Origin of the sequence: Sphingobium sp. EM0848 (genome assembly GCF_013375555.1) — a bacterium.
Lineage (GTDB): Bacteria > Pseudomonadota > Alphaproteobacteria > Sphingomonadales > Sphingomonadaceae > Sphingobium.
The window spans coordinates 1-57,151 of sequence record NZ_JABXWB010000004.1; the positions used below are offsets into that span (position 1 = coordinate 1).

Annotated in this window: 55 protein-coding genes and 3 pseudogenes (1 of these 58 cut by a window edge); 44 read left to right on the plus strand and 14 right to left on the minus strand. The window is 63.1% G+C overall.

The features are described from left to right. Genes HUK73_RS17390 through HUK73_RS17400 form a run of 3 tightly spaced genes read left to right on the plus strand, consistent with a single transcriptional unit; the run spans position 1 to position 2,660 of the window. On the plus strand, positions 1-957 hold the full coding sequence (locus HUK73_RS17390; protein WP_070936405.1) for an acetaldehyde dehydrogenase (acetylating): 957 nt from the start codon (positions 1-3) through the stop codon (positions 955-957). After that, positions 954-1,997 carry a 4-hydroxy-2-oxovalerate aldolase gene (gene dmpG, locus HUK73_RS17395; RefSeq protein ID WP_070936407.1) on the plus strand — a complete coding sequence of 348 codons (1,044 nt, stop codon included), beginning with the start codon at positions 954-956 and terminating at the stop codon, positions 1,995-1,997. The genes HUK73_RS17390 and dmpG overlap by 4 nt, the downstream gene beginning before the upstream one ends. 36 nt (positions 1,998-2,033) lie before the next feature. Continuing rightward, positions 2,034-2,660, plus strand: a complete 627-nt coding sequence (locus HUK73_RS17400; protein WP_084653593.1) for a biotin carboxylase N-terminal domain-containing protein — start codon at positions 2,034-2,036, stop codon at positions 2,658-2,660. A 230-nt stretch (positions 2,661-2,890) separates the two neighbouring features. On the opposite strand, the gene HUK73_RS17405 is transcribed toward HUK73_RS17400, so the two are convergent. Further along, complete coding sequence (locus HUK73_RS17405; protein ID WP_242003433.1) at positions 2,891-3,199, minus strand: transposase; 309 nt, start codon at positions 3,197-3,199, stop codon at positions 2,891-2,893. Between the two features lie 116 nt (positions 3,200-3,315). Here HUK73_RS17405 and HUK73_RS17410 point away from each other — a divergent pair. Then, positions 3,316-4,489: pseudogene (locus HUK73_RS17410) on the plus strand (IS3 family transposase). 221 nt (positions 4,490-4,710) lie between these two features. Here the strand turns inward: HUK73_RS17410 and HUK73_RS17415 are convergent. From HUK73_RS17415 to HUK73_RS17425, 3 genes are all read right to left on the minus strand, one after another. After that, positions 4,711-5,475: an IS6-like element IS6100 family transposase gene (locus HUK73_RS17415; RefSeq protein WP_013054031.1), complete on the minus strand. Its 765-nt coding sequence runs from the start codon at positions 5,473-5,475 to the stop codon at positions 4,711-4,713. A 39-nt stretch (positions 5,476-5,514) separates the two neighbouring features. Continuing rightward, positions 5,515-6,000: a hypothetical protein gene (locus tag HUK73_RS17420; protein ID WP_218036643.1), complete on the minus strand. Its 486-nt coding sequence runs from the start codon at positions 5,998-6,000 to the stop codon at positions 5,515-5,517. A 70-nt stretch (positions 6,001-6,070) separates the two neighbouring features. Next, a complete protein-coding gene (locus HUK73_RS17425; RefSeq protein WP_013039114.1) occupies positions 6,071-6,664 on the minus strand; it encodes a recombinase family protein in 594 nt (197 codons plus the stop codon). 139 nt (positions 6,665-6,803) lie between these two features. Between HUK73_RS17425 and HUK73_RS17430 the strand changes: the two genes are divergently transcribed. Then, entirely contained in the window at positions 6,804-9,761 is a 2,958-nt protein-coding gene (locus HUK73_RS17430; RefSeq protein WP_011627729.1) for a Tn3 family transposase, read from the plus strand. A gap of 370 nt (positions 9,762-10,131) precedes the next feature. Here HUK73_RS17430 and HUK73_RS17435 read toward each other — a convergent pair whose 3' ends face one another. Beyond that, the gene (locus HUK73_RS17435) at positions 10,132-11,370 is read right to left on the minus strand and encodes a site-specific integrase (protein ID WP_013039113.1); all 1,239 of its coding nucleotides are present in this window, start codon (positions 11,368-11,370) and stop codon (positions 10,132-10,134) included. A gap of 161 nt (positions 11,371-11,531) precedes the next feature. Here HUK73_RS17435 and HUK73_RS17440 point away from each other — a divergent pair, with 161 nt between their 5' ends. Further along, entirely contained in the window at positions 11,532-12,482 is a 951-nt protein-coding gene (locus tag HUK73_RS17440; RefSeq protein WP_051743944.1) for a hypothetical protein, read from the plus strand. Between the two features lie 46 nt (positions 12,483-12,528). Here HUK73_RS17440 and HUK73_RS17445 read toward each other — a convergent pair whose 3' ends face one another. Beyond that, positions 12,529-13,512, minus strand: a complete 984-nt coding sequence (locus tag HUK73_RS17445; protein ID WP_030092784.1) for a ParB/RepB/Spo0J family partition protein — start codon at positions 13,510-13,512, stop codon at positions 12,529-12,531. A 259-nt stretch (positions 13,513-13,771) separates the two neighbouring features. Next, complete coding sequence (locus tag HUK73_RS17450) at positions 13,772-14,974, minus strand: AAA family ATPase (RefSeq protein WP_062787893.1); 1,203 nt, start codon at positions 14,972-14,974, stop codon at positions 13,772-13,774. A 462-nt stretch (positions 14,975-15,436) separates the two neighbouring features. Here HUK73_RS17450 and HUK73_RS17455 point away from each other — a divergent pair, with 462 nt between their 5' ends. The 10 genes and pseudogenes from HUK73_RS17455 to HUK73_RS17500 all read left to right on the plus strand — a co-directional run bounded on the left by HUK73_RS17455 (position 15,437) and on the right by HUK73_RS17500 (position 29,254). Further along, positions 15,437-16,741: a replication protein RepA gene (locus tag HUK73_RS17455; protein ID WP_062787891.1), complete on the plus strand. Its 1,305-nt coding sequence runs from the start codon at positions 15,437-15,439 to the stop codon at positions 16,739-16,741. Between the two features lie 164 nt (positions 16,742-16,905). Further along, positions 16,906-17,751 carry a toprim domain-containing protein gene (locus HUK73_RS17460; RefSeq protein ID WP_176593283.1) on the plus strand — a complete coding sequence of 282 codons (846 nt, stop codon included), beginning with the start codon at positions 16,906-16,908 and terminating at the stop codon, positions 17,749-17,751. Positions 17,752-17,826: 75 nt separating this feature from the next. Then, positions 17,827-22,050: a strawberry notch family protein gene (locus HUK73_RS17465; protein WP_070936342.1), complete on the plus strand. Its 4,224-nt coding sequence runs from the start codon at positions 17,827-17,829 to the stop codon at positions 22,048-22,050. Between the two features lie 105 nt (positions 22,051-22,155). Continuing rightward, positions 22,156-24,261: a ParB/RepB/Spo0J family partition protein gene (locus HUK73_RS17470; protein WP_037505400.1), complete on the plus strand. Its 2,106-nt coding sequence runs from the start codon at positions 22,156-22,158 to the stop codon at positions 24,259-24,261. Positions 24,262-24,362: 101 nt separating this feature from the next. Then, positions 24,363-25,304, plus strand: coding sequence for an ArdC family protein (locus tag HUK73_RS17475; RefSeq protein ID WP_030090556.1), 942 nt, complete (start codon positions 24,363-24,365; stop codon positions 25,302-25,304). A 43-nt stretch (positions 25,305-25,347) separates the two neighbouring features. Continuing rightward, positions 25,348-25,614, plus strand: a pseudogene (locus HUK73_RS17480) (hypothetical protein); the annotation flags it as partial. 612 nt (positions 25,615-26,226) lie between these two features. After that, positions 26,227-28,149, plus strand: a complete 1,923-nt coding sequence (locus HUK73_RS17485) for a reverse transcriptase domain-containing protein (RefSeq protein ID WP_076709853.1) — start codon at positions 26,227-26,229, stop codon at positions 28,147-28,149. A 20-nt stretch (positions 28,150-28,169) separates the two neighbouring features. Continuing rightward, a pseudogene (locus tag HUK73_RS17490) lies at positions 28,170-28,511 on the plus strand (hypothetical protein); the annotation flags it as partial. Between the two features lie 42 nt (positions 28,512-28,553). Beyond that, a complete protein-coding gene (locus HUK73_RS17495) occupies positions 28,554-28,754 on the plus strand; it encodes a hypothetical protein (RefSeq protein ID WP_030090560.1) in 201 nt (66 codons plus the stop codon). Continuing rightward, positions 28,754-29,254 (plus strand): thermonuclease family protein, encoded by a 501-nt coding sequence (locus tag HUK73_RS17500; protein ID WP_369805560.1) that lies wholly within the window; start codon positions 28,754-28,756, stop codon positions 29,252-29,254. Before HUK73_RS17495 ends, HUK73_RS17500 begins: the two co-directional genes overlap by 1 nt. Positions 29,255-29,257: 3 nt before the next feature. Here HUK73_RS17500 and HUK73_RS17505 read toward each other — a convergent pair whose 3' ends face one another. Beyond that, positions 29,258-29,746: a hypothetical protein gene (locus HUK73_RS17505; RefSeq protein ID WP_030090562.1), complete on the minus strand. Its 489-nt coding sequence runs from the start codon at positions 29,744-29,746 to the stop codon at positions 29,258-29,260. 87 nt (positions 29,747-29,833) lie between these two features. On the opposite strand from HUK73_RS17505, the gene HUK73_RS17510 reads away from it, so the two are divergent. The 10 genes from HUK73_RS17510 to HUK73_RS17555 all read left to right on the plus strand — a co-directional run bounded on the left by HUK73_RS17510 (position 29,834) and on the right by HUK73_RS17555 (position 37,913). Further along, on the plus strand, positions 29,834-30,847 hold the full coding sequence (locus HUK73_RS17510; RefSeq protein WP_062787883.1) for a hypothetical protein: 1,014 nt from the start codon (positions 29,834-29,836) through the stop codon (positions 30,845-30,847). A 97-nt stretch (positions 30,848-30,944) separates the two neighbouring features. Beyond that, entirely contained in the window at positions 30,945-32,552 is a 1,608-nt protein-coding gene (locus HUK73_RS17515; RefSeq protein ID WP_369805556.1) for a PRTRC system ParB family protein, read from the plus strand. A 33-nt stretch (positions 32,553-32,585) separates the two neighbouring features. Next, a complete protein-coding gene (locus HUK73_RS17520; RefSeq protein ID WP_062787879.1) occupies positions 32,586-33,017 on the plus strand; it encodes a PRTRC system protein E in 432 nt (143 codons plus the stop codon). A gap of 45 nt (positions 33,018-33,062) precedes the next feature. After that, on the plus strand, positions 33,063-33,269 hold the full coding sequence (locus HUK73_RS17525; RefSeq protein ID WP_030090566.1) for a PRTRC system protein C: 207 nt from the start codon (positions 33,063-33,065) through the stop codon (positions 33,267-33,269). A 167-nt stretch (positions 33,270-33,436) separates the two neighbouring features. Then, on the plus strand, positions 33,437-34,432 hold the full coding sequence (locus HUK73_RS17530; protein WP_228227686.1) for a hypothetical protein: 996 nt from the start codon (positions 33,437-33,439) through the stop codon (positions 34,430-34,432). 10 nt (positions 34,433-34,442) lie between these two features. Beyond that, positions 34,443-35,273, plus strand: coding sequence for a PRTRC system protein B (locus HUK73_RS17535; RefSeq protein ID WP_030090568.1), 831 nt, complete (start codon positions 34,443-34,445; stop codon positions 35,271-35,273). After that, a complete protein-coding gene (locus HUK73_RS17540; protein WP_150289889.1) occupies positions 35,270-35,923 on the plus strand; it encodes a PRTRC system protein A in 654 nt (217 codons plus the stop codon). The genes HUK73_RS17535 and HUK73_RS17540 overlap by 4 nt, the downstream gene beginning before the upstream one ends. Next, positions 35,920-36,678, plus strand: a complete 759-nt coding sequence (locus tag HUK73_RS17545; RefSeq protein WP_030090570.1) for a PRTRC system ThiF family protein — start codon at positions 35,920-35,922, stop codon at positions 36,676-36,678. Before HUK73_RS17540 ends, HUK73_RS17545 begins: the two co-directional genes overlap by 4 nt. A 93-nt stretch (positions 36,679-36,771) precedes the next feature. Further along, on the plus strand, positions 36,772-37,416 hold the full coding sequence (locus HUK73_RS17550; RefSeq protein WP_030090571.1) for a hypothetical protein: 645 nt from the start codon (positions 36,772-36,774) through the stop codon (positions 37,414-37,416). Positions 37,417-37,436: 20 nt separating this feature from the next. Further along, the gene (locus HUK73_RS17555; protein WP_176593285.1) at positions 37,437-37,913 is read left to right on the plus strand and encodes a hypothetical protein; all 477 of its coding nucleotides are present in this window, start codon (positions 37,437-37,439) and stop codon (positions 37,911-37,913) included. 1 nt (position 37,914) lies between these two features. Here HUK73_RS17555 and HUK73_RS17560 read toward each other — a convergent pair whose 3' ends face one another. The 3 genes from HUK73_RS17560 to HUK73_RS17570 are packed head-to-tail and all read right to left on the minus strand — an operon-like array spanning position 37,915 to position 41,503. Then, a complete protein-coding gene (locus tag HUK73_RS17560; RefSeq protein ID WP_048578765.1) occupies positions 37,915-38,919 on the minus strand; it encodes a tyrosine-type recombinase/integrase in 1,005 nt (334 codons plus the stop codon). Next, positions 38,916-40,274: a tyrosine-type recombinase/integrase gene (locus HUK73_RS17565; protein WP_048578766.1), complete on the minus strand. Its 1,359-nt coding sequence runs from the start codon at positions 40,272-40,274 to the stop codon at positions 38,916-38,918. The genes HUK73_RS17560 and HUK73_RS17565 overlap by 4 nt, the downstream gene beginning before the upstream one ends. Beyond that, entirely contained in the window at positions 40,271-41,503 is a 1,233-nt protein-coding gene (locus HUK73_RS17570; RefSeq protein WP_048578767.1) for a site-specific integrase, read from the minus strand. The genes HUK73_RS17565 and HUK73_RS17570 overlap by 4 nt, the downstream gene beginning before the upstream one ends. 424 nt (positions 41,504-41,927) lie before the next feature. On the opposite strand from HUK73_RS17570, the gene HUK73_RS17575 reads away from it, so the two are divergent. The 12 genes from HUK73_RS17575 to HUK73_RS17630 all read left to right on the plus strand — a co-directional run bounded on the left by HUK73_RS17575 (position 41,928) and on the right by HUK73_RS17630 (position 48,268). Next, on the plus strand, positions 41,928-42,554 hold the full coding sequence (locus tag HUK73_RS17575) for a hypothetical protein (RefSeq protein WP_176593286.1): 627 nt from the start codon (positions 41,928-41,930) through the stop codon (positions 42,552-42,554). An 18-nt stretch (positions 42,555-42,572) separates the two neighbouring features. Continuing rightward, complete coding sequence (locus HUK73_RS17580) at positions 42,573-43,409, plus strand: hypothetical protein (RefSeq protein ID WP_255326416.1); 837 nt, start codon at positions 42,573-42,575, stop codon at positions 43,407-43,409. Positions 43,410-43,465: 56 nt separating this feature from the next. After that, positions 43,466-44,416: a hypothetical protein gene (locus tag HUK73_RS17585; RefSeq protein WP_062787876.1), complete on the plus strand. Its 951-nt coding sequence runs from the start codon at positions 43,466-43,468 to the stop codon at positions 44,414-44,416. Continuing rightward, complete coding sequence (locus tag HUK73_RS17590) at positions 44,413-44,763, plus strand: DUF3768 domain-containing protein (protein WP_030090586.1); 351 nt, start codon at positions 44,413-44,415, stop codon at positions 44,761-44,763. The genes HUK73_RS17585 and HUK73_RS17590 overlap by 4 nt, the downstream gene beginning before the upstream one ends. Before the next feature lie 45 nt (positions 44,764-44,808). Further along, a complete protein-coding gene (locus HUK73_RS17595) occupies positions 44,809-45,003 on the plus strand; it encodes a hypothetical protein (protein ID WP_083216155.1) in 195 nt (64 codons plus the stop codon). Then, on the plus strand, positions 45,000-45,329 hold the full coding sequence (locus tag HUK73_RS17600) for a hypothetical protein (protein WP_062787874.1): 330 nt from the start codon (positions 45,000-45,002) through the stop codon (positions 45,327-45,329). Before HUK73_RS17595 ends, HUK73_RS17600 begins: the two co-directional genes overlap by 4 nt. 73 nt (positions 45,330-45,402) lie before the next feature. Further along, positions 45,403-45,723: a hypothetical protein gene (locus HUK73_RS17605; protein ID WP_030090587.1), complete on the plus strand. Its 321-nt coding sequence runs from the start codon at positions 45,403-45,405 to the stop codon at positions 45,721-45,723. Between the two features lie 163 nt (positions 45,724-45,886). Continuing rightward, positions 45,887-46,399: a DUF736 domain-containing protein gene (locus HUK73_RS17610; RefSeq protein WP_062787872.1), complete on the plus strand. Its 513-nt coding sequence runs from the start codon at positions 45,887-45,889 to the stop codon at positions 46,397-46,399. 190 nt (positions 46,400-46,589) lie between these two features. Then, positions 46,590-46,850: a type II toxin-antitoxin system Phd/YefM family antitoxin gene (locus HUK73_RS17615; protein ID WP_037505398.1), complete on the plus strand. Its 261-nt coding sequence runs from the start codon at positions 46,590-46,592 to the stop codon at positions 46,848-46,850. A 3-nt stretch (positions 46,851-46,853) separates the two neighbouring features. Next, the gene (locus tag HUK73_RS17620) at positions 46,854-47,291 is read left to right on the plus strand and encodes a hypothetical protein (RefSeq protein WP_030090590.1); all 438 of its coding nucleotides are present in this window, start codon (positions 46,854-46,856) and stop codon (positions 47,289-47,291) included. Positions 47,292-47,356: 65 nt separating this feature from the next. Continuing rightward, positions 47,357-47,548, plus strand: a complete 192-nt coding sequence (locus HUK73_RS17625) for a hypothetical protein (protein WP_062787870.1) — start codon at positions 47,357-47,359, stop codon at positions 47,546-47,548. A 399-nt stretch (positions 47,549-47,947) separates the two neighbouring features. After that, positions 47,948-48,268 carry a single-stranded DNA-binding protein gene (locus HUK73_RS17630; RefSeq protein WP_062787869.1) on the plus strand — a complete coding sequence of 107 codons (321 nt, stop codon included), beginning with the start codon at positions 47,948-47,950 and terminating at the stop codon, positions 48,266-48,268. Between the two features lie 32 nt (positions 48,269-48,300). Here HUK73_RS17630 and HUK73_RS17635 read toward each other — a convergent pair whose 3' ends face one another. Then, positions 48,301-48,657, minus strand: a complete 357-nt coding sequence (locus tag HUK73_RS17635; RefSeq protein WP_066703409.1) for a hypothetical protein — start codon at positions 48,655-48,657, stop codon at positions 48,301-48,303. Between the two features lie 512 nt (positions 48,658-49,169). Between HUK73_RS17635 and HUK73_RS17640 the strand changes: the two genes are divergently transcribed. Next, positions 49,170-50,144 (plus strand): DUF2493 domain-containing protein, encoded by a 975-nt coding sequence (locus HUK73_RS17640; protein ID WP_030090592.1) that lies wholly within the window; start codon positions 49,170-49,172, stop codon positions 50,142-50,144. A 211-nt stretch (positions 50,145-50,355) separates the two neighbouring features. After that, positions 50,356-50,934, plus strand: a complete 579-nt coding sequence (locus tag HUK73_RS17645; protein WP_176593287.1) for a hypothetical protein — start codon at positions 50,356-50,358, stop codon at positions 50,932-50,934. A 72-nt stretch (positions 50,935-51,006) separates the two neighbouring features. Here HUK73_RS17645 and HUK73_RS17650 read toward each other — a convergent pair whose 3' ends face one another. Continuing rightward, positions 51,007-51,195: a hypothetical protein gene (locus HUK73_RS17650; protein WP_126066507.1), complete on the minus strand. Its 189-nt coding sequence runs from the start codon at positions 51,193-51,195 to the stop codon at positions 51,007-51,009. A gap of 707 nt (positions 51,196-51,902) precedes the next feature. Between HUK73_RS17650 and HUK73_RS17655 the strand changes: the two genes are divergently transcribed. Beyond that, the gene (locus HUK73_RS17655; RefSeq protein WP_062787863.1) at positions 51,903-52,130 is read left to right on the plus strand and encodes a hypothetical protein; all 228 of its coding nucleotides are present in this window, start codon (positions 51,903-51,905) and stop codon (positions 52,128-52,130) included. 113 nt (positions 52,131-52,243) lie between these two features. Here HUK73_RS17655 and HUK73_RS17660 read toward each other — a convergent pair whose 3' ends face one another. After that, positions 52,244-52,462 (minus strand): hypothetical protein, encoded by a 219-nt coding sequence (locus HUK73_RS17660; RefSeq protein ID WP_030090596.1) that lies wholly within the window; start codon positions 52,460-52,462, stop codon positions 52,244-52,246. A 658-nt stretch (positions 52,463-53,120) separates the two neighbouring features. Here HUK73_RS17660 and HUK73_RS17665 point away from each other — a divergent pair. The 3 genes in view from HUK73_RS17665 to mobF are tightly spaced (at most 3 nt apart) and all read left to right on the plus strand, a layout consistent with a single transcriptional unit that may run on beyond the window. Continuing rightward, entirely contained in the window at positions 53,121-53,411 is a 291-nt protein-coding gene (locus HUK73_RS17665; protein ID WP_030090597.1) for a hypothetical protein, read from the plus strand. After that, the gene (locus tag HUK73_RS17670; RefSeq protein WP_176593288.1) at positions 53,401-55,695 is read left to right on the plus strand and encodes a type IV secretion system DNA-binding domain-containing protein; all 2,295 of its coding nucleotides are present in this window, start codon (positions 53,401-53,403) and stop codon (positions 55,693-55,695) included. Before HUK73_RS17665 ends, HUK73_RS17670 begins: the two co-directional genes overlap by 11 nt. 3 nt (positions 55,696-55,698) lie before the next feature. Then, positions 55,699-57,151, plus strand: the 5' portion of a protein-coding gene (gene mobF, locus HUK73_RS17675; protein ID WP_030090599.1) for a MobF family relaxase. Its footprint extends 1,607 nt past the window's final position; the window shows 1,453 of its 3,060 coding nt (coding positions 1-1,453); its start codon is at positions 55,699-55,701; its stop codon lies beyond the right edge, outside the window.

Below are 57,151 nucleotides of genomic sequence, written 5' to 3' on the forward strand. Positions count from 1 at the left end.
ATGGCCAAGACCAAGGTAGCCATCATCGGTTCGGGCAATATCGGCACCGACCTGATGATCAAGATAATGCGCCTTTCCGGCGTACTGGAAATGGGCGTGATGGTCGGGATCGATCCGGCCTCCGATGGCCTCGCCCGCGCGCAGCGACTGGGTGTTGCAACGACGGCGGAAGGGATCGATGGCCTCATCAGGATGCCCGAGTTTGCGGACGTCGGGATCGTGTTCGACGCTACTTCGGCCGGAGCGCACAAGCGCAACAGCGAACTGGTGCTCGCCGCTGGCAAGCGCATGGTCGACCTTACGCCTGCCGCGATCGGGCCTTACGTGGTGCCGCCGGTCAATGGCGAAGTGTGCCTCGATGCCAAGAACGTGAACATGGTCACTTGCGGCGGCCAGGCGACCATCCCGATCGTGGCGGCGGTGAACCGCGTGGCCAAGGTCCACTATGGCGAGATTGTTGCCTCGATTGCCTCGAAGAGTGCTGGCCCGGGCACCCGCGCCAACATCGACGAGTTCACCGAGACCACCAGCCAGGCGATCATGGACGTCGGCGGCGCGACGCGCGGCAAGGCGATCATTATCCTCAACCCCGCCGAACCGCCTTTGATCATGCGCGATACAGTCTATTGTCTGTGCGAAGATGCCGATCAGGATGCGATCCGCAAGTCGGTGGAAGACATGGTCGCCGAAGTGCAGAGCTATGTCCCCGGCTACCGCATGAAGCAGGCCGTACAGTTTGAGCATATCGGCTCCAACCGTCCGCTGCGCATCCCGGAAATGGACGGCGAATTCACCGGGCTCAAGGTCTCCGTCTTCCTCGAAGTGGAAGGCGCGGCCCATTACCTGCCGGCCTATGCCGGCAACCTCGACATCATGACCTCTGCCGCGCTCAAGACGGCCGAGAAGATCGCGAACCGCATGCACGACAACGAAATACAAGGGGGAGCGGCAGCATGACTTTCGACCCGACCCAGCAAAAGCTCTACATTCAGGACGTCACTCTGCGTGACGGAATGCACGCTATCCGTCACCAGTATGGTCTGGACCACGTCCAGGCGATTGCCCGCGCACTTGACCGGGCCAAGGTCGACGCGATCGAAGTCGCCCACGGCGACGGCCTGCAAGGCTCCAGCTTCAACTACGGCTTTGGCGCCTACACCGATTGGGACTGGATCGGCGCCGTGGCCGAAGTGCTGGAACACTCGGTGCTGACCACCCTCCTTCTGCCCGGCATCGGCACAGTCCACGATCTGAAGCACGCTTATGAGTTGGGTGTGCGTTCGGTGCGCATCGCGACCCACTGCACCGAAGCGGACGTCAGCAAGCAGCACATCGAGGCGGCGCGCAACTTGGGCATGGACGTCTCGGGCTTCCTGATGATGAGCCACATGACCAGCCCGGAAGCGCTGGCCCAACAGGCCCAGTTGATGGAAAGTTACGGCGCGCATTGCGTCTACGTCACCGACAGTGGTGGCGCGATGAGCATGGATGACTACGCGGCGCGCGTTGCCGCCTACGACAAGGTACTGAAGCCCGAAACGCAGCGCGGCGTGCACGCGCACCACAACCTCAGCCTTGGTGTCGCCAACTCCATCGTCGCGGTGCAGAATGGTGCGGTCCGGGTCGATGCGAGCCTTGCCGGCATGGGCGCGGGGGCAGGCAACGCTCCGCTCGAAGTGTTCATCGCCGCTGCCGACCGCATGGGCTGGAACCATGGCTGCGACCTTTATGCCCTGATGGATGCCGCCGAGGATCTGGTGCGTCCGCTGCAGGACCGCCCGGTACGCGTTGACCGCGAAACGCTGACGCTGGGCTATGCCGGTGTCTATTCCTCCTTCCTGCGCCACGCTGAAAAGGCTGCCGGGGAACATGGCATAGATACCCGCGCCATCCTTGTGGAACTGGGTCGCCGCAAGATGGTCGGAGGCCAGGAGGACATGATCGTCGATGTCGCGCTCGATATGATCAAGCAAAGGTCGGCAGCCGATGGGCAATGACTTTGAGAACCTTGCGCAGCAGCGGAGCTCCGCGCGATGAGAAAGATTCTTGTCGCCAACCGCTCCGAGATCGCGATCCGTGTCTTTCGTGCTGCTACGGAACTAGGGATACGAACGGTTGCAATATATGCAGAGGAGGACAAGCTTTCTCTCCATCGGTTCAAGGCGGATGAGGCCTATCATCTGGGTGAGGGTCTTGGACCGATTGCAGCCTATCTGGATGGCCCGCGGATCATCGAAATCGCGAAGGCCGCTGGCGTAGATGCAATCCATCCTGGTTATGGATTTCTGTCCGAGAACCCTGATTTCGCAAAAGCCTGTGCCGACGCAGGTATTACCTTCATTGGTCCGAGCCCTGCGACAATGCACAGCCTGGGCGATAAGGTATCAGCGCGTAACATAGCGGTTAGCGTCAGTGTGCCGGTTATCCCGGCGAGTGAACCGCTGCCCGACGATGAAACTGCGATCAAAATGATCGCGGCAGATATCGGTTATCCTTTGATGCTCAAGGCGAGTTGGGGCGGCGGTGGACGCGGCATGCGCCCGATCGAGGATGAGAGTGGTCTCATTGAGGCCGTGCGCTCGGGCAAGCGCGAAGCGAAGGCTGCCTTCGGCCGGGATGTGAAGCAGCGTTGGAGTGGGACCCGCTCTGACGGGAGGTAATGCATTGATTTCTATCCTTATACTGGCGCATGCCGGGGTCCCGATCGGCGCCGATCGGGACCCCGGTCAAAACCAACTTTTTACGGCAATTCAAAATGATAGATCGTGAAGTAGGAGGGGCCCGTTCCAGCGCCGATCCACACCCTTGTCCGCGAGCAGCGCCGTGGGTGTGGCGACGGGGATCGCCATCAGCGGTTCGGCAGCGGTGTAGTCGGAAGCCTCGCCGCCGGTCAGGATGAAGCCGACAGGCAGTCCCTGATTGTCGCAACGGGCGTGGATCTTGCTCGTAAAGCCGCCGCGTGATCGACCAAGAGCGTTCGCACAAGCCCCCCTTTTCCGCCCGCTGCCGAGACGTGGCCGCGAACGCTGGTGCTGTCGATCATGTGTTGCCAGTCGTCGGTCAGACCCAGGTCGACCAGTGTTTGCAGCAGGGCATCCCAGACACCTTGTTCGGCCCAGCGACGGAAGCGCACATAGACGGAGTTCCACTTGCCGTATCGCTCATGCATGTCGCGCCAGGGACAGCCGACCCGCAGCACGTGAAGCATTCCATTGAGGAAAAGCCGGTTATCGCCCGCCGGCCGCGCCCAACTGATCTGCCCCCTTCTGAGTGGTCCAAAATTGATGATATTTTGGATTACGAAGGAGACAAGGTATGCCGAGCAAAAAGCATCGCCCGGAAGAGATTATCGGCAAGCTGCGTGAAGCGGAGGTTGTGCTGGCGCAGGGCGCGACGACCGCGGAGGCGTGTCGGCGGATCGCGGTCAGCGAGCAAACCTATTATCGGTGGCGTAAGGAATATGGCGGCCTGAAGACCGATCAGGCACGTCGGATGAAGGATCTGGAGAAGGAGAATGTGCGGCTTCGCCGTGCGATCTCGGACCTGACGCTAGACAAGCTGATATTGCAGGAGGCCGCCCGGGGAAACTTCTGAGCCCCGCGCGCCGAAGGCGCTGTATCGATCACATCAGAATGATGATGCCGGTGTCCGAGCGACGGGTCTGCCGCGTGCTCGGGCAACATCGATCGACACAGCGCAAGGTGCCTCGCGGGGCCGATGACGAAGCAGCTCTCACCGCGGATATCATTGCGCTGGCGCGGCAATATGGTCGTTATGGCTATCGCCGAGTGACGGCGTTGCTGCGCAATGCAGGGTGGCATGTGAACCGCAAACGGGTCGAGCGCATCTGGCGACGCGAGGGGCTCAAGGTGCCGCAAAGGCAGCCGAAGCGCGGGCGGCTCTGGTTGAACGACGGATCGTGCATCCGGCTTCGGCCGGAATATCCCGGGCACGTCTGGTCCTATGACTTCGTCGAGGGTCGCACCCACGATGGTCGCAAATACCGCATCCTGTCGATCATCGACGAGGCGAGCCGGGAGTGCATGGCGTTGCCCGTGGCGCGTAAGCTGAAGAGCGACGATGTGCTGGCGGCGCTGGCCGAACTGTTCGTCACGCGCGGTCCGCCCGCGCATATCCGGTCCGACAATGGCCCGGAATTTATCGCGACGGCGGTGCAGGAATGGCTGGCGAAGGTCGGCGTGAAGACGCTCTACATCGCCCCCGGATCGCCATGGGAGAATGGATACTGCGAGAGCTTCAACGGGTCGCTGCGCGATGAATTGCTCAATGGCGAGATCTTCTACTCGCTCGCCGAGGCCCGGATCCTGATCGAGGCTTGGCGGCGACATTACAACACAGTCCGGCCGCACAGAGCTCGCTCGGGTATCGGCCACCGGCGCCAGAGGCCGTTCCATCGCCAGTGTCGCCCTCCGGTTCCGCTTCGCTCCACCTACGGCCAACACTGGCGATGGAGGCGTCAATGCACTAACAGTCCACGCGGACCACTCGGTGGGGGCCGGTCAGCGCGATCCTGAGCCATCTGCGAGGCAACGCTGTGCACAATGCCCAACGCCTCGTCTGTCTTTTCGCGATAGGCGATACCGACATCGATCACCGACCTGGAATATTCCATGGTTATGTTCACGACATTGGTAAGGCTCTGTTGCAAAGATTGGCGGCAGTCACAGGTAGGCTGTCGCTCTGCGCCGATCAGGCGGCTGCTGCGAAATGGTGGTTGAGCATGTCCATGGCCTCCGTCAGTGCCGAGGGCCCAATGCCGAAAGCTCTCTCCACAAGGCGCACCTCTCCCCTGATGCCGGGCTGCAGGCACCAGGGACGAGCCTGTCCTTTGCGCAGGGCTCGCATGACTTCGAATCCCTTGATCGTGGCATAGGCCGTGGGGATCGATTTGAAACCGCGCACCGGCTTGATCAGCATCTTGAGCTTTCCGTGATCGGCCTCGATCACGTTATTGAGATACTTCACCTGCCGGTGGGCCGTCTCCTGGTCCAGCTTTCCTTCGCGCTTCAATTCGGTGATCGCTGCACCATAGCTCGGCGCTTTGTCAGTATTGAGCGTGGCCGGCTTTTCCCAGTGCTTCAGGCCTCGCAGGGCCTTGCCCAGGAACCGCTTCGCTGCCTTGGCGCTGCGGGTCGGCGACAGGTAGAAATCGATCGTGTCGCCCCGCTTGTCGACTGCCCGGTACAGGTAGGTCCACTTGCCCCGCACCTTGACGTAGGTTTCATCCAGGCGCCAGCTCGGATCAAAGCCACGCCGCCAGAACCAGCGCAGCCGCTTCTCCATCTCCGGGGCGTAGCGCTGGACCCAGCGATAGATCGTCGTATGGTCGACCGAAATGCCGCGTTCCGCCAGCATTTCCTCAAGGTCGCGATAGCTGATCGGATAGCGACAATACCAGCGCACCGCCCACAGGATCACATCACCCTGGAAATGGCGCCACTTGAAATCCGTCATCGCTCCATCCGTTCAATCTCCGCCAAGCATGCTCAAGCTTCACGATTTTTGCAACAGAGCCATCTGCACGCCGGTGCGCTCCCTCGCCTGCTCGGCCGCCGCACGCCAAGGTGCCCCACCCCCGGGGCCAGTGAGCAGAACGAAGCGGCCATGGCCCACGACGTCGAGGGTGGATACGGTGCGCCGTCCAAGCTCGATCCACGCGTGCGGCAGGCGCGCGCCCGGCCATGTGGTCGCCTGGTAGCAGATATCGCTTGGCCCCGGAGGTATCGGCTCGGGCGTACCGTCATCAACCCTGGCGCCCACACGATATCGATAGCCAAGTTCGACCCCAATTGCATTGAAGCCGAAGTCCTGAAGCTTTACCGCCTCATCCAACGCCGCCCGACGCGCCCTCGCCTCTTCAGTATCGTCGCTGAGGGTTAAAACCCGCTCCCAACGATCCTCTGTGCTTTGGCCCGGAACGATCCCGATCGCCGCAGGAATGGCGCCCATCTCAAACAGGGTGCGATTGGCACGCTCCACGATCTGGCGGCCGATCGGTGCTCGCTCGGCACTATAAGGGGTGACTGCACGAAAGTGACTTATCTGCACGCTAAGAGCGAACGGACCGGGAACGCTGGGACTTTGTGTTCTTCTCCGTGGCTTCGAGGGCTTTGTAGAGGGCGGTTTTGCCGATCTTGAGGCGCGCGGCGGCCTCGCGAACTGTGAGGCCGGAAGCGATATGTTCGCGCGCCTTGCGGAGCTTGTCAGGTGTGACCACTGGCCGCCGCCCACCGGGGCGACCTCGCTCGCGAGCGGCCTTGAGGCCTGCATGGGTGCGCTCCCGGATCAGATCGCGCTCAAACTGGGCAAGCGAGCCGAAGATGTTGAACACCAGCATCCCGCCCGAAGTGGTGGTGTCGATGTTCTCGGTGAGCGAGCGGAACCCGATACCTCGCGTCGCTAGCTCGCCGACCTTCTCAATCAGATGGCTCATCGAGCGCCCAAGACGGTCGAGTTTCCAAACCACCAGCGTGTCGCCGCTGCGCAGATAGGCGAGCGCCTCGGCCAGGCCGGGCCGATCGGCTTTTGCACCAGATGCGTGATCGTCGAATATCCGGTCGCACCCGGCCGCGTTCAGCGCGTCGAGCTGGAGTGAGAGCTTCTGGTCTGCCGTCGAGACGCGCGCATAGCCGATCAACGCCACATGCAGCCCAATCCTGTCCGTTTTCCCATCATTATCTGATCTTGTCCGAATCGCCGTTATAGGTCCAGAGTTAACGGACATATTCCTGCTGGCCGCCAGAGGACCGTCTGACGGACAAGGACGCGGAAGGAGATAGTGCTTGGCGAGACGGCGACTGGTGAGCGCGGAAATCTGGGCAGGGCATTATGGCGCGCCGCTCGATGAGCGCGAGATTGCGCGGCACTATACGCTGACCGGTGACGACCTGGAAATTGTCGGCCGCCGTCGCGGCGATGCCACCCGGCTCGGCTACGCGATGCTCCTACTCTATATGAGATGGCCTGGCCGTGCGCTGGAAGCGGGTGAAGTCCCGCCCGCTCCTGTGCTCGCCTATGTGGCGCAGCAACTCGGCGTCGCGCCCGAAGCCTTCGCGGACTATGCCCATCGGGACCAGACCCGTCGCGAACATCTCGTTGAAATCCGACGATCGCACGGGTTCAGGATTTTCGACCGCAAGGCTTTCCACGAAGTTGTCGCATTCTCGATCCCGATCGCACAGACCATCGTCCACCCCGGCCAGATGGCGGGGGTCATCGTTGACGAACTTCGGCGCCGGCAGATCCTCCTGCCTTCTTCATCGGTTCTCGAAGCGGTACTCCGGCGTGCTCGCCAGCAGGCCGAACAGCTTACCTATGAAGTGCTCACGAACGGCCTGCGGCCCGATACGCTGCAGGGGCTGGACGATCTGCTGGCCCGACGAACAGGGCAAGCCGCGACATGGCTATCCTGGCTGCGCAATGCACCACAGTCGCCGGCAGCGCGCAACATCCTACGCCTGATCGAACGGCTCACTCATATCCGCGCGCTGGATCTCGATCGCGCCCGTGCCGACATGATCCCGGCTTTGACTTTTGACAGGCTGGCGGACGAAGGCAGCCGGATCACACCCCAGCACCTTGGCGAACTCAATGCCCTGCGCCGCCATGCGACGCTGGCGGCGCAGGGCATCCGTCTTGAGGAAAGCCTGACCGATGCCACCCTGACGATGTTCGACAAGCTGTTGGGCAGCATGTCGCGTCGCGCCGAGAACCGGACCCGTGACAAAGCCCTCAAGACGGTGCGCGAGTTGCAAGGCCATCTCCGGACGCTCACAGGGTCTTGCCGCATTCTCATCGAAGCGCGCACCAACGGTGTGGACTCTCTGGCGCAGATCGAGGCGCTGGATTGGCAGCGCTTCGCCGTGGCGGTCGCGCGGGCCGAAGTACTCGGGCGACCGGAAACCGTCGATCGCACCGCTGAATTGATCGAGCGGCATCGCACGGTGAAGCTCTTTGCCGGTGCCTTTCTCAACACCTTCGAATTTCGCGGCGCCGGTGCGGTGCAGGGACTCCTGTCGGCGCTTACCATCATCGCGGAGCTATACCGGACCGGCAAACGGCGCTTGCCTGATCGCGTGCCGCTGCGCTTTGTGCCCTCCGCATGGCGGCCGTTCGTCCTGCGGGACGGCATCGTCGATCGCGCCGCCTATGAACTATGCGCCTTGTCCCAGCTACGGGAGCGGTTGCGAGCGGGAGACATATGGGTCTCGGGAAGCCGCCAGTTCCGCGATTTCGATAGCTACCTCATCCCGCCGGCCACCTTCGACGCGCTTCGCGAGAAGGGGCCGTTGCCGCTCGCCATCGAAACGGACTTCGATCGTCATATCGAGGAAAGGCGCGCCAGGCTCGACACGGCGATCGAACAGGTGACGGTCCTCGCCCGACAGGGCGAGCTGCCCCAGGTCAGGCTTGACGAAAGCGGCCTTATCATCTCGCCGCTGAAAGCGGCAACGCCACCCGCCACCGAGATTGCCCGTCGCGCTGCCTATGACCGACTGCCGCGCGTGAAGATCACCGATCTCCTGCTTGAGGTCGATGCCTGGACCGGGTTCAGCGAATGCTTCATCCATCGGCGTTCGGGCCGGGAGGCCGACGACCGCAATGCGCTGCTCACCGTCATCCTTGCCGATGGCATCAATCTCGGCCTCACACGCATGGCGGAAACCTGCCGAGGCGCAAGCCTGCGCCAGCTCGCCCATCTCCACGACTGGCACATCAGCGAGGCCGCCTATGGTGAAGCGCTGGGAAGGCTGATCGACGCCCATCGCGCCATGCCGCTCGCCGCGCTGTGGGGAGACGGCACCACCTCGTCGAGCGACGGACAGCAATTCCATGCCGGGGGCCGTGGCGCCGCAATCGGCGACATCAACGCGCGCAGCGGCAACGAACCGGGCGTTGCCTTCTACACCCATGTCTCGGATCGATATGACCCCTTCGCGACCCGGGTAATCGCGGCGACCGCCGGCGAAGCTCCCTATGTGCTGGATGGCTTGCTGTATCAGCAGACCGGCCTGACAATCGAGGAGCACTACACCGATACAGGCGGTGCATCGGACCATGTGTTCGGCCTTATGCCCTTCTTCGGCTACCGCTTCGCGCCGCGCCTGCGCGACATCAAGCAGCGTCGTTTGCACCTCCTTCCCGGCCAGGAAGCCGGCCCCTTGCTTGCCGGCATGACGGCCGAACCGATCGCATTGGGTCATGTCGCGGCGCATTGGGATGAACTGCTGCGGTTCGCCACATCGATACGCACCGGCACCGCCACCGCTTCGGCGATGCTTCGCCGCCTGTCCGCCTATCCGCGACAGAACGGACTGGCCCTCGCGATGCGCGAGCTGGGCCGCCTCGAACGCTCGATCTTCATGCTCGACTGGCTGCGCGACATTGATCTGCGCCGGCGTACCCAGGCGGGCCTCAACAAGGGCGAGGCCCGCAACGCGCTCGCACGCGCGCTCTTCTTCAACCAGCTCGGCGAATTGCGTGATCGGCGGTTCGAGAACCAGACCTATCGCGCCTCCGGCCTCAACCTGCTCGTCGCCGCCATCATCCTGTGGAACACCCGCTATCTCGAAGTGGCGCTGGCTGATATCGGCACGCCCGACGAAATCGCACGTCACGTCGCGCCATTGGGCTGGGAACATATCTCGCTCACCGGCGACTATAGCTGGAATGTTGAAGATCGGCCCGATCCGGATGTCCTGCGGCCACTGCGCGCCATCAGTTCGTTGCTCGCCGCGTAACGTTCACCATACGTTCGCGCTTAGCGTGCGGATGCGTCACTTTCGTGTAGTCACCCCAAATAGCGCGATCAGAACGCCGCCATTTAGCGCGAGCGTTTACACAGGATAAGATCCATACCGTTTCCGGAACCACTTTCTTGTTTCCTCTTCGAAATTGGACTGTGCTGATGAGTTTGAGCGATGGTGGCTTCGCTCATACACTACGCGCTACCAGGCCCCTGCCCGTTTCTTAGGCTTAACGTTGTAGCTCAAGACCCCGGGGGCTCAGCCTCCCTTCTCCGGTTCTTGCCGCTGCGCAAATCCCTCGATCTACCTGCCGCCGTCGTGTGGTCGCACGGCATCATCCAAAGACCTATTTAGGCCGTCATGACTAGCCAATCTTCGCCATAAGGCGCCCCGCCGCCCCCTGCTCTGCCGCGAGATTGCGATTATAAGCGAGCGGCATCCGCGGCGACTTCCACCGCAGCGCGTCCATGATGCCGGCCAAATCCTCCCCGCTGGCGAACAGGTCCTGATTGAGCCCGATCCGCGTCGAGTGCGCACTGATCCCCTTCAGCAACCGCGCCAGATCGTCCGCCGTCAAATCGGGCAGCGCGCCACGGTCGAACGCGCGGCCGATGATCGACCGAAAGATTGGTCCGATCGAGCCCGGGTGCAGCGCCACGGTGCCGATGTCATATTCGACGCGCGCCTTCACCGCCGGCTTGGACAGCGTCTTGCGCAGATCCCACGTCTCCCGGCCCGAGATGCTGTCGATCGGCCGACCGCGCACGGCTGCCCGCGCCTTGTAGCGCCGCACCTGCACCCGCCGGAACAGCGGCCCTGTCGTGATCCCCGCCGCTTCGGTCCACGCCGCGATCGCCGCGACGGTGCGCGGGCTGAGGTAGGCGGTCGCCCCCTCCCCGTCTTGATCGCCCTTATGACGCAGAATCTGCAGCAGCCGCGCTTCGGGATCGATCGCCTCCTCAATATGCTCAATGGCGACCGCCACCAGTTCGGAGGCGCGCAGCCCGGTGTCATAAGCGGCCGATAGCAGCGCCCGATCACGCAGCCCCGGCAGATCCTCGCCACAACTCTCGAGCAGCGCGCGGATGTTGAGCCCCCGCGCCTTGTCGCGCTCGACGTCGCGCACCGGGCCCTTGAACCGCAGCGGCCGCGCCTGCTTCTGCGCAGCCCCCTTCTCGCGGCGCACCGTCTGGAGCCGCAGCTTCACCAGCGGCGCCGGCGTCGGATCCTTGAGCTCGAGCAGCTGGTGGATCTTGGCGATCGACGCCTTGTAGCGGGATAGCGAGGCCGGCCGGCTCCCCTTCCCGGCCCGCGCGTCGAGATAATCGGCCACGGTCTCGGGCGTGGCCGGCAGCGCGATCCGGTTGTTGCGCCTACACCACGCATCGAACGCCTCGACGTCGGACTTGAGCGCACGGATGCTATGGGGCGATGAAGCGGCCTGATAGGCGGCGATCAGGCCCTCGTTGACGGTGATGCGCTCGCCGGCGCGCATCTGCACGATCGTCCACGCAAGGTCGGCCGGCGCCCTGACGGCCGGCAGGACAGCCTCAGGCGGCGCTACGGGGATTTCTGGCCCTTCCCGGGCGGTTTCGGTGCTCACGACGCGCCTCGCTCCTCAGCCGCGCTTGTAGCCCACCTTATAAAGAACGGTCAAATCTGCTTATGTGATAACTGCAATTATCGCATATGAACTTTTCGACGATAGCATGAGGCGAAACCAACTGCTGACTTTGGTTTCCTCACGCGCTAAGCGTAAGAGCGATGCAGGAGATCGTCGACCGCCGCGCAAATGACCCAATGTTGCTGCTCGGCCGGCTCGACGGCCGGCTTCATCATAGTACAAGCGCCGACATTTTCCTTGCGCGATCGCGCCTTCACGGCGCCGCGGCGTTAGCAGGTCTCGCCGGCGTGCCGATCGCTGTCGGCGACCTGCAGGATTGGATCGCGGGGCGAAGCGCCCCTCCCCGCGCCTCCGAAGGTCTCAACGATCCGATATCGGTGGCGTCCATTTTCCACCTCGCACTAAGTCGGGACGAGGATGTCAGAGACCCGGTTGGCCGCGCATCCCTCAATGCTCTCCGAACCATCCTCGACGACCGTGCAGAGGCTGAGCGCTATGGTGGAGACGATCTCGCACACTTCGGCCCGCTCTGGCGTCAGGTGAAGTCTGCGGCGGATGCACCCTTCCCCGTCGCCGATCTCCGGTCCATCGCCGAGCGCGTGTTCGCTCTTGCCGAAATGACCGAGCGTCTTCCGGTCGGCGCCTCGGAGGTTGTTGCGATCGACGGACGCTCGTTGGAGCTTCCTCCCCGCTGCCGCGATCGCAACTGGCTCGTCGCGACCGCTCTTCCTCGCATGCTCTACCGCGCTGGCTTCACGAGCCGCATCATCCCCTCACTGGTGCCGCTCCCCAAGTTCATGCCCCCTTCCCCTGCCGCGCTGACCGGGTTCCTCGCTAAGGAGATCGGGCAGATCAGCGCGGCGGGGCTCCGCGAGCTTTCCGCAATTGAGCATGACGTCGCCAAGCTCACCAATTTAGGTGCAACTCAGCGAAGTCGCCTGCCGCTTCTCGGGCGCCTATTGATCGCCTATCCAGGGCTCCAGGCATCCTCCGTTTCGAAGCTGCTGTCTGTGACACCTCAGGGTGCCCGAAAGCTCCTCGCGGCGCTGCCCACCACGCCTGCCGCGCAGCGCCGGCTGCGGGCCGAATAGCGACCGGGACGCCCTCCGTACTGAAACGCCGTCTCGCTTGTTTTGCTCAGCTCGCCGGCAACAGTTCTTCGATCGCTTTCATGAGCTCGGCCTTCGTGGCGCCGGTCCGGGGCACGATCTTGATCGTGATCCCCCCACCTCTGGCACTGGCATAGCGCAGAATCGTCTTTCCGCCTTTGCCCGTGATCTCTCGCTCGCCAGTCTCCTTCTTCTTTGCCTCAACGGTCGCACGAACAAGTCGCTTCGCCACCTCGGGTCCGGTCAGACTGGAACCACCATTCCTACGCTCGGCCTCGATGCGCTCGGCCTCGTCTCGCATTCGCTTCAGAGTTTTCGGTTCGCTGGTCAGCGGTTTGATATCGCGCGCCACTCGAACGGTAATGTCGTGGGTGTCCGAAAATGCCGCCACGATCTCCTCAGGAAGCCTCGCAACATCCAGCAGGCGGCTCAGCCATGACCGCGAGAGGTTGAGATGCTCCGCCATCTGGGACTGGGAGTTCTCGTAAAACTCCGACAGCGCTCGCGCATATTCCTTTGCACGCTCCCAGTCTGAAATGTCCTTTCGCGACCGATTTTCAACGTCCGAAACCCGGAATGCCTCTTCATCCGTGACGGTCTGGATCGTGACGAGATAATCAAATTCTGGATGATGATGTTCGCGGAGCCACTGGACGGTCCACCACCGGCGAACGCCAGCGATGATCTCATAATCGTAGTCAGGATCGTCCTTCAGACGACGCACGATCGCCGGGATGCGCTGCCGCTTCGCCGCGAGAAAGGAGTCGATCAGATCGCGACAGCTCTCTTCGGACAAATGGTCCAGGTCGCGATTGTGCATCCGCCAGGGACGGCAACGAGCCGGGTCCACCCACTCCGTTCGATCGGTAACCGTCTTGCCGCTCGCTATCCGCGCCAGGGTCTGGCTTCGGCTCGCCATGATCCCTTCCGAGGGGCTCGCATTGTCAAGCTCGGCCTCATTATCCAGGCCTTCGGTGAACATCGAGCCGAAGCCCTTATTTCCTTTTGTCATCGGCTCGCTCCTACTCGAATTTCCGGCATCTTGGAGACCCGATTTGTTGGTCTGTTGCCACGTGGCAACAAACCGAAATTCGCCTCGCCTTCGGCTCCCCTTTTCTGAGGGAAAACTGATCCTGGAATTTGGCTCATGATACTGTTTATAAACGCTTTCCTTGCTCGGTTGCCACGTGGCAACAACGCATCATTCTTAGCAGATTTCAGCCCCATAGACGGCGAACAATTGCCCGCAGTTGCCACGTGGCAACTGCTGCTCAAAGCTGCCCCCCTGCCCGGCTCGGCCAGGTCCGCAAAACGTCTTCTTCGATGTCTCGGCAAACCTCATTCAGATGCCTCATGCACCGGTTGTAAACCTCGTGCGAAGTGACGGGCTTTTCCAGTTCAAAGACCGTCTTCATCCGCGAGCTGGCATTGTCGATCTCCGCACTGGTGACCATCACCGAAGAAGACATTGAGCCTCCGAAAACGCTCCGCATCATCGAAAGTATCTCACGATGCATCGACTTGCTGTCGTCGACCCGGCTGCCGACGAGACGGATGAAATTGTAAGCCGGGCGCCCCCTCCCCGCGAGCTGCTCGAGCTGCTTCATCGTGGTCTTCGCCATGTCGATAAACGACACCGTCGATGCGAAGTCGACCAGGCTTGGCGGCACGGGGATCACCATCGCATTGGCTGCTTGAAGGACCGCCATGGAGACCATGCCGAGTGCTGGAGGCGGATCCATGATCACCACATCGTAATCTTCTACCACCGAGTCGATGGCCTCGGCGATCAGGTCGATGATGTTCAGGTTCTGATTGCGCGCGAGGTAGCCGGCGATCTCGTATTCGAGATTGTAGAGCCGCAAATTCGCAGGGATCAGATCGAGCCCATGGAAGTGGGTCTTCCGAATGATCTTTCGCACACCCAGCAATTCCGGGTTATGGAAATGCCCATAGAGCGTGTCGTCCTCCTCCAGATCGACGTCTGGTCGGTAGCCGAACATCATTGTCGATGAAGCTTGGCTGTCGCAGTCGATAAACAGCACACGATAGCCGTTGATCGCGAAGTGCTGAGCCAGGTGCAGCGCGATCGTGGACTTGCCGACACCGCCCTTGAAATTGCAGACCGAGAGAATGGCGGGTGGATCTTCCGGGCTGCGCCACGGACGCGTTCCGAACACCTCACGCATATGATCGAGTTCTTCGAGCGTATATTGGACGCGATGACCGGAAGCCGTCCGCCCACGCTCCGGCAAACGCCCGTCGCGTTCAGCTTCTCGGATCGCCGACGCGGTGCGTCCGACAAGTGATGCAGCCTTGGAGATAGGGAAGGTGGGGGCTCGCTTCTGCCCTGTCTCTGGATCGACCGCGCTGTCGCGGATCCGCTTGAGGATCGTGAGCGCTTTACGGTGAAGCACATCCAGGCCACCTTCCAGAAGGTCATCGGCGGGGACATTTGTGGGATCAGTGGCCATGAGATTCCGCTTTTGTGGGTTTGATGGCCCACAATAGCGACGTTGGCAGTTTCGAGCAACGATTTGGCCATCGAACTTACAACTTTACCGATGATCTCCGAGCCGTTTCGGATTTCAAGGTAATGCCAATGCGCCCTGGTAGAGGCGCACCGATGATCTCAGTACCTTCCGATGATCTCGGTGCGTCCTACCAATGATCTCGGTGCCAACAGACCGATGATCTCGGAGCGCATACCTATTACATGAATCCCTGAATCAATCCGATTCGCGAATCGGCTTCAAAATTTCGATTTTTGAAAGTGGGAAGGGGCGATTCGGCAAAAGCGGCACCGAGATCATCGGTCGAATTGCAACTCTCACCCCTGATTTCCCGCCAAAACTGCCAACAGGGTTGATTTCGAAACCCAAACCTGTTGAGACAGCGCCATCACAGACCCCGGAGATTCGGGGAAGGGCGGAACAATGAACGGAGATCAGCATAGGCCGATTGGGCACCAATATGCACTCGCCATGATCGATGGCGGTGCAGAGAATGTCCGGAAGCTTGCCTCCACTGCCGGAACCCAATTGACGCTCGACGCCTTCCTGCGAGTCCACGACGAAGAGCCTGTCCCGGCATTTCTCCATTCCGCGCTTTGCGCCATGTCGCTCCCGACCAAGCGCCCGAAGGACGACACGCTCCCGATTATCCGGGAAGACGGCAAGTACGCGCTGGCAATCAACCCTCGGCCGGTTCTTCAAAATATCGATGGCAAGTCGGTCATGAGAAGCCTGGGTGTTCCATATGGGGCCTATCCCAGGGTTGCGCTCATCTATCTGCTTTCACAGGCGGTAATGAAGCGTTCGCGCGACGTCTATCTCGGCCGCAACTTCACGGAATGGATGCGGCGGCTTGGCTATCAAACGGTGTCCTATGGCCCCCGTGGCACCGCAAATCTGATGCGCGAACAGGTCGACCGCTTGCTGGCGTGCGAGTGGCAGATTCGCTGGGATGGCACCGAAACGGACGACAACGCCTTTGCGGTCCGCGATGTGAAGATCTCAAATGAATATGCTGGTTCACTCGACAAGAACGGCACCTTCGCGCGGGAAATCCGTATGTCGGAGGTCTTCTACAGTCACCTTATCGAGCACGCTGTCCCATTAAACGAAGTAGCGATCCGGGAGCTTAAAGGGACGCCAACGGCGCTCGATCTCTATACCTATCTTGCCTATCGCCTCCCACGGATCGGCTCCGACAAGGGGCAGATCATTTCTTGGGATCAACTGGCAAAGCACCTCGGCAACGAGGCTGACAGCAAGCGCTTTCGTCAAACGGTGCGGGAGACGATGCAGCTCGTCTCGGCGGTTTATCCCAACGCGAACGTCGATCTCTCCGGCAGGAAGGTGGTCCTTCATCCGTCTCCAGCGCCGATGGAGCGTAAATTGGTCGGACCCCATTTGCGACTTGTTGGGGCGCCAGGCGTCGAAACGGCACCGAGATCATCGGTTCGCACCGTTCCGCAGGCAACGAAACCCGCAGCGAAATCAGACGAACCGCTTCACGCATTCCCGCCGGGAACGCTTTCCTATGGCGACCGCGAACAGGCGTTTCGGAGTGTCGGTCTCACTAAGGGCCATCCTTGGTCAGTCGACGATATGGCCAACGCATTCCGCAAGGGATTCGCCGATATCAAGAGGCCCCGGACCGACACCGAATGGATGCGGCTCTGGGAGGCCTTCGTGATCAAATATGCGGATCGGCGGAAGAACCGGCCTGACGATTGACCGATGATGTCCGAGCCGTTCGTCGCCTGCGAACGAGCCCGAGTCGTGCCCGATGAAGCGATCAACGTGAGCGCGCCGACCCTCATCGTTCATAGGTCCGGGTCACAGCGCCATGCGCTGAAAGAGGGAAGGGGGGATGTGGCTACCGAGCAGGAGGTAGTCCTATGCCACTCACGGCCAAACGACCGACCCAGGAACTTGTTGACCTCGTAGGCGCTCTTGGCGGCACCTGGACCGGCTACAGGGCTATGGCCCGTTGCCCGGCACATGGCGACAACGATCCAAGTCTTTCGATCCGCCAAGGTGACCGCGGCATTCTGGTGACGTGCTTCGCGGGTTGCGCACGCGATGATGTTCTGCGGGAATTGCGTCGGGTTCGAACCGGCCAACATTATGCAATACCGGAACAGGATCGACCGCAAGGCAGCGCCAATGTCTCGCGCATCTGGGAGCAGGCCGTTGGCGTCAAAGGGACGCTGGCCGAGCGCTATCTTGAGCGACGCAACTTGTTGCCAGCGCCTGCCGACGTGCGCTTCCATTCGCGCTGCCCATACCTCCCGAAGCCGAAAACCGTTTATCGACCGGCTTTGCTGATTGCTGTTCGCGAGATCCGGCAGCTCGTCGCGATCCAGCGCAACTTTCTCGACCCTGCGACAGCGAAGTGCCTCCGAAAAGTCATGCTCGGCGTGCCTGGGACAGGCGCATGGCGGGGCCGGGCAGGGGGCGAGACGCTGGCGATCGCCGAAGGTTTCGAGACTGCCGGCGCCTACACCCGCATCAAGGACATCCCCTGCTGGGCCTCACTTGGCGCCAGGCGGCTCGATCAACTGGTCATTCCACCCGGCATTACGACCCTGCTGATCGCAGAGGACAATGATCCAGAAGGGCGTCGCGGCGCGGCGTCCGCCGAAGCGAAATATGCCCGTCCCGGGCTCATCATCCGCCGCGACCCGCCGCCGCCGGCTTTCAAGGATTGGGCAAAGTTCCTCGACGCGCACTGCCGGACCTGATCCCGGGGCGGAGAGAGGGGAGGGGGATCGAGGGTGTGTCGCTGCGACAGATGCAGCCGCGCAGGAGATTCCCAAATGACCGACCTTTTTCAGACCGCCGAGCGCGGCGACCGTGCCGCTGCGCACATCCTTCTATCCCAACTGGCGTCAGGCGAGCCGGTCACCCGTCAACATCTCAATCGGGCGATGGTGCAGGCGTTCGGCGGAACCGATGCCGAAGGACGCTGGACGCAGCGCTCAAGCTTCGAGGTGCTAGAGCACGCACTCGCCCTTCATCTCCGTGGATCATTGGCGCCTCTGGCCAGCCTCGCCGATGTCGCCGCGCGGATTGACCTCGCGCAGCGCCTCCCCACTCAGACCGTGCGGAGCGAAGACCAGATCGAATGGCAGCAATTCTCGACTCCTGTCGACATTGCGGCCGTCGCGATTCTGCTCGCAGATGTCCGGCAGGATGACGTCATTCTCGAGCCCAGCGCCGGCAACGGTTTGCTCGTTGCACAGCTTGGGGCTCATCGATCGCTGCATCTCAACGAGCTCGATCCGATCCGCCGCGATCGCCTGCACGGCGTTTTCCCCGGCGCAACGATCACCGGCCATGATGGGGCGATTCTTGATGCTGCTCTTGGCGACGCACCGCGTCCTTCCCTGATCCTCATGAATCCGCCGTTTTCGCGGTCGCTCGGCCGCGGCGTCGATGATCTTGCGGCCGTTCGGCATCTTCAGGCTGCACTTCGCCGATTGCAGACTGGGGGCCGCCTCGTTGCCATCATGCCCGACTGGTTCGGACCGACCACCCGAATGCGCGACCACTACGAGACCGTCCTTCGCGGATCGACAGTGCAAGCCTCTGTTCGACTTGAAGGCTGCTATCTCAAACACGGCACGTCTATCGACGTGCGAATCTTCGTCATCGACAAGGTCGCCGGCAGGCTCGCACCAGAAGTCATCCAGGGTGGATCAATCGCGGAACTGCTCGACGTTCTCACCGTGACACCTCGCCTGTCCCTTGTCGCAGATCAGCCGGCACCCGCGCCGAAGCGGGGCGGAGGCATCTCGCTCTTCAGAGCGGTCAAAAGCGCCAAGCCCATGCCCCGGGCCTTTCACGCTGCCGTGCGCAACCATGTCTTGCCGGTTGCTTACACCAGGCTCGAAACCCCGGCGCCGCTGCTCGAACAGACCGGCGTCTATCTGCCCTATCGGCCAAGCCGCCTGGTTTTCGACAAAGCCGGCGAACACCCGACTGCGCTCGTCGAATCCGTTGCCATGGGATCAATCCCAGCGCCGATCCCCGATTACGTCCCTTCGCTGCCGGAGCGGACTGTCACAGAGCGTTTGCTCTCGGCCTCCCAGCTCGAAACCGTCGTTTACGCCGGCCATGCCTGGGCTCAGACGATCCCTGGGCGCTTCGCACCGGACAAGGATGGTGTCGGCCTCGTTATCTCGGAGGAGGGCCGCGGCTACCGAAAGGGTTTCTTCCTCGGGGACGGAACCGGGGCAGGCAAGGGTCGCCAAATCGCGGCCGCCATTCTTGACAACTGGCTTCAGGGGCGGCGTCGCAATATCTGGGTCACCAAGAACGCGCCCCTCCTCGAAGATGCTCGCCGTGATTGGACGGCCCTCGGCGGGCTCGCCGGTGACATTCAGCCCATATCGAACTGGAAGATCGACGAACCCATCAGGCTTGACCAGGGCGTCCTTCTGGTCACCTATCCGACCCTTCGATCGATGCGCGGGGAACATAGCCGGCTGAAGCAGATCATCGACTGGGCCGGCGCCGATTTCGACGGCGTCATCGCCTTCGACGAAGCGCACGAGATGGGCGGTGTCGCAGGAGGCGAGGGCGCACTCGGAGCCAAGGAGGGATCGCAACAGGGCATCAGCGGCGTTCGGCTCCAGAACCATCTGCCCGCCGCGCGGATCCTCTACGCCTCTGCGACGGGGGCGTCCGAGGTCAACAACCTTGCCTATGCCGTGCGGCTCGGGCTCTGGGGACCGGAGACGGCGTTCGCCAATCGCGAGCAATTCATCTCCAGCATTCGCCAGGGCGGGATCGCCGCCATGGAATTGGTCGCACGCGATCTCAAGGCGACTGGGCTCTACATGGCGCGAGCGCTGAGCTTCGCCGGTGTCGAATATGAGATCCTGCGGCACGAACTGACGCCCGCGCAGATCGAGATCTACGACACTTACGCCAATGCCTGGTCCATCATCCACCGGAACATGGAAAAAGCCCTGGAACTCACCGGCGTCGTCGATGGTCTCGAGAACACCACTTTGAATAGCGGGGCGAAGGCATCGGCCCGCTCGCGCTTCGAGTCCACCAAGCAGCGTTTCTTCGGCCAGGTGCTGCTTTCGATGAAGCTGCCAACGGTCATCGCCGCGGTCGGCGAGCATCTTATGGCGGGCCAGTCGGTGGTGCTTCAACTGGTGACGACGGCCGAGTCCATCCTCGACCGGCGATTGGGCATGCTCAGCCCGGATGAGCGCGTCGACCTCGAAATCGACCTCAGCCCTCGTGAATATGTCATCGATTATCTCGAGCGCGCTTTCCCTACTCGCCAAATGCGCGTCTTCACCGACGACACAGGCACGCAGCGCTCCGAGCCGATGACGGACGAGACGGGTAATCCCGTCTACAATCCCGAAGCCGAAGCTGCCCGCGCGCTGATGATCGAGCATCTTTGCGCATTGCCGCCGATCATGTCGGCGCTCGACGGCATCCTGGAGCATTTCGGGCATGATCGTGTCGCGGAAGTCACTGGGCGGACAAAACGCCTAATCTCGACGGGCGACGGCCGGCAGAAGCTGGAAACCCGTTCGACCCGTACCAGTCAGGCCGAGGCCGCGGCCTTCATGCAGGGGCTGAAGCGCGTCCTCATTTTCTCGGACGCCGGCGGGACGGGGCGATCCTATCACGCATCAATGGACGTGCCGAACCAGGAGCAACGCGTCCATCTGTTGCTCGAGCCGGGCTGGCGCGCGGACCGCGCCATTCAGGGCCTTGGCCGAACCCATCGGACCCATCAGGCGAGCACGCCACTGTTCCGGCCCGTCACGACCGACTGCAAAGGCGAACTCCGCTTCACCAGCACGATTGCGAGGCGGCTCGACAGCCTCGGCGCACTCACACGGGGTCAGCGCCAGACCGGCGGTCAGAATCTCTTCGACCCGGCTGATAATCTGGAGAGCGAATATGCTTGCGCTGCGCTGGTGACGTGGTTCCACTTGCTGGTCGATGGCAAGCTCAAGAGCATCTCGCATTCGGAATTCGAGGATCGGACCGGTCTCGAGCTCTGCGACAAGGACGGCGTCCTGAAAGAGGAACTGCCGCCCATCCAGCGATGGCTAAATCGCATCCTCGCGCTTCCCATCGGCCTGCAGAACAGCATCTTCGATGAGTTTCTGTCCCTGGTCGAGACACGGGTATCGGCGGCGAGGGAGGCTGGCCGGCTCGATGTCGGTGTCGAGACGATCCTCGTCGATTCCGCCACCTTGATCGACGACACACTGCTCCGGACCGACCCGGTCAGCGGGGCGACGTCGCACTTGCTGACCATCGAGATCGCGCGGCGGCGGACCCCTGTCACCTTGGAGCGCGTGCTGCGTATCGCCGACAGCGATAGCACCGCCGTATTTCTGCTCAACGCCAAGTCGGGGATGGTCGCGCTGCAGACCCGCGCCCGAGCGCTCATGGAGGAGAAGGACGGAACGCCGATCCCGCGCTTCGAGCTGACGAGGCCGACCCGGCGGGAATATATCCGCGAGCATGAGCTCTTCGAGAGCGCCTGGAAAATAGTCGATCGGGACGCCTTCTGCGCGAAATGGCAGGCCGAAGCCGATGAAGCGGCGAACAAGGTCGACACCGAGACGATCCGCCTCGCGACCGGCTTGCTTCTGCCGATCTGGTCGGCGCTGCCCAGCGATCATCTGGTGGTCAACCGCATCGCTGACAAAGCGGGAAATAGCTGGCTCGGCCGCCTCGTTTTCGACGAGCACGTTGTCCAGCTTTTCACCAAGCTCGGCATCGATCGCGCCGAGAACCTGCCGCCCTCGGACATCATCAAATCGGCCCATTCCGGTCGAAGCGTTGATGTTGCCCGCCCATTCCCCATGACGATCCGCCGCGCGATGGTGAACCGAAATCATCGCATCGAGATAGTCGGGGCGCCGTCGGATCAGCTCGCCTGGCTGAAATCCTTGGGCTGCTTCACCGAGATCATTCAGTACCGGACACGGGTGTTCCTTCCGGTGAGCATCGCCGCCGACATCCTTGGGCGCATTCTCGCCGATCCTGGGTGAGCGCGGGTCGCCCTTGGTCAAACGACCGAGGCCGCTCTTGGGAAAGAGGGAAGGGGGAACGGGGTGGTGTCCGGGAATTGCCGGACGCCAAGAGGAGTGACCCCGGTGATCCAGACCATCAAACTCGCCAAGCTGCGGCTCTCGCCGATCAACGTCCGTACCGCACCGGACGAACAGCTTCAGATTGAACCCATGGCCGCCAGTATCGAGGCCAAGGGCGTCCTTCAGAATCTGCTCGTCACGCCCGCCAAAAAGCCGCGCGGCACCTTCGAGGTCTTCGATGGCGGACGCCGTTGGCGCGCGCTTCGCCTGCTCGCCGAGCGCGGTACGATCTCGGAAGCCGATTTCGATGTCCCCGTCATGATCCTTACCGGCGACGATGCCGAATTGTCCGAAACGTCCACGGCGACCAACTTCCATCAGCTCAAGATGACCCCCGCCGAGGAATGCCGCGCCTTTCAGCACTTCATCGGCTCGACCGGCGATCTCGATGCTGTCGCAAAGCGTTTCGGCGTGACACGTCGCTTCGTCGAGGGGCGCCTGCGCCTCGCCTCGCTGGCAGCGCCGATCTTCGACGCCTTGAGCAAAAGCGAGATCACGCTCGACATCGCCAAAGCCTATGCGTCGACCGAAAGCCACGACAAGCAGCTTCTGGTCTGGAACAGCTACCAGAATGGCCACGTAACGGCCGACACCATCCGCCGCGTCATCGCCAATGAGACGCTCAAGGCCAGCGATCCGATCGCGATTCTGGTCGGCGAGGAGCGGTATCGCGCGGCAGGCGGCAAGGTCGATGGCGACCTCTTCACCGACGGCAACGACCGCTGGAACAATCCCGAGATCGCGCACCGTCTCGCCGGCGACATCATGGAGGCCGAAGCGAGACGCATCGGTGAGGAGACGGGCCTTGCCTGGATCAGGCCGATCGCCAGCAACTACGCCCACAACGCCGCCCACGGCCTCTACCGTGCCATCCTGCAGCCGCCCGCGCTCACCGAGGAGCAATCCGCCCGCCTTGGCGAGATCGAGGCGCGCCGCGCCGAGCTCGAGGCCGAAATGCAGGACGAATCCATCTCGCCCGATGCCTACAAGGCCCTGGACCAGGAGGATGACCGACTGATCGCCGAGGCCGAGGCGATCGAGCATCGCGCGCCCGTGCTGCCAGATGAGCTGCGGCCGCATGTCGGCGCGTTTCTGCTTCTGACGCCGCAGGGCGAGATGCGTCTCGACACCCAATTTTATAGCGAGCAGGAGCTCATCGTCGAAGAACCCGACGCGATCGATGATGCGGGCGGCGGAAATCCCGGCGAACCCGACGAGGGCGGGGCGGGCAGGTTTCGCGTCGGCGTGAAGGATTCGCCCGAGCCAGCTCGCCGACCCGAAGCTGTGGCACCTGGCGGCAAGCCGCTCAGCAATCGGCTCTACGACGAGCTTGCCATACAACGCCGCGATATTCTCGCATCCTGTCTGCTCGCTCAGCCGGCGCTCGCGCTCGATTACGCGCTGTTCGTCATGATCGACGCCCGGGTTTTCGCCGGCGGCGGTTCTGCCGACGAGATCGTTCAATATGGCACCACCATCTGCGCTGATGCCCCGCAGGATCCCGTCACGGCGGATTTGCCCGGCTCACGCGCCCGGTCCTACCTGGCCGAAGCGCATGATGGCCTTGATGCCGGATGGTGCGACCACGATCACGAAATCGATCGGTTCGAAGGGTTTCGCGCGCTCGATGACGACAGCAAGGCGCAGTGGCTGGCCTATATCGTTGCCATGTCGATCGAGGCCAAGCCGCGCGGGGCCAGCGGCCAGGTCGCGATCCACAATCGATTGGCCTCGATCCTCGAGATCGACGTTGCGAGCTGGTGGCGTCCGACCGCGGAAAACTTCTTCGATCGGGTCAACAAGGGCAGCATTTTGAGCCTGCTTCATGACGTCGGCGGCGGCGCGCTGACGGCTCGGCACGCCACCCTGAAGAAGGCGGAGATCTCGGAGAGCTGTGAAAAACTCTTCGCCGGGGCGGCCATTGTCGAGCCCGAGACGAAGGACGCTGTGCTCGCATGGGTGCCGGACGCGATGCGCTTTGGTGCTGCGGCCCCGTGCCCGACCGATCGTCTCGGTGGCGAGCCGGATCGCTCTGCGTTGTCGGATGATCACATGGCGGAAGGCGCTTCGGTCGCGGACGATACGGTGATCGAGCCGGTCGAAGCCTGACCCAGCAGGACAGGGGGGCGGTCGGCGCCACTTGCGCGATCGTCCCCTCCCGCACGCTTGCCTCTCCCGAACCCCATCGTCATCCCGCTGGAGCATCAGCCATGCCTGCGAAAGCCCGTCCGAGCCGCGACGTCGCGGCCGAAATCACCAACCTCATCATCAGAAAGCTGGAAGAAGGCGTCCCGCCCTGGACTCGGCCCTGGCGGGTTGCCGGCGCCGGTGGCCGTCCGCTCCGACACTGCGGCACGCCCTATACCGGGATCAACACGGTCTATCTTTGGGCGATCGCAGACGCGAACGGCTATCGCTCGCGCTACTGGATGACGTATCGCCAGGCCGAAGCGCTCGGCGGCCATGTTCGCCGGGGGGAGCACGGCTCGCTCTCGGTCTATTATTCGAGCTTCAAAAAGACCGAGTCGGACCGGGTGACCGGTGCCGAGAGCGAACGCAGCATTCGTTTCCTTCGCCATTATCTCGTGTTCAACGCCGATCAGATCGATGGGCTGCCCGCCTATTTCTATCCGGACGACGCGACCCCTGCGCCGATCGATCCATCTGCGCGGCAAGCTGCCATCGACGAGTTCTTCGATCATGTGCCGGCAGATGTTCGACATGGCGGCGATCGCGCCTTCTTCCACCCGACATTTGATTTCATCCAGATGCCGCACCGGCGGTCATTCACAACGATGGATCATTACGCCTCGGTGAGGGCACACGAGACCGTTCATTGGTCAGGCGGCAGCTCGCGCCTTGCCCGGACCTTCGGCAAGCGGTTCGGCGACAAAGCTTATAGTTTCGAGGAGCTTGTGGCTGAGATCGGAAGCGGCCTGATTTGCGCGCATTTGGATCTGCCGAACGAACTGCACGACAATCATGCGAGCTACGTCGCCCACTGGCTCGGCATTTTGCGCGCGGACAAGACCGCAATCATTCACGCCGCCTCGAAAGCTGAGCAGGCCTTCAACTACCTTCTGGCGTTTGGCGACAGCGACGACACGGCGTCATCGGCCGAGGGGGTCAGGCAGATCCTCGAGGCGGCCTGACCGCCGCTAATCCGAATTTTCCCCGACATCACAGGAGATACCGATGGGCTGGCTCACCATGTCCCGTTTCCACATGGGCGGACACAAGACCGCCAAGGATTATCTGGACGCGCAATTCACCTATAGCCGCGAGGCGGACGGGACGATCAAGGGACTGAAGGTGCTCGCCTCATCCTGCCCCCAGAATCGCACCTATTATGCTGCGGCTCAGGTGATGATCGACGGCGTCGGCAAGGAGGTTTTCGCGATCGTCTGCAAGGTGATGTGGAATCCCAAAAGCAAGTCCGGCGAGCATTTCGGCTACAAGGATAGTGCGCCGTTGCGGCGCTGAAATGGAGTATCAGTGATGATGAGGTAAGTTGAGAATGCCTCTGCTCGCCGGACTAACCTCGGGCCTCACAAGGTCTGAAATCCCGAAAGGGACGGGGAACAATAGCATGTTCGGAAAAGGCCAGATGCGTCTTAGTCGCAAATGGAGGCGATGACGGTCAGGGCAAGGTGCGTATGGTGAAGGCTACACTGCTTAAATCCCAGTCTGCAGCAATCTATATAGCGATACTGGCGAAAGCGACTGTCACGCCAGGTCCGGATGATGACAGCGGTCTCATGTCTTGGCCGCCTGTTTCTCAGCCCATCCGGTGCGCCTCTCGTCGAGGGGTTTAGTGGACGAACGGGACACCTAACCGCGCCGCATCTCCATTCAGCGTAACTACGGGATGCCCTAAACAGGCGGCTTCTGCCGGCCTGCATGGGTACGGAGCCGCCATATTACTCAAATGCCCGGGGTAATGCCCGGGACATCGACCTCTTCGGAGGCGGCGGTGCAACTGTATAAGGTCTCGAGCGATCGGGCCGAAAGCGGGGAAGACCGGGGGAAGGGCGGCAGCTGTGATTCTTCAACCACCGATCATGGGGTGTGCTGATGCTGCCAGAAACTGTGAAAGGCCGGTTGGAGGCCATTCCGGCGCTCGTTGCGTCGGGCAAAAGGGTGAATGGACTCTATCGTCTGATGGGGTCTCGCCTCCTTTGGGAGGAGGGGCTCCAGAAGATCGGATCCAACAAGGGTGCGATGACGCCGGGTATTGACGGCGAGACCTTCGCGGACTTCGGACCGGAAGACCTCGACCCGATTATCGCCAGCGTGACGGCAGGGACCTATGATCCCAAACCAGTGCGTCGGGTGTTTATCCCGAAAGGCAAGGGCAAACGGCGTCCGCTGGGCATTCCCACGCGCGACGACCGCCTCGTTCAGGAAGTGGCGCGGCAACTGCTCGAACGGATCTATGAACCGGTGTTCTCGAACGCCTCCCATGGATTCCGGCCGGGCCGGTCGTGTCATACGGCGCTTGAACACGTCAAAGCCGTATGGACGGGGGTGAAATGGCTCGTAGATGTGGATGTCGCGGGGTTCTTCGAGAACATCGACCACGACATCCTCCTGCGGCTGTTGCGGAAAAGGATCGATGACGAGAAATTCATCGGCTTGATCGGCAGCATGCTTAAGGCGGGTGTTATGGAAGACCGGGTTCACACCCGGACCTACAGCGGCACTCCGCAGGGCGGTATCGTCTCTCCAATCTTGGCCAACATCTACCTCCATGAACTCGATATGTTCATGGCGGAACGGATCGCGGCTTTCGAGAGGGGGAAGGTCCGTGCCACGAACCCGGAATATGGGCGACTGGCTGGGCGCATCCAGAAACAACGGAAGCGCGTCACCATGCTGCGGGCCAAAGACAATGTCGACGAGGTGAAGGTTGCGGCCTCCTTGGCCAAAATCCAAACCTTACTGCCGCAAAAGCGGTCCATCCCGTCGAGAGACGCGATGGACCCCGGTTATCGCCGACTTCGTTACTGTCGCTACGCGGACGACTTCATGATTGGGGTTATCGGTAGCAAGGAGGATGCACGAAGCGTGTTCGCCGAAGTCAGGGCATTCCTGACCGAGGCGCTGGCGCTCACGGTGTCCGAGGAGAAAAGCGGTATCCGCAAGGCGAGCGATGGAGCCGCCTTCCTTGGATATGAGGTCCGCACATATACGACACGCCAACGGGTTGTCCGGAGCCGACAAGGTTCCGTCAGCTTCCTTCGTAGGCCGCCGTCGGAAGTGATGCAGCTGCATGTCCCTTGGGAGAAGGTCCACGCGTTCGCTTCTGCAAAAGGTTATGGTGATCTGTCGGTGTTGAAGCCGCGTCATCGTAGCCTGCTGCTCAGCTGCAGCGACGTTGAGATCGTCCTAGCTTACAACGCCGAATTGCGGGGTTTTGCGAACTACTATGCTCTCGCCAAGGATGTGAGCTTCAAGCTGAACAGGCTTGAGTTTCTCCAGCGGTGGAGCTTGTTCAAGACCTTGGCCAGCAAGCACAAAACCAATGTGCGAGCGGTCGTGGCCCGCATGAGGACGGGGCAGGAATTCACCATCGGCTACGACGTCGATGGCCAGCCCCGATCGGTCAAAGTCTGGAAACTGGCTCATCTGAAACGTGATCCGGCCACCTCGTCCAGGATTGATATCCAGCCTTGGACGCAGGTGTTCACCCACTCACGTACGGACTGGGTTGATCGTCAGAATGCCAAGCAATGCGAGGCTTGCGGTCGATCCGATGTTCCGTGTCACGTGCACCATATCCGGGGGATGGCCGATGTTTCGCACCGCGGTTTTGTCGTGAGAATGAAGGTGGCACGCGCCCGCAGGACGGTGGTCCTGTGCGAGCAATGCCACTGGGATACTCACAGAGGCCGCCTGCCCGATCTACGGCAAAGTGATGGTTCGTCACAGTGGAGAGCCGCATGCGGTGAAAGCTGCACGTGCGGTTCGGCGGGGGGATCAGGGCTGACTCCATGAGCAGCACCAATCCTACCCGACTGGACGAATCTGTCGGCCCCTATGAGGATAGCTGTCCCCGCCACATTCTCGACCTTCTGACCCCGACCGACCGGGAGCACGCCCTCGACTGGCGCGCGCGGTGCCGTGCCAACCTGGCCCGCCGATCGCGCAAGATCGAGGACGGCGACCGGATCAAACTGGCCCAGGCGCTGACCTTCTCCGATGGTCATGTGGGTGACGAATTTATCGTCGTGAAGCGCGGCCGCCGCCTGAGTTTCCGCGATCCCGCGACTCGCTGCGGCTATGCGATCAGCCGGTTCATGGAGCGCGACTGGACGATCCTGCCGGTCACTAAGGTTCACAAGACGATCTTTGCATGAGTGCGTCAGCCAGTATCATTCCCGCAGCAGGGAGAAGCCATCATGTTTGCCGCGTGTCTTGAATTGTCGCCCAAGCGTCTGCAGCTTTGCAGCCGCGAGAACGCCAATCGCGTCGCAGGTCGCCTATTCGACGAGCGGCCGGGTAGGCTGTCGATCGTCCGCACTGGCGATCCGCTGCAACCATTCCGGGTCTGCACGACGCCGGCGGCCGATGATCATGTCGAGGTGGAGATGACATTTTGATCCGGATCGCGGCGGCCATCATCCTCGCGGGCGGAGCCGCTCTCACATCGCCCTCATGGTCTCAGAGTTTCGACGCGAAGGCGCGGGCGCTCGATGGCGATACCGTGGCCGTCGATTTCCGGTTGCTTGGGGTCGACGCATTCGAGCGCGGGCAGCTCTGTCGGCGCGCCTCGGGATGTTGGCAGTGTGGGAAGGCCGCACAGGATTTCGCCGCGAACGCCCTGCGCTCCAAGGCCGCGACGATCCGGCTCGTGTCTTCGTCTTCTTATGGCCGCCCCGTTGCGGTCGTTACAGTCGACGGCGCGGATTTGGGAGAGCGTCTTATCCGCGCGGGTCTCGCGACCCCGCAGGCGAGTTATCTCAGAGACGATCCCGCTCGCCTGCGCGCATATAATGCGGCCTTCGCTTCGGCCAGGAGGCAAAGGGCAGGGGCCTTTGCCGGAGACTGGATCGAACCGTCGCGCTGGCGGCACGGGAACCGCCTGAGCTGCGAGCGCTGATGGTCAGGCCGACAAAGTCGGGTCGGCCCACCAAGATGGTCCCTGCTCGAAATTTCCGTCCATCCTGACCAACGGCCCATCGGGCGCGTCGGCCACATAGGGGTTCACGAGCGGCATCACCGTCTCCTTCAGGCGCTTCTGTTCGCCTGCGATGCGCCCGCGCCGCTCCAGCAGATCCTCCAGCCATTCAAGATCGTCGAGCATCGACACCACGCCGCGGCCGGCGAGGCAGAAATAGATGCAGCGCTGAAAATCGTCGGCACCATCATTGCCCAGGATCTCCGCCAGCTTCAGCTTGCCCGCCGAAACCCCTTCATGCACCCAGCTTACCGCCTCGCGCAGCTCCCGCACCGAATAGTAGGCGTCCTCGACATGAATGCCGATCGCCGCATTGGCGATCATCCGACGGGTCGGCCGGTTCTCCATATCCAGCGCCGCATCCCGCAGCGTTATGTCGAGATCGAACAGGTGTCGGATGCTGGGCGTCGTCATGGCAAATCTCCTACTCATTAGAACGTAACGTGAACATGCGCGACCGTCAATTGTCCGCGTGCTTCCGTTGCGAGCGGAGCGCGCATCATGCCCATCAACGTCATCGTCGGCCTTCCGCACCTGAACGATGGGCCGATCCTTCAGCGGGCACGCGCGCTTGGCCGGACCGCGCTCATCTCGGCGAACGCGCTTTCACGTTGGTCCGAAAAGCGCGGCTGGCGGGAATGGACCGGATGGCGCCTGGGGCAACTCCAGAATGCACGGGGTTTGTCCGGCCTCTGCCTGGACTCCGCAGGCTTCGTCGCGACTGCGCGCTATGGTGGCTTCCCGTGGTCCCTGTCGGACTATGTATCGCTCGCGGCGGCCTATCCATTCCAATGGTGGGCAAGTGCCGATTACTGCGTCGAGGCTGAGATCGCGCGAGATCGCGACGAAGTCTTCGACCGCCTGTCGCGCACCATCCGCGCCAATCGCGACTGCCGCATCCTGGGCGAGGATGCCGGAATAGCCGACAGACTGATGCCTGTGATCCAGGGCCGGCGACCATCCGACTATGAGCGCTGTGTCGATGCGCTCTGGGGTTCGCTCCGCCCCGGCGCATTGATCGGTGTCGGAAGCATGTGCCGGCGCGATATTCACGGACCGGAAGGCCTGATCGCGGTCATCGACCATCTCGATCAGATTCTTCCGGCCGGTGTTCTGCTCCACGCATTCGGCGTCAAGGGCACGGCACTGCCCTTCCTTCTGCCTTTCGCACACCGGGTCGCGTCGATCGACAGCCAGGCCTATGGCGTCGGTGCGCGTCGGGCAGCCCTGAAGGCGGGGATCTCCAAGACCGATCGCGTCGTGGCCGATTACATGGAGCAATGGCTCGCCGGTCAGTACCACCGACTAACCGAGCGGCCGCGCCGCCTTCCGCAGCAACGGCCTGCTGACGCAGATCCTCCGCCGATCGATCCCTGGGAGGCCGCAATCGCGCAGGCCCGTACCGAAATCCGCGATCTCATCGAGTCCGGCGATCTTGATCATGATGAGATGTTCGAGCCGTGGCTAGAGCAATGGGCGGCCGACATCTTCCATGACCAGACGGCGGAGCGGTGAAAGGGGAGGGGGAGTGGAAGGGTGAGCATCAGGCTCACCGAAAGGGTGCGCGTCGCGAGCAAGCGCGTGCACCGCCATTCTCACTAGGAGAACCGCCTTGACCGCATCGCACCCTGTCGGGACCGCCATGGTCCCGCTCGCCCGGATTGCCGTGGGCTATAATCCGCGCCGCTATTTCGACCGGAAGAAGCATGACGAACTCGTCGCCTCCCTGCGTTTGCGAGGCATGCTGCAGCCGATGCTGGTTCGGCCCGCTGCCGACCTGCCGGAGCATTTCACGATCGTCGCGGGCGGTCGCCGCTACCGGGCCGCAATGGAAGCCTTCGGCGAAAACGCCGAGGTGCCGGTCCTGATCCGGGAGATGACCGACCAGGAGGCGCTCGACGCGGCGATTGCCGAAAACGACGATCGCGATGATCCTTCCGAGACCGAGCAGGCGGACGCGGCCGTTCGCTATCTCGCGGCGTGCCAAGGCGACCGGGCTGAAGCTGCACGGCGGCTTGGCTGGTCCCGCGCAAAGCTGGACCGCCGGCTCGCGCTCGCCGACCTTTCCGAGACCGTCAAAACCGCGCTCGACGAGCGCCGGATCAAGGTCGGACACGCCGAATTGCTCGCCGCCGTTCCCGCCGACAAGCAGGACAAGGCGCTCGAGACGATCATCGCGGCCGGCCTTGACATCGCAAAGACCCGCGATCTTCTCATGAAGGTCACGCAGCGCCTCGCCGATGCCCTGTTCGACAAAACGGAATGCACCACCTGTCCGTTCAATTCAGGGACGCAGCGCGCCCTGTTCGACACCCATGTCGACGATGGCCACTGCACCAACGCTACCTGCTTCCAGCTAAAGACCGAGGCGGTCGAAGCTGCACGCCGTGATGCGGAGGCGGCCGCCGAGGCCGAGGACGCCGCCGCAGCGATCGAACACGATGACGCTCTCGCCGACGATGGCGACGAAAACGAGGACGGCGGTGAGATCGGCGGTCTGACCGATGACGCAGCGCCTTCAGCACCTCTGGTCGGTCGCGGAACCGTCGTGCGCAAGGTTTCCACCAGCACCGGGCCCAGTGTTACCGCAAAGTCCATCGCAGGCCGCACGACCGACCTGCGGGAGGCGACATGGCGCACGGCGCTCGCCCGCGGGCTGGCCGACGATCCTTTGAACGCCCAGGCGGCGATCCTCGTGGCAGCGCTGACCGGCACGCTTTCGCACATCAAGTCAGGCACTTTGACCTCGCGCGCTGCACTGCTGGTCGACGCCGCGTTCCCCGATCGCGGTTTCAAGGAAAAGATCGCAGAGATCCGCGAGCTATCGGAGGTTCAGGCCACCACGGTGCTGGCTGCGATCGGGGCAGCATATGCCCGGGACGTCCAGTCGTTCGCGCACGTCGCCGATCTCGCCGGCGCCTTCGGCATCGACATCCGGACAGTCTGGCAGGTCGATCGCGCTTTTCTCGAACGATACACGAAGGACGAGCTCAAGTTCATTGCCGCCGAGAGCGGCCTGGTCGCGCACATGGGCGAGAAGGCATTCGCAAAGTTGCTCGGCGCCAAGAAGGGCGACCTGATCTCCGGCATGTTGAATGCTGTCGGGTTCGATTGGGCTGGCCGGGTGCCAAGCGCGATGGCCCTCGATGGCCGCTATGCGCCGCCCAATTCGCTTCCGCCCGCCAAGGCCGACGAGGTTGTCACCGAACTGGCCGCCTGACCTCGCCCAACTTTCCAATCAAGGAATCCCACAATGCTGATCACCAATCTTCTGCCCATGCTGGGCAACTATTCGCTCGCCTTCGATCTTGTCGCCGGCGATGACGGTGTCGTTACCCTCATCATCATTCCCCGCGTCGCCGAAGGCAAAACGCACAAGGCCGAGGCCGGCGAGCTGCGTCCGATCTCGATCACAGCGACGGCCGCCGAGATCGATGCAGAGCTTGCGAAGGGCGCCGAGGGGGCGCTCGGTGGGCTGATTGCCACACGCATGGCGCTTGCCGATCAGATCGCGACCCAGCGGGACGCGGCCGAGGCCGCGCGCGCGGCGTCTGCGGAGGCGGCGAAGGCAAAGGCGGCATCGGCACCCGCCAAGCCGGTAGTCGCAGCGAGCACGCCGGCCGCGCCAGCGGCGGGCGCCCTGCCGGCCGATGCAAAATCGGAGGAGCCCGCCAGCCTCTGGTGATCGGAAGCAACCGACACCCTTTGCAATTCCAACAAGGACATTCCGATGCAGATCGACCATCTTGCCCGCGTCTACCGCTATGACGGTATCGACCTCCCGCAGCCGCCGCACCTTGCCAATGACCCGCAGGGGCTGCGCGCCTACCACGCCACCCTCTACCCGGCGATCCTCAATGCCGACCTGGTCGATGCCGGGGTTACTGGCGGTGTCCACGTCACCGAATATCGCCGAGCTGTCGGCACCAAGGGCTGACATGGCGCGCGTTCAAATGGCGGCCATCCCCGCCGCACCGCGCTGCACGCTGCTCCATTGGATCGAGAACGACCATGGCAACACTTCCGAACTCTCCCGGCCTGCCTGCAGCAAACAAGCCCAGGCCCTCCATGCGAAGATCATCCTCGACGCGGGCACGCGCGAGGATGGTCCTGCCGATCCTATCCCGCCACCCACAGGACTCTCCCTTCCTCCGCTCGGCTGATCTGGCAGGACGGACCGTCCATATCTCCCCTGATATTCCGGTGATGTTCGATCGACCTTTGGCGGCCCACCATAAGCTCGTCGGCAGTTGGGTCGCCTCGAAAGAGCAGGAGACAGTGCACCGCACGCGCCCTGAGGCGCGCCGACATATCGAACGGGTCTTCCAGACCGAGGTCCTCGAAAGCTTGCGGAGCTGCACGATCGCGGACCTGCGCGTCGTCGTGCTCAACGGCGAATCCTGCGGGGCGCCGGCGGTCGCGATCGTCTGCGACAGTGTCGGGCAGCTCGATCTCGGATGGATCGAGGACAGCAAGCGGCCGATCCCGTGGCGCGCGGCTGCGTATCGGGTGCTCGAGCGCACGCTCGGAAGTGCTCTCCCGATCTTCTGCTACGATGACCTCTTCGACAACATCTCGATGTACTATTGGGACGGCGAGACCGAGGACGCCGCTGCGCGCGAGGCCCTCGTTGCGCTCCATGGGGCTGACGACAGCGAGATCGCGGCCCAGACCATGCCGTCCGAAATGAACGCCAGGCGGCCAGAATGGATGCTCGCCGCGAGGGCAGCGCCCACGTCGAAGTTACCGACTGCCCTTCGTCGGGCTCTGCGCGAATTGCGGGATGCCCACGCGGCGCTCACCAATTTGCCTGACGAACATCACGCCTGGCGCCTCGAGATGGATGTTCTCTACGAATATGTCCCCGGTATCGAGGAATGTTCGCCGCTTCCGCCGCTGACACTCGTTCCCGTCGAACAGTTCGCGGTCGAGGTCGACGACGTCGGGCGTCACGGCATGGAATATGGTTTCATGGACGTGACGGGCCTTTGCCCAATGACGCACTCCACCGCGATCGATGTCTGGCATGCGTCACTCGCCGCCGGCGCGCGGCTGCTGCGGGCCGCCAAACATCTCATCGAACTCTATCCTCCCGAATAACGAGGCCGACATGACTGACCATTGCGTGCAGTTCGAGCGAACCGCAGGCGGCATGATGCTGACCAACGCCATCCTGCTCTACAGAAGCGACGGGGCTCGCGGCCTCGGCTCGCATCTTACCCCTGGCGAAGATGCCGAGGCATTCGCCAGCATCCATCAGATCGAGCACGACGCTATCGGCGCGCCGACCATCGCCGCTGGAACGCCTTTGACCCGGGCGCATCTGCGGCATTGGTCGCAGGCGCTCGGCCGCGTCGCCCCGCCGCAAATTCTCCCCGAAACGGTGCTTGTCGCCCATCCCGACCTGCTGGTCTGGTGGGTGCCCGCACAGGTGAGGACGGCCTATTTCGACCTCTCGGCGAAACTGGCTGGACTGCGTGCGCTTGGCGGCCGCGCGATCGTCCCGGTTGCCTATCCGGCACACGTCCTTGTCGCCACACGGCGCCGGCTTGGAGTCTTTGCGCTTGAGCGGAACGAGCGGCCCGCGGCCGAAACCGCCTTGCTTCATTCGCCGATCCTCAACGTCTTCCTCAACGGTTCCCTCTGCTGGGGTAACATTCCGAAGCCGACATCGCTGGATGTGTCCGCCATTCCCGAGTTCGAGCGCGCGCTTTTCGACTCCTGGTCGACCCATCCGAATCCGGGTCAGGAGCTGACGATCACGGGGAAGGGCGGTCTCGTGCGTCTCTGGGACACCCTCGCAGCGACCCGCGCGACCCGCTTCCCGGTCAAACGCTTGAGGCCGTTCCTCGGAGATCGTCGCCAGACCGCCCCGCGAGGCGCCGCCAAGGCCGACCCAGTGACGCTCGGCGACCTCATCTACGGAAGGTCCGGCCGATGACTGCCCTCGCCGAAGACCCGACCGCCGCCGCGGTACTGGCGGAGGCGCCTTGCTATCCCGTGCCGCCGGATGGGCGATCACCCGCGATCGAGGCCGTTCGCGAAGCCCGAGCAGGCAGCTGCCTCGCAATCGGCCGCGATGGTGTCTGCCTGATCTTGCGCCGGGCCTGGCTGGCTCTGGATCTGCCCGTGACACCGCCGATCCCGGCCTACCTGCCCTACGGGAGCATTGGAGTTCGCCGCGCGGACCTGCGTTGCGGCTTGATACCGGCGGAGCTGCTGCGGCAAGTCCTCGAGCACTTTCGCGCCGCGCTGCCCAACGAGGCCGCCGCCTTCATCCTCTGGGATGAGGCTAATCGGCGATTCTGGGTCGACTTCCCCCAGATCGACCGCGCGACGCCGTCACACCTCACTTATCGTCCGCCTGCGCTGCCGCCGCACCATCACCTCATCTGCGACATTCACAGCCATGGGCACGGCGCGGCCTTCTTCAGCGCAACCGACGACGCGGACGACGCGCACGCGACCAAGATCGCCCTGGTTGTCGGACGTCTGGGTCATACGGACGGCCCCGCATTTGCCTCGCGACTGTGCGCCGCAGGGATGTTCCTCCCGCTGCCGCGAAGCCCTTTTTTCAGGAGACGATCATGACCTCTGAGACGCCCCTTCGCCACTATCTGCCTGCGGCGCTCGGCAACCGCGCGATCAAAATCGTGCTTGTGGGATGCGGCGGCAACGGCGCGCAGATGCTGATGGGGCTCGCCTCGCTGGATACGGCGCTGCGGGCGATTTCGTCGCGTTCGCTCGATGTAACCGTCGTCGACGACGATATCGTCAGCGAGGCCAATCTTGGCCGGCAGCCCTTCTTCAGGTGCGACATCGGCAACTCGAAGGCCCGGACGTTAACCGAGCGGATCAATCTCGCCCACGGTCTGGCCTGGACGGCGGTGCATGGCCGGGCACCCGAGGCCGCGAAGCTCGACGGCACCGACATCGTCATCACTTGTGTCGATACCGCATCGGCGCGCCGGAGCGTCGGTGCGGCCATCGCCTCGGCCAGGAATGCGCCGGCCTATTGGCTGGATCTCGGCAACCGCGCTGGCGACGGGCAATATATCATCGGTTGCCCGAACGCTGAGCCCGAGGCCGGGCACCAGATCCTCCCGACAGTCCTCGAATATTTCCCCGAGGTCGCGAACGAGAGCCTGCCTGACGACGACGCGCCGTCGTGCTCGATGGCCGAAGCCCTCGAGCGCCAGTCGCTTTTCGTGAACCGGGTGGTGGCGAGCCACGCGCTGGCCCTTCTCTTCGATCTCGTTGGCCGCGGATCGATCGGCCACGCGGGCGCGTTCATCAATATCGCCACCGGGCAGGCCGTGCCGATCCCGCTACCGATCGCTGCTTGAATCTTCGGTCGAGCCCGAGGCCGGCCACGGGAGAAAGGGGAGGGGGAGAGGGCCGTTTGAGCGGATTTTCGCTCAAGACCGGAGGGCCATCCCATGACTTACGACGTCGCCATGCGCCACCAGCAGGCGCTCGACCCCAGCGCGCTGATCACCGTCGGCACCACCCTCCACGCGATCGGAGCCGCGATCAAGGATTGCCGCAACGCCGGCAAAGACGCCGAAACCGATCCCGCCGTGATCCTGCTCGTTCGCCACCTCAGCGCAGTGTGCGAAGATCGTCCGTCCAATCTCGAGCTTCGGCGCACCTGCATGGACCAGATCGCCGAAATCCGCCGAACGCCGGTCCTGCGCAACCTCGCCTATCGGGGCGTGAGCCATGACGAGGCCGCCAAGCGGCTCTTCCATTCGGAGGGCCGCACCGCAATGCGGCGCCTCGCCGACGCGCTGGGCCTATGCGACGGAACCTATGACATCCGCTCCAGCAAGGGCGGCCCTGCGGTTTCCGGCGAAATCACGCTCCATGGCGAGGAAGCATGGGTGCAGCTCTCGCTTGGCTGTTCGGGCCCGGGCCGGGAAGTCCTCTATCGCCGGGTTCGTGGCCGCGATGATCACTGCGGCGCGCGCAATCACTGGGCATCGGTCAATGATCTCATGGCGCCCGACCGTTTCGCCGACCGTCTGCGGCGCGACCTTCGTCTCACGCCGCCGGTCGAACAGCCGATGCGCCTCTTCGCCTGATCTCGACCGAGGCCGACCACATGATCCATGTCGAAAAAATCCCGCAGTTCGACCCCTGTTCGACTGCCACCTGGCTGGCCCGGGGCCGCGCACCGGAACATGCCGAAGCGATCGCGAAAGCCTGGCGCGACTTTCCGGACCTGGCGCCGACGGCTTCACCTGAAGATCGCATGGCGCGCACCCGCGCGCGCGTCCAGGCGATGAAGCCCGTCAACGACGCGATTGCCGCGCATAGCGAGGCCGAGCGCCAGGCGCGCAATTTCAGCTTCACCGAGGAGCGCGCCGTCTCAGGACGCGGTGATGAGCGCGATGCGGCGATCCTGCGTGGACGCGATCGTTATGGTTATGACTGGAATCTCGCGATCCGCTATGCCGATGGCTGGTACGCCTTATGCGCAGCTGGGCATAATGCATATTATCGCGAGGTTGTAATAATGCGAAGGAGCGCGGGACATAAGTGCAAAACCGCCATATTTTGCCACGCTCCTTCGCATTAATTTACAGGGTGTCCAGCCACTCCATCAAACTGGCCTCTCGTTTCCACGAAGGAGTAGCGGTGCCTGTTACTGGAACGCCAACCCGCTCCAGCGCCTTGCGCTTCGTTTCCAAATCGGCCTGGGCGTAGTGGTTAGTCGTGTCGAGGCTGACGTGGCCAAGCCAACTGCGGATGACAGTGATATCGACCCCGGCAGCAACAAGATGAACTGCCGTCGCGTGCCGAAAACTGTGCGGGGTTATATGCTTCGATCGCAGGGTCGGTACGGTTTTCGCTGCTTCCTTCACATAGGCGGCGAGCTTGAACCGCACCCCTGAGGCGCCCAAGGGCTCGCCATAGCGGTTGACGAAGATACGTTCATGGGGCGCTCGAGGCTGCCTTGCCAGCAGCGTTTCGAGCAGCATGACCGTTTCCGGCCAAAGCGGGCAGATGCGTTCCTTCTGGCCCTTCCCATAGAGCCGCACGAAATTAGGGGCGTCCAACCGGATTGCGTCTGGGCATAGGTCCAGCGCCTCCTGGATACGCGCTCCCGTGTTATAAAGAAACGAAAGCAGCACATGGTCGCGAAGCCCCGCGAGAGTTGACCGGTCAGGCTGTGCAAGAATGGCCTCGACCTCGTTAGGTTCGAGGTAGAACGGGGCAGAGGTGGGTTCCCGTTTCACCGGCACCGCAAGAACTTCCGCACAATGAACAATCAACTCGGGGTCCTTGCCCGATACGAAGCTGAAAAAGCTACGGATTGCGGAGAGCCGGCAATTGCGTGTGCCGATCGTGCCTTTGCGTTCATTCTCGGCATGATTGAGAAACGCCCGCACCTCGCTGGCTGAAATATCAGCCAAGGTCAGCCGCGCGACCACGCTCTTCTTTCGTTCTGCAACGAATCGGAGCAACAGCCTCCAGGTATCCCGATAAGACCGGATCGTGTGGATCGATGCGTTGCGTTGCTCAGCCAGCCACTCCTGGAAGAACGCTCGCAACAACGTCGGAAAGGGATCGCCCTTTTTCATGACGCCACCTCCAGGTTAAGGCATCGGATGCCAATGGCGCGGAAGCGCTCGTTCGCTTCGTGCAGGAGATCGCGCGTGACGGTTATGTAGACCAGCGTGGAATTGATGTCGCGGTGGCCCATATAGGTGGAAAGGAAGCGCAGCCTTTCCTGAGGATTTACGCCGGTTCTGTACCATTCGAGAATCCGGTTCACGACCATTGAGTGCCGAAGATCATGAACGCGTGGCCCCGCCCTCCCAGAAAGAGGTTTAAGCCCGGCTTGGCGCATGACTTCGGTGATCATTTTGGAGACCATATACGAGCTGTGGCGGCCACTCGGATGATCATGCCAGAACAGCGCAGACTGCGGATCTTGCGAGGCGCCGGCGCCTCGTCTCGCGTCGACAAAAGCGCCCAGCTCGCTCAAGGCGCTGTCGGACAAAGGTAGAATTCTGGTCTTGTAGAACTTCGTGTCCCGGATCGTGATCGTCCCGGAATTGAAGTCCACGTCGCCGAGATTCAGCCTGGCAATCTCCCCGCGGCGCAATCCAGCACAATAGGCCAGAATTATCATGTGCCGCGCACATAGCGGACGGTAGGAAAACGTCCGCGTCGAGTAGGAGCGTGACACGTCGAGCATCAACCGTACGTCACCAGGGCTGAGAATATGAGGTTTCCGATAAATCCGCGCGACCTGTTGCCCAACTCGCGGATCGCACGGTCTTGGGAGCATCTTTGCATCGATGCGATATCGGGCCTTGGTGAGCATCCGCTCCGCTTTTTGGCATTGTGCAGCGTGATGCGGTGTGCGCTTGGCGGCCGCCCATGCGGCTACCATCTTCTCAATACTCTCTCCCGCCAAATGCGGACTAGCCTGAAGAAAGCGATCAAATCTGAGCAGAAGGTCCGCCTCTGTCGTGTATTTGTAACCACGATTGCGCATCAGCGTCACATGGTTCTGCATAAAATCGCCCAAGAAGCTCCCGAAGGGAGCCGGCCGACGAAGCGCCACGAGGGCATCATCCGGATTTGGAGACGCAATAGCCCGCCACACTGGTCTATTGCCCCTTGCACCATGTTTTAACCGAAGGTCAGCAATGGGATTTTTGTCAATCAGGCCACGTTTAAGCAGATAATCGATGAAGTCGTCGACGATATGTATTTCCTGTACCTGGGACGACTTCGGCCAAAAGTTTACCTTACGCTCCCTCATCCATTCGGAGAGCATCTCGCGGCTTAACGCCTGATGCCTTTGAGATACTCGCTCAAAGCTGCGGATAACGGACCGATAAGCTCTGAAGCGCTTCTCCGTCAATTTGCGCGTCTTCAGAAATTCCTCGGCCACTGTATCGTCGGTATCCAGCCACGCGCTCATGACCGCACCCCCGATCCCGGTACTTCAAGCGCCACCCCCCTGAGATCCTCAGTCGCAAGCTTGAGGTAGGTATTTGAGGATTCGACCGACCGATGCCCAAGCAGATCCCCAATGATCTTTTGCGGAACCGAAGCGCGAAGCAACTCGGTCGCGCGCGCGTGCCGAAAGACATGCGGCCCTCGCCTGCCGGGCAGATGGACGCCTGCCGCCGCCAATCGCCTCGACGCCACGTTGTAAACAGTCGTCATCGGGGTGTAGGGCGCCAACGCCAGAACAAATATATTGCGTGATTCTACTTGCGGGCGTCCATGCCGCAGATATTCGATTAAAGCCTCTCCGACCGCATCGGATAGTGGGAGAATAGAAAATGTTCCTGTTTTCCGGTGGCTAACGCGCAATGTCGCCGCTCGCCAATCCAAGTCATCTATTGAGATTCTAACAATTTCACGATCCCTGAGCCCATATGTGGCCAGGATTTGGAGTATGGCATAATCGCGCAAACCCCGGGGCGACTTGTCCTTCGCAGTTTCTTCCAGGACGGCCCTGATCTGGGTGCTATCGATTATCGAAGGTACGCCCTCATAGGCATAGATGCTCGGCCCGATGACAAGGGGAGCAAGATCGGTCAAAACAAGCCTTGCTTGATACAGGTATCGGAGCAACGAGCGGAGCCGCGCCGCAATTCCTGAAATCGATTTACGGCTCATATTGGAGCTACGCATGTCCATATATGCGTCTATGTCACTTACACTCAACGATAAGACGCTATTATCCGACCCCCGGTCCAATTGCCATTTAAGGAAGGTTCTTGCTTCCCACATATTTCCTCGAACGGTTTGATCGGTAAATCCTCGTTCGTCTTCCATCCATCTTCTGTAGCCATTAGCTAAATCACCGTGCAGCTTGGCGGACTCCTCCGCAACTTCTGACTGCGGCGGCCATTGCCCCTGTGCAAGGCTGAGGATTTTACAAATCGCTGTTCGGGGAAGCCTATCCCATCGTGGCGAAGGATACCGACCATATTTGGCTTCGAAGCACTCAGTCGCATACCGAATATACTGATCGACATGTGACGGGGTCACAACCTCAATCGGCAGATCAATCTCCGAAAGATAAATCAGAAATTCGGACGCGTAGAGAACATTGTTCTGGGCAGCCACTGGATTGTAGCGCTTCTCGGTCAAAGATCTGGACAGGTCAGCGATCAGCTCATCATGGATATTCAGCACGTTTGTCTCCTCGGTCGTTTCAGACACCGGAGACGTTCGCAACAAAAATAATGCGCAGCAACGCGGTTAGAAAACGGCGTAATTCTCGTGCATAGCTGACTTCCTTCGCATTATTCCAACCTCGCGATAATACGCGGCCCATGTAGGTTGGAACCATTGTTCGCCGTCCAAGGCCGCAGAACGCCCGGCCTATGACTGCGGGTTCGCCGACGGCGGCGGCGACGTTGACGATCTCTTCGACGCGGCGCGCCGGGCCAATCGCGCTGCCGAACGAGCGCCCATCTCGATGCAGTCGCGGGGTGCGGTGCGATCGCTACCCTCGGACTGGCCGAAACCCAGCGACCGGCCCCGACCGACACCATGGTCGCGGCGGGTTATCATCCTGGGCGATCATCCGGCGGCGGCGCTCGGCCGAGGCGATATTTTGGAGCGCTATCGTAAGACAGGCGGCCGCTGCGGCGGTCACGCCATCATTCTCACCGCCACCAAGGGCTTCATATCCGGTGTGACCGCGCAGCCCGAGGCCGAGGAACTGACGGCGGAGCGGGCCGACGAGCTCATTGCCAGTCCCGAGCAGGAGGACCGGCTTCGCGCGCTCCTCGCCGGCATCGACATCGAGGATATCCTTGTCGCGCTGCACGGCGAATATCTGCGGGTTCTCGATACCCATTCGGCCGCATTGCCAACCTGTCGGAATCGCGAACGCACGCGCAACACGCCGCTGCAGGTCAAGGCGCACGCGAAACTCTGGATGGATCGAGGCCGCGAGGCCGGGAGCAATGTCGGCGCTGGCCACATCCGTTGGTCCAAGGCGACCAAGGGCCTGACTGCGAAGCTAGGCGAGCTGACGGCGCGCTATCAGGGGCCGGCGCCCGGCAAGGGGCATCTCGTCTCGATCGAACAGGACGGCACCCTCGCGCACGGCTTCATCGACCCCGGCGGGAAACCCCTCGCGCCGACGCTCATCGTCGGCAGCAAGGCCCGGTTGCGCGACGAGATGGCACGCGCGCTCCGCCTGTTCGGCGGGGCGACGAGATTTGCCGCCCGCTAACATTCGAGGATCCAAAACATGGAAACGAGCCGCAGCCAGCGCTGGCGCGAGCGCCGGGCGCTCTGGGCCCGCGATCTCACGGTCATCGATCCCAAATCCTATTCCGTCGAGATCATCGGACACGATGCCGCGCGCGCTTTCATTGCCCGCCATCATTATCTGCCGACCTATCCTGCGGCGCAGCTCGCGGTCGGGCTCTATGGCGCCGGGGCAGTCCTGGAAGGCGTCGCCGTCTTCGCCGTTCCGGCCACCGGAGCCGTAATCACGCGGCACACCGGCTTTGCCGATCCGCTACGCGGCTGCGTGCTCGCCCGCCTGATCCTGACAGACGCCGTGCCCCAGAACGGGGAGAGCTTCTTCGTCGCGCGGGCCTTTCGCCATCTGCGCCGCGAGAAGCCCGGAATCGAGGCCGTGGTTTCGTACAGCGACCCAAGCGCCGGACATATAGGCCGCGTCTATTGCGCGCTCTCGGCGGCGCACCGCGCCATTACGAGGCCGCGAACCGTCCTGCGCGCCGGCGACACAACGATCGCGGGGCGCACGCTCTCGAAGATCCGCCTTGGCGAGCGAGGCCATGCCGGCGCCATCGATCAGTTCGTTTCGCTTGGCCTGCCCAGGCCGGAGTTCGGGGAGATGCCTGCGACATGGCTTTGGCGGGTGCAACGCGAACGCCATCTCGTGCGCCATCAGCAGCCGGGTCTCTACGCCTATTGCTTCGAGCTCACCCGCGAAGCCCGCCGGCACGGCCGCGCACTGCCGCGACTTCCCTATCCAAAGGCCCTGCCGTTGGCGCACCCCACCTTTCAGTTCGATCTTCGCATCGAGGCCGAGAACCGCACAGCCGGCCGAGAATGAGGGGAGGGGGATCTTGAGGGTTGCGGCGATGGGCCGCGATCGAGGCCGAGAACTCCATGCACATCCCAAGCAACAGACGAGCGGTCGATACCATTCTGGTCGCCGCCCCGCCGCCCGTGGTCCTGGCCTATGGGATCGGTGTCGATTCCACGGCGCTGCTGATCGAACTCGAGGCGCGCGGCGAGGCGCCAGACCTGGTGCTGAGCGCCGATCCGGGCGCGGAGAAGCCCGAGACCTACGAATATCAGCGGATGATCGCCGCGTGGATGCACGCGCGCGGGATTCCCTATGAGATCGTCCGCTACGTGCCCAGGCGCTTCAAGCACTGGCCGCCCTATTATTCGATCCTCGCCAATGTCCTGACCAATGCGACTTTGCCGAGCATCAGCCTGGGACGGCATAGTTGCAGCCTCAAATGGAAGGTGGCGCCGCAAGACGCTTTCCTGAAGCAATGGGCACCGGCTCGCGCCGCATGGGCGAATGGGCAGAAGGTCGAGCGGCTGATCGGCTACGACACGTCGCCCTCCGATTCCCGGCGTCATGCCCATGCTGCCGGGCTGGACGATCCGCTGTTCCAGTGCCGCTATCCGCTGCGCGAATGGAACTGGACGCGCGATCGCTGCATCGCCCGGATCGAGGCCGCCGGTCTCCCGGTGCCGCCCAAGTCGAGCTGCTTCTTCTGCGGCGCCATCCGGCCCGATGAAGTACGCGCCCTGCCGGCGTGGTGCCTTCGCTTGATTGTCCTGATTGAGGCCCGCGCCGAACCGCGCCTGCGCACCGTCGAGGGATTGTGGCGCCGATCGACCAGGACCCGGCCCGGCAGGATCACCGATTTCATCCGCGCCGAGCGGCTGCTCCCCGAGGCCGAGATCGACGCGATCCGTCGCGATGCGCCGACCGATCTCATCCGTTTCCAGGACGCCGCCAGCATCGTGCCGATCGCCGAGCGGCCGACGATGGAAGAATGGATCGCGAGTTTCAACGCCGGCTTGATGGAGGCAGCATGACCAGCACCATATCCCGGATCGCCGAGCTCAATGACCGCGTGCGGCTCGGCCTCGATCGAAACGCGCGGATCGTGATGACGGCGACCTGTCTCGCCACATTGGCAGGCGGCGACCGCATCGTCAGCGAAGCCGTCGCCCAGGCCGCGGTACTCGCGGCCGTCCGGCGCTACGAATTCAAGCCTGATGACGGCCCGGAACGCAACTACGGGCAGTTCGAGCTCGAGGGTCACATCGTCTGCTTTCGCATCGATTATTACGATCCCTCGCTCGAATGGGGCTCGGAAGATCCTGCCGACGCCGCGGTGACCGTCCGTGTCCTGACGATCATGCTCCCCTGCGACGATTGAGCCGATCAGTCGCCTCGCCAATTTCCAACCAAAATGGAGGTAATCTTGCGCCGCATCACACCCGCGACGTCCGAGGACGGACAAGCCATTGCGATTGCCGTTGAACGCCTGCGCGAAGCCCGTAACCTGCTGCGCAGGGCGGGCGCGCGCCGCGCGGCATCGGCAGCAGGTCAGGCCATCAACAGCGCCGAAGGCGCCGCGCGGCACGTCGCGCACAGAATGCGGAGGACACACGCATGAGCAGGCACATTCTCCCGCCCAAGGCCGGCCATCCCGACGTCATCTGCGCGGCGGTAGGCTGGGACCGACCGCTCCAGACCTATTATGCTCAGGTGTGCTTTCGCACCGATGATGAGCCCGATGAAGGGGAAGCGCTGATCTGGCGGGGCACGGAACCGGGCGAGCTTCCCACGCCCGAGGCCGCGATCGCCGTTATCACGCCCTATGCGGAAATCCCGCCGAGGCTTGCCGAACAGCTCCTCGCCGACATGACCGCGACGATCGGCGAGAAGGATGGCCGGCACCAGGCCGAGGTCAAGCGGCGGCTGTTCGGCTCGATTCATTAGGATCGGGCCGTTCGAGGCAGAAACGCTTGCGCCCGGGTGTCGCCTCGATACCCTCTGCGCGCGGAGAAAACCGATGACGTCCGTACCGACAGATTATGATTCCGCCCGTGCGGCGCTGACACGGCTTATCCCGCTCGCCATGGGCGACACCGGGCAGGCGCGCCGCGTCGCGAACTTTCTGATGGCCTGGTGGAATGGCCCGGAGCTTGGTCATTTCGAGATCGCCGACATGTTCGGCCTCGACATCGACGTGGCAAACGACATCACGAGCGTGATCGGCTTTCTCGGCCAGAACGACCGCGGCGCCGTCTATATCGACGGTCTCGGTTTCGCCGAAGAGATGCAGGATGTCATTGCCCTGTGGCGGCCATCGGCAAGCGCTCCCCAGACTTGACACGCATCGCGTGATTGCGAGGCCCTGAAGTACCCGACGGCGCCGAAGTGGCGCGTCGGAGCGGCGCTGGCGCGCCTTACTCGGCCGAACGGCCGAGGAGAGGAGCGGGTGAGAGAAGGTGTTCGGACAAGGGGTTCGAGCGCACTTTCTCAGGAGACTTCCCATGAACATCGGCACCATCACCCAGAACGCCAGCGGCACCTACACCGGCAAAATCTCGACGCTCACGGTCGCGATCGTCATCGCCCTTCGCACCGTCCATTCCGCCAATCCGCGTGCGCCCAAGTTCGAGATCCTCGCGCTCTCGGCGGCACGCCAGTGGGTCCAGGTCGGCTCACTGTTCGAGCTGGCGTCCAATGCGACCGGCGAAATGTTCCTCAACGGCAAGATCGAGGATCCCAGCCTCGACAAGCCGCTCTACATCTCGGCGTTCCGTCAGGACGACGGCTCGTACAACATCGTCTGGTCGCGTCCCAACCGCCGCCGCGATGCGCCGACCGACACCGCCCCGGCCGACGACAGCCTGCCGCCGCTGCCCGGTGCGGACGAGCCGGCCAAGCCGAACGGCCTCGCCGGTACGGATGGCCTGGGTGAATCCTCGGCCGAGGGCGCGTTCGGCGGCGAGCCCGCGCAGGGCAATGGCCGCCGTCGCCGCACGCCCGAGATGGCCGACTGACGATCCTCTCTCCCTGCCGCGCGCGTCCCTCCGGCGCGCGGCAACCCCGCAGGGCTCGTTTGCCTCACGGCAAGCGGGCCCTGCCTTCGTTTCCCTGTGACCGTGTCCTCAGCTATCGTCCTCGCGCGCGCGACAGAGAGGACTTGAAATTTATCCGGAAACTCCGTACTTTCCGGACAGGAGAATCACCATGCCCCAGACTGTCAGTTCCGTTGAGGCGTCAAAGGCCTTCGGCCGCATCAGCCGCCAGGCGCTGGTTGCGCCCCTTACCATCACGCATCATGGCCACGATAGCCTCGTGTTGATGTCGGCCGCCGAATATCAGCGGCTCAAGCGGCGCGATCGCGAGGTCTTCACGTTGACTGACGTGCCGGAGGAAATCGTGGAGGGGGTTCGAGCGGCGCGAGCGCCGGCAGAAGCCGCTGCCTTCGATCACGAGGTCGAGTCCTGACGAGTGCAAATTCCCGATCCAGTTCCCGGCCTCGTAATTCGCTACTCGTATCTCTGGAGCCATGAAGCAAAGGCAGGTCACGAAGAAGGCAGCAAAGACCGTCCCTGCGCCGTGCTGCTCGCGACGACAAATAAGGCAGGCGCCAAGATGGTCACCATCCTGCCAGTGACCCATACGCCGCCGTCCGACACGAGCCTTGCCGTTGAAATTCCGCACGCGACGAAGGTTCGTCTCGGGCTCGATGATGATCGCTCGTGGGTCGTCCTCACGGAGCTCAACTATTTTCAATGGCCCGGGCCCGATCTTCGGACGGTGCCCGGCGATCCATTGGGCGAGGTTGCATACGGTCAGCTTCCAACCGCCTTCTACGAAACCATCCGCACCCGCTGGCTCGCCGCCTACGACGCCGGCAAGGTCACGCAGGTCAAGCGTACCTCCTGACCAGTATCGGCCGCGCCCGCATTTGCCACGCGGCGCGGATCATCGCGACTTCGGAGTGAGAACACATGGGAACGAACCAGCGGCACGGCAATCGGGCGGTGAGCACGGCCGAGACCTTGAGCGACAAGCAGCGGGCCGATCTCGCGGGCGCGCGACCTACGGACGAAGAGATCGCCGCCGACCGATGGGCTGATGAGCATGATACCGCGCGCGAAAGGTCCCGCCGCGCGAAACTCCGTCTGCCATTTCGCGCCTGAGGCCGCCGAGGCCGAGCAATACGAGGCTCTGCCCTCAATCCCGATCGCTGCGTCTAGCGGGCCTCGCCGAACGGGCTTGCCCGTCACCGATTGCTGAGCACGAACTCCTGAGGGCGCTCCGCCGCCGGCGCCGGGGTCAAGAGCAGCGCGCCGCGCGATCGTCCATCGGGTAGAGCCCCGCCGCGGCCAGCAGCCTTCCTTCGCCTGTTCCTGACACCTGCGGCGAGACGAAGACGTCCCGCAACCCCATCCGGTCGCCCGTGTTGCCGCTTCGCGGCTGCCCGCGCCAACTCCCTCCAGGGGTTCCCCTCCGCTGACGCTACGGTGCGGACCCTCTCCGCACGCCGCTCTTCGGTGTCACCGGCGGGAAGGCCGCTGGACCCAACGAGGAGCACTACAATGAACAACGTCAATCTCGCCGGCCGCGTCGCCAAGGACCCCGAGACCCGCGGCGCCGTCACCACCCTCATTGTCGCGACCGATCGCGTGAAGCTCAGGGACGGCAAGACCTATGTCGACGACGCCACCGGCTACACCGCCAAAGAGACAGAGTTCCACAAGGTCACCTGCTTCAACGGCCTCGGCAAGGCCGGCGCCTCGCGCAAGAAGGGCGATGTCGTCGCCATCACCGGCCGGCTGCACTATTCGAGTTGGGAGGATCGCGACGGAGTCACCCGGTACGGCTGCGAGATCATCGCCGACAAGATCGACTTCTTCTGACCCGGTAGAGCGGCGCCTGCGGGCGCCGCCCTTCAGCTCAACTGGCCCGGGAAGTTCGCGCGTCGCCCCGTCTCGAGGTTGTGGACCATGTTCTCGACGCCGATCGCGTAGAACTCGCCGACATGGAAGCTCGCCCCATCCCGGAGCTTCCACTCCTGATCGGTGACGACCTTGATCACGCTGTTCACCAGCGCGATCACGTCCTGCTCCGCCAGCGGATAGAGGATCGGCTCGATCTGCCACAGGCGGTCGCCATGAATATCACGTTGCCGCAGGAGCTGCTGATAGACGGCGAGTTTCGCCACCAGCCCCGGTGGCTCATTGCCATGCAACAGTGCAGCATATCGCGATAGACGCTCCTCATAGTTCGCCTGAATCTGGGCCTTCACTCTTCATTCCTTCAACATTGCCTGCGGCGTCGGTGCTCGATCATTTGGCGCATCCCGGCCCTTCGACAGGCTCAGGCCGGGACCGGCGCTCTACTCGCCTGCGGCTCCCGGAGCCACGGCCTTGCCGCGTCTCCGCCCTGCCGGGTTACGATCACCTTGCGGGGGTGATGGGGAGGGGGTTTCTCCTGGGACAGTATGGAGCGATTTGCTGTTAACCCGGCCGCCGCGCGGCCGGGGCAAATCCAATTCTCTCTCTAACATCTCGGTATCAGACAAGCTTCATCGCCGTAGTGTGATGTGCCTTGGGGGGCTTTCTCAAGGATGCGCGGTCCCCCCAATTTTCCCGGGACCGTCGCTGCGCTCTGGCCCCAAGAAAATCGGTTCCCCCACGCCCCGCCGAGGCGGCGCGGGGACTTGTCCCCGCGTCCCTGACAAAGCCCCGTCGGCCCATCCGATGAGATTTCATCTTTCATCCAATCCCGGATGAGAGATCGACTTGTTCGGAGGCTTTTATGACTTCTTTCAACAATTTCGCCGACCTTGCCAGCTTCGTCGCCGCGTCGCGTGAAAATGACGGACTGACCCAGACCTACGAGGGCGCGTTCATCGAACATAGCGAGATGGCCAAGCTCAGCATCGTCGAAGCGCCCGAAGCACTTGACATGCCCGATCCCGAGCAGGTGCGGGCCGCCACCGAGATGATGATGCAGACCATGTTCGACGTGCTGCGCGACACCCGCATGGAGCCGTTTGCGGCCGATCTGGCGTGGGGTTTCGCCAACAGCTTCCATGTCGTGGCGAAGCGTATCGAGGGCCGCGAGGATGACGCCGCCAAGAAGCTCGGCGATCTCGCACGCAGCTATGATCCGTCCGAGATCTACGCGACCGAACTCGAAGACACCCAGCTCCTCTGCCAGACCCTCCAGGGTTGCCGCGAGGCGATGGAATGCATGCGCGACCATGCCGCCGAGGTCTATCGGGTCGAAACCGGCAAGCCCTTCTCGCCGGTGCGGGGAAGCCGGGTTTCCAGCGCGCTTACCGCATCGATGATCGAGGCCCGCGACTATCTTGCCTCGAAAGCCCGGGAGCGCCGCGAGCAGTTCGCCCCCGAAGGCCCGGTCGTGGCGTTCTCCGGTGGTCAGGTGTGGGAGGACGTGGACCTGCTCTGGAACGGTCTCGACAGCATCAAGGCACGCATCCCGGAGATGATCCTCGCGACCACCGCGCAAGCGAAGGGCTGCGATGCCGTGGCGCACGCATGGGCGGCATCGCGCGGCGTCAAGGTCATCCAGTTCCGCCTCGATCGCAGTCAGGGCAACCGCGCCGCCTTCGTCCGCAATGACCGCATTCTCGGTCTCAAGCCGGTGGAAGCCGTCATCTGCGAAGGCTCGGGCATCCAGCAGAACCTCGCCCAGAAGCTGCGGCAGGCGGGGGTGCCGCTGCACATCGTCCGCCTCGCGCACCAGCGCACCCAGCGCAGCGCGTGAGTGCTCGCTTGGAGGGGCTCCGGCTTCGGCCGGGGCCTCTCCATCTTTTTCTGCGTGGACATGCGGCGCTCAGGGGCATCGAGCCCCTTCGCGCCGCGGGGGACTGAGCGCTGGCGCGCTCGCGCAATGGCCACCATTCGCACTGACTTCGCCCCGCCAGGCGGCCAGAGGGGAGAAGGGACGGGTGCTGCGTTCAGCAAGGGAGGACGAGATGTCCATTGTGTTTCGCATCACCACATCGGCCGACCATCAGGAACGCCAGACCGCCGTCATCAACGCCCGCCAGCTCGCCGCCTTCCGGGAATTTCTGCGCGGCCAAGGCGAGCGTCTCGACATGACCCTGCTGGATCCAGATTTCGCGGAGGACGACTATCTCTCCTATCGGTTCGAGGCGCGTGTCTGCCCGCTGGCGCTCGCCAGCATCGCACGCATCTTCGACTATCAGACCGATGTCATCACGGTGCTGGATGAGGCCCAGTTTCGCGGCCGCCGGGTCAGCGTCTATCGCGAGGGCGACACTGGCCCGATCACCCTGTCGGTCGGGCTGACCTCCGATCTCGGCCTCGAACTCGATCTGGCCTATCAGAATGCGTTCCCGCTGCTCGAAGGGCTTGGACTGCGACCGGAGAGCGTCGGCGAAATCCCGGTCGACAATGTCCGTGCCCGCCTCGCTGATCCCGCGATCCGGCGCAGCGTCGAAGCGCAGGGTGCAGCCCCATACCTGTCCCGGCTCGACCGCCTGATCGCGACCGGAGATCTTGACGACAGTTCCCGTCTGGAATGGGCATAGCCTCCGCCCGGACCAGACGTCGCGAAGGGGCGCGTCGCCGCGCGCGGCGCGCCCCGCAATGCCGCTGCGAGCCTATGCCGCGACCGGCGTTCGCGGTGTCAGCAGGGTATCGATCGCGCGCTGCAATTGGTCGGCGGCATCGACATCGTTTGTCGCCGCCAGATACTCTTTGGCCTGCCGCATCAATGCCAGCGCAAGCGCCCGTGTCACCGTCGGGTCCGTCTCCGAGAGGTCCATATCGCTACCTCGAGCGCGGTCCATCCTCGCGAGCTTCCGGGCCGTCGCTCCTCCCCGGAGAGCTCCCGCGCCGTGCGCGGGAGCCGGGGCTGGTAACACGTCGAGACATGCGCCTACGCTTTTAGTGCCAAGGCACCTGGACATGTGCGCAGGCACCCCGGCGTGAGATCACACCGAGCTGCCTTTCTCGACGGGATTACCAGTCCCGGCGCCGCAGCCTTCGCAGCGCAATCCGGCGCCTAACACAGACCTCCTGTGACACCAAGGCGAAGTCGTTTCGGCCCTGTCCAGCACCCTCCCGGATCAGTGGATTGTCCATCCGCTCCGCCCGCTGGCCGAGATCGGTGAAGGGTCCGTGCACGCCGTTCTCATAATTCGCAAAAGCCATGATGGGGCGGCGTTTCATCGTGACGACACCGGCTCGCTCGCGTGCCGCACGGACCCGTCGGTCCGCGCGCCGCTACGCCTTGCCGGAGGCGCTTCCCCGAGAGGAAAAATCTCTCACAGTCTTCCCATTCTGTCGGGCGGACGAGACCGTCTCAAGCCCGGCGGGGCCCCACCATTTTCTTCGGCGGATCGGGCGCTGCGCATCAATCTCGAACGACGGTGGCCGCCGAAGAAAATCGTGACCCCCACCGCCGCTTTGCGGTCGCCGGCAAGCCGGCGAGGCCTGACACGGTCCCGCCCGCCCGACGCCATTCCCCTGTCATTCAAGACGACAGGAGACGAACATGCAGACGATCACGAACATCGCCGCCGCCGATCAGCACGCCGCCTACTTCGCCGCCGTCGCCAATGCCGAGCGCCGCGCGATGCACAGCTACTTCGACCAGCATGTGGTCGAGGACGATGAGCTGGGGTTCCTCGCCATTGACGAGGGCGACTACGGCGCGCTCGGACAGGCGATGATCGACCGGATCGTCTACACCGCGCCGGGCGGCATCATCGACGAATTCTGAACGATAGGGGAGGGGCTGCGGCCTCTCCCCTTTTTTTGCTGGGAGAGGAACGGTCACGGGGGGCATCGAGCCCCCCATGACCGTGCCGCGGCGTTGCCGCGGCGGGGGATGATTCAGGCCTTGAGCCGCTTTTCGACTTCCTCGAAACCCAGTGTCTTGATGCGGGCCGTCAGATCGGCGAGCCGCTTAGGTTCAAGCTTCAGCAGTCCGGATTTCTCGATCGTCGCGATCGCCTGCTCGCGCTCTTTCTCTTCGAGCTTCCTGCGCCGCTCTTCCAGCCGGCGCTGATCCTCTTCGAGAGCCTGTCTCTCCTGTTCCAGTGTCTTTGCCATAGGTGCCTCTTGTGAAGGCTAATCGGGCTATGAACTGGCTGAACATAGCGCTGGTTGGTGAGGGCAGGAAGAAGAAGATTCATGGGGCTGGGCGCATCGGGCCTGCGCCCGACGACGGCTCTATTCGCTAGGGCTCCCGATGCCCTTCAGGCAACGAGAGCCCAACCTCACGGAGCCAAGGCATGCGCCTTGTCTCCGCCCTTCGGGTCACGATCCTCGCCTTTCCAACGCGGCCCTTTGGCCGACGTTGATGCTGCGCATCGGGGCTTTTCGCGCCCTGATCGGATCGGTGACACCGGCCTCGCGCGTTCCGCCTCACGGCGGCGCGTACCTCGCCGGTCCCGGCAACCGGCTCCTCTCCGACGACATCGTAACAGGCCCAGGGACAGGGGATCGGGCTCTTGGGATTAGCACACCCTACGCACCTGAAGGTGCATGAGTTCCGTTGTTTCACAACGGGTTAGCGCGGAAGGAAAGGAGACTACGTTGTAGTACGAGCTGGTGGGCGGGCAAAAACGGCGGAAATCAGCCATTCGCGCGTAGTCTGTGAGACTACGGCCTGCTGGTCCATGACGATCAACTTGCCGGAACCGGGCCGCTCGGCTATAAATAGAGCCATTCTTCAGTCCCCACCAGCCTCCCTGCTAGGAGGTTGGTCTTGGCTACCAGTTACCGGCATTACAACGTCCGCCTGGAGCGCGCCCAATGGGACCGCCTCAGCGTGATCGCCGCCGAACAGAAATTGAGCGTCGCCGACGTCATCCGGTCGGCCCTCAATGTCTTCCTTTCATCCTCCGACGTGCTGACCGCGAGCCAGCGCCGCCTGGCCCGGATCAGCGAGTTCCAGCAGCTCGTGCTCGACGTCATTCTGCGCGAGCAATATCCTGAGCTTCGCGACCGCCTCGTTGCCGAAACCGACAAGCGCCTGGTGCAATATCATGGCGCGTGAGGACATCCGCTCGAACGGGAAAAACATCCCGCTGACCCACCACTCTGCGCGCGGCCGCGTGCAGCGAAACTCGGGCAATTTCACCCGCGGCTCACAGCTTCTCACCCACGAGATGCTGATGTGGTTTTCGGGCGCGCGGCTGCCCATCATGGTCTGGTTCTTCGCCTTCCTCGCGGCCTGGTTCGTCATCCTCTCGATCCGCCTCGACGAGCACGGATTCCAGCTCGTCTGCATGAAGATCTATTCGGCGCTCTGGAACTGGGTCGACCTCAATCCCAACAAGCGCGTCAACGTCACCCTGCCCAATGGCGAGATCTACAAAACGGTCATGCCCGTGGTGCCCTATATCCCGGCCGTGCAGCAGGCCTGGGAGACCACCATCCGGGCGCTGATCGGCTCGATCCTCGTCTCGGTTTTCGTGGTCGCGCCACTCACCATCTGGTTCGTCGACATCTCGCGCAGGCGTGGGCGTTCGATCCTTCAGGAACGCCATGAGCGCGGCGCCATGCTGGTCGATCGCGCCGTGCTGGTCTCCGAAATCGCGCAGCACAATGCGGAAAAATTCGCGGAGGACGCGCGCGAGTTCTTCCCCGGCCGCTCGTCCGCCGCCGTGCTCAAATTGCCGTTCGCGACACGGAAGGCGGGCGGCATCCACCATCCCTATACGCTCGCCGGCATCCCCTATCCGCACCGCCTCGAGCAGTCCCATTCCATGCTGATCGGCACCACCGGCGCGGGCAAGACCACCGAGCTCAGGAGTCTGGTCAGCCAGATGCGCCAGCGCCAGGACAGCGCCGTGATCTTCGATCTCACCGGCGCCTATGTCGAAGCCTTCTACGATCCCATGCGCGACACGATCCTGGACCCGATGGACCAGCGCTGCCCGGCCTGGTCGATCTTCAACGACTGCTCGACCTACAGCCATTTCACGTCGGCCGCCGCGGCGCTCATTCCCTCCGATGGCGGCTCGTCCGAGCCCTTCTGGGCGCTCGCGGCCCGCACCCTGTTCATCGAGATGTGCGTCCGGCTTCAGGAGCGCGGCCAGACCACCAACCTGGCGCTCGCCGAGAACCTGATGACCGCCGATTTGAAGCGGGTGCATCGCTTCCTCGCGAACACCATCGCCGACCCGCTGACCGCCCCGGAAGCGGCCCGCATGGCGGAATCGATCCGCGCCGTCTTCAACACCAATGCGCAGGTCCTGCGTTTCCTGCCCGACGAAGGAGAGCCGTTCTCGATCCGGCACTGGATGACCACCGAGCGCGCGCCCGGATCGATCCTGTTCGTCACCTCCGACTACGACGATCTGGAGATGAACCGGCCGCTGCTGACGCTCTGGATGAACATCGCCATCACCAGCCTCATGACGCTGCCGCGCACGCGCAGCTTGCGGACCTGGTTCATGTTCGATGAGGTCGGCGCGCTGCACCGCCTGCCTGCGATCGAGAAGGGCCTGCAGACCGCGCGGAACTTCGGCGGCGCAATGATCCTGGGGCTCCACAGCTTCCAGAAGCTGGTCGAGGTCTATGGCGAGGAAGGCGCGCGAAATCTCGCCTCGCTCGCCCGCTCCAAGCTCATCCTCGCGACCAGCGAGTTCAAGACCGCCGAGGAGTGCTCGCAGTACATCGGCAACCGCGAAGTGCGGCAGATGGATGAGGCCTATAGCTACGGCTACAACAACAATCGCGACGCCTCGACCCTGACTCCGCGCAAGCAGGTCGAGCCCCTCGTGATCCCCGACGACATCACCAACCTGCCCTCGATGCACGGGTTCGTGAAATTCCCCGACGGTTTCCCGGCCGCGCGCATCCTTCTCGAATGGAAGAACTACCCCATCGTGGCGCCGGGCTTCCTGAAGCGTCCCGTGATGCAGCCCGTCCGGTCCAAGCGCGGGGAGGAGATTTTCGACGAGGAGGGCGGTGAGGCCGGCGGCAGGGACGGCGCCGTCCAGATCGTGGATGAGGTGGTCGAGCCAACCAATCTTGCGAAGGAAATGGCGGCGCGGATCCTGCAGTCGCCGAGCGAGGACCAGGCCGCCGAAACCCATCGTACCGCCCCGCGTAGCGATGACCGGCCGGTGCCCCCGCAGGCGAAGGGAGCGGGCGGCGGCAAGGAGGACGGCGCGCGCGGCAGGGACGCCCAGCAGGAGACCGGCCAGCGGCCCGCCGACGACCGGCGCGGACCGTCACCGCAGGCGCCGCAAGTCGAGGATCAGACCCTCATCGAACTGCGTCAGGGCTTCGCCGCGGGCCGTGACCAGGACGATCTCGACATGGGGATCTGATCCATGCTCTCGGTCGCCGCCGTCCGTTCCGCATCAGGCGCCGCGAACTATTTCGCGAAGGACGACTTCAAGGACAATTACTACACGGCCGATGGCTCCTCCGAGGTCAGTGCCTGGGGCGGGGCAGGGGCCGAAGCCCTCGCGCTTGAAGGCGAAGTCAGCCGCGAAAGCTTCGAGCAGATTCTGAGCGGCGTCCTGCCGAGCGGAGAGGGCGTCGCCCAGGTCGAAAACCGGCGCAACGGTGTCGACCTCACCTTCTCCGCGCCCAAGTCCGTGTCGGTCATGGCCTATGTCGCCGGCGACAAGCGGGTGCTCGCCGCCAACATGGTCGCGGTCCAGAAAACCATGGCCTGGGTCGAGAAGAATCTCGCCGAAGGGCGCAAGGACGTCGAGGGTCGCAAGGTGCCGGTGCCGACCGGCAAGCTCGTCTATGCGCTGTTCCAGCACGACACCAGTCGCGCGCTCGATCCGCAGGCCCATGTCCACTCCGTCATCGCCAATCTGACCCAGATGCCCGACGGCAAATGGCAGGCGCTGCACGCCGACAAGATCTGGTCGAATAACGCGGTCGTCGGGGCGATCTACCACGCCTACCTGCGCGCCGGGCTGGAGAAGCTCGGCTACCAGGTCGAGCTCAAGGGCAAGCACGGCACGTTCGAGATCATGGGCGTGCCCAAGGCGATCATCGATGCCTTCAGCCAACGGCGCGAGGCGATCCTCGAGAAGGCGGCCGAGCTCGGCATCGTCTCGGCCAAGGGGCGCGACGGCGTGACCACCACCACCCGCGATCCCAAGCTCAATGTCGAGGACCGCGACGGGCTCCTCAAAGGATGGATCGACAAGGCGGCGGAGCTCGGGTTCGACGGCAAAGGACTGCTCGCCTCGGCGCTGGCCCGGGCAGGGCAGGGCGCCGCCGACAACAAGCTGGAGCGGGGCTTCCGGGCGGTCACCGACGCGATCGCCGGCGCGCGCGATCTCATCGGCGGCTTCCTTCGCTCGCCCGATCCGCTGATCGACAGCGGCCTTGCCCGCGCCACCAAATCGCCGGCCGTCGCCCGGACGCAATTGGCGGTAGCCTCGGCCGTCCGCATCCTCGCCGAACGCGAGGCGGCGTTCGACGTCAACAAGCTCTCCAAGACCGCGCTGGACCTCGGCCTGAAGGGCGTCACCATCGAGACGGTCGAGCACCGGATCGAGCAGCTCTACGACAACCGCCAGCTAATCCCCGGTGTCGCCCGCGCCGGCGACAAGGGCGTCCGGATGGTGACCACCCAGGAGGCGCTGCGCACCGAGGAAGCCGTTCTCAAGGCGGTCGATGCGGGCGTGGGCAAGGCGGTGCCGATACTCCCCGCGCAGGATGGGCCCGCCCGCCTGCAGGAGGTCGCCGATCGCCCGCTCAATGCGGGGCAGCTCGCAGCCGCGACCCTGATCCTCTCCTCCGAAGATCGGACCGTGA

Excerpts from the sequence above, each read along its gene's own strand:
- HUK73_RS17645 (WP_176593287.1), top strand. The coding sequence starts at position 50,356 with ATGTCCATTGTGTTTCGCATCACCACATCGGCCGACCATCAGGAACGC.
- HUK73_RS17625 (WP_062787870.1), top strand. The coding sequence starts at position 47,357 with ATGGGAACGAACCAGCGGCACGGCAATCGGGCGGTGAGCACGGCCGAG.
- HUK73_RS17485 (WP_076709853.1), top strand. The coding sequence starts at position 26,227 with ATGCTGCCAGAAACTGTGAAAGGCCGGTTGGAGGCCATTCCGGCGCTC.
- HUK73_RS17520 (WP_062787879.1), top strand. The coding sequence starts at position 32,586 with ATGCTGATCACCAATCTTCTGCCCATGCTGGGCAACTATTCGCTCGCC.
- HUK73_RS17545 (WP_030090570.1), top strand. The coding sequence starts at position 35,920 with ATGACCTCTGAGACGCCCCTTCGCCACTATCTGCCTGCGGCGCTCGGC.
- HUK73_RS17600 (WP_062787874.1), top strand. The coding sequence starts at position 45,000 with ATGAGCAGGCACATTCTCCCGCCCAAGGCCGGCCATCCCGACGTCATC.
- HUK73_RS17550 (WP_030090571.1), top strand. The coding sequence starts at position 36,772 with ATGACTTACGACGTCGCCATGCGCCACCAGCAGGCGCTCGACCCCAGC.
- HUK73_RS17495 (WP_030090560.1), top strand. The coding sequence starts at position 28,554 with ATGTTTGCCGCGTGTCTTGAATTGTCGCCCAAGCGTCTGCAGCTTTGC.
- HUK73_RS17560 (WP_048578765.1), bottom strand. The coding sequence starts at position 38,919 with ATGAAAAAGGGCGATCCCTTTCCGACGTTGTTGCGAGCGTTCTTCCAG.
- HUK73_RS17535 (WP_030090568.1), top strand. The coding sequence starts at position 34,443 with ATGACTGACCATTGCGTGCAGTTCGAGCGAACCGCAGGCGGCATGATG.
- HUK73_RS17540 (WP_150289889.1), top strand. The coding sequence starts at position 35,270 with ATGACTGCCCTCGCCGAAGACCCGACCGCCGCCGCGGTACTGGCGGAG.
- HUK73_RS17390 (WP_070936405.1), top strand. The coding sequence starts at position 1 with ATGGCCAAGACCAAGGTAGCCATCATCGGTTCGGGCAATATCGGCACC.
- HUK73_RS17510 (WP_062787883.1), top strand. The coding sequence starts at position 29,834 with ATGCCCATCAACGTCATCGTCGGCCTTCCGCACCTGAACGATGGGCCG.
- HUK73_RS17580 (WP_255326416.1), top strand. The coding sequence starts at position 42,573 with ATGGAAACGAGCCGCAGCCAGCGCTGGCGCGAGCGCCGGGCGCTCTGG.
- HUK73_RS17475 (WP_030090556.1), top strand. The coding sequence starts at position 24,363 with ATGCCTGCGAAAGCCCGTCCGAGCCGCGACGTCGCGGCCGAAATCACC.
- HUK73_RS17400 (WP_084653593.1), top strand. The coding sequence starts at position 2,034 with ATGAGAAAGATTCTTGTCGCCAACCGCTCCGAGATCGCGATCCGTGTC.
- HUK73_RS17615 (WP_037505398.1), top strand. The coding sequence starts at position 46,590 with ATGCCCCAGACTGTCAGTTCCGTTGAGGCGTCAAAGGCCTTCGGCCGC.
- HUK73_RS17640 (WP_030090592.1), top strand. The coding sequence starts at position 49,170 with ATGACTTCTTTCAACAATTTCGCCGACCTTGCCAGCTTCGTCGCCGCG.
- HUK73_RS17650 (WP_126066507.1), bottom strand. The coding sequence starts at position 51,195 with ATGGACCGCGCTCGAGGTAGCGATATGGACCTCTCGGAGACGGACCCG.
- HUK73_RS17660 (WP_030090596.1), bottom strand. The coding sequence starts at position 52,462 with ATGGCAAAGACACTGGAACAGGAGAGACAGGCTCTCGAAGAGGATCAG.
- HUK73_RS17670 (WP_176593288.1), top strand. The coding sequence starts at position 53,401 with ATGGCGCGTGAGGACATCCGCTCGAACGGGAAAAACATCCCGCTGACC.
- HUK73_RS17605 (WP_030090587.1), top strand. The coding sequence starts at position 45,403 with ATGACGTCCGTACCGACAGATTATGATTCCGCCCGTGCGGCGCTGACA.
- HUK73_RS17655 (WP_062787863.1), top strand. The coding sequence starts at position 51,903 with ATGCAGACGATCACGAACATCGCCGCCGCCGATCAGCACGCCGCCTAC.
- HUK73_RS17465 (WP_070936342.1), top strand. The coding sequence starts at position 17,827 with ATGACCGACCTTTTTCAGACCGCCGAGCGCGGCGACCGTGCCGCTGCG.
- HUK73_RS17525 (WP_030090566.1), top strand. The coding sequence starts at position 33,063 with ATGCAGATCGACCATCTTGCCCGCGTCTACCGCTATGACGGTATCGAC.
- HUK73_RS17530 (WP_228227686.1), top strand. The coding sequence starts at position 33,437 with ATGGTCCTGCCGATCCTATCCCGCCACCCACAGGACTCTCCCTTCCTC.
- HUK73_RS17505 (WP_030090562.1), bottom strand. The coding sequence starts at position 29,746 with ATGACGACGCCCAGCATCCGACACCTGTTCGATCTCGACATAACGCTG.
- dmpG (WP_070936407.1), top strand. The coding sequence starts at position 954 with ATGACTTTCGACCCGACCCAGCAAAAGCTCTACATTCAGGACGTCACT.
- HUK73_RS17455 (WP_062787891.1), top strand. The coding sequence starts at position 15,437 with ATGAACGGAGATCAGCATAGGCCGATTGGGCACCAATATGCACTCGCC.
- HUK73_RS17415 (WP_013054031.1), bottom strand. The coding sequence starts at position 5,475 with ATGACGGATTTCAAGTGGCGCCATTTCCAGGGTGATGTGATCCTGTGG.
- HUK73_RS17440 (WP_051743944.1), top strand. The coding sequence starts at position 11,532 with ATGCAGGAGATCGTCGACCGCCGCGCAAATGACCCAATGTTGCTGCTC.
- HUK73_RS17610 (WP_062787872.1), top strand. The coding sequence starts at position 45,887 with ATGAACATCGGCACCATCACCCAGAACGCCAGCGGCACCTACACCGGC.
- HUK73_RS17585 (WP_062787876.1), top strand. The coding sequence starts at position 43,466 with ATGCACATCCCAAGCAACAGACGAGCGGTCGATACCATTCTGGTCGCC.
- HUK73_RS17590 (WP_030090586.1), top strand. The coding sequence starts at position 44,413 with ATGACCAGCACCATATCCCGGATCGCCGAGCTCAATGACCGCGTGCGG.
- HUK73_RS17555 (WP_176593285.1), top strand. The coding sequence starts at position 37,437 with ATGATCCATGTCGAAAAAATCCCGCAGTTCGACCCCTGTTCGACTGCC.
- HUK73_RS17450 (WP_062787893.1), bottom strand. The coding sequence starts at position 14,974 with ATGGCCACTGATCCCACAAATGTCCCCGCCGATGACCTTCTGGAAGGT.
- HUK73_RS17445 (WP_030092784.1), bottom strand. The coding sequence starts at position 13,512 with ATGACAAAAGGAAATAAGGGCTTCGGCTCGATGTTCACCGAAGGCCTG.
- HUK73_RS17460 (WP_176593283.1), top strand. The coding sequence starts at position 16,906 with ATGCCACTCACGGCCAAACGACCGACCCAGGAACTTGTTGACCTCGTA.
- HUK73_RS17630 (WP_062787869.1), top strand. The coding sequence starts at position 47,948 with ATGAACAACGTCAATCTCGCCGGCCGCGTCGCCAAGGACCCCGAGACC.
- HUK73_RS17565 (WP_048578766.1), bottom strand. The coding sequence starts at position 40,274 with ATGAGCGCGTGGCTGGATACCGACGATACAGTGGCCGAGGAATTTCTG.